53 protein-coding genes (1 of these 53 only partly in view) are annotated in these 55,606 nt (G+C 67.7%); 23 read left to right on the top strand and 30 right to left on the bottom strand.

Going from position 1 to position 55,606, the window contains the following annotated elements; translation table 11 throughout:
* The first annotated feature begins 110 nt into the window (after nucleotides 1-110).
* Nucleotides 111-572: an Lrp/AsnC family transcriptional regulator gene (locus tag AC1DH3_RS00820; RefSeq protein WP_441416883.1), complete on the top strand. Its 462-nt coding sequence runs from the start codon at nucleotides 111-113 to the stop codon at nucleotides 570-572.
* A gap of 26 nt (nucleotides 573-598) precedes the next feature.
* Here AC1DH3_RS00820 and galU read toward each other — a convergent pair whose 3' ends face one another.
* The 7 genes from galU to paaA all read right to left on the bottom strand — a co-directional run bounded on the left by galU (nucleotide 599) and on the right by paaA (nucleotide 6,499).
* Nucleotides 599-1,489, bottom strand: coding sequence for a UTP--glucose-1-phosphate uridylyltransferase GalU (gene galU / locus AC1DH3_RS00815; protein ID WP_441416882.1), 891 nt, complete (start codon nucleotides 1,487-1,489; stop codon nucleotides 599-601).
* A 93-nt stretch (nucleotides 1,490-1,582) separates the two neighbouring features.
* Entirely contained in the window at nucleotides 1,583-2,365 is a 783-nt protein-coding gene (locus AC1DH3_RS00810; RefSeq protein WP_476908405.1) for an enoyl-CoA hydratase/isomerase family protein, read from the bottom strand.
* A 24-nt stretch (nucleotides 2,366-2,389) separates the two neighbouring features.
* The gene (paaE, locus tag AC1DH3_RS00805) at nucleotides 2,390-3,616 is read right to left on the bottom strand and encodes a 1,2-phenylacetyl-CoA epoxidase subunit PaaE (protein WP_441416880.1); all 1,227 of its coding nucleotides are present in this window, start codon (nucleotides 3,614-3,616) and stop codon (nucleotides 2,390-2,392) included.
* 15 nt (nucleotides 3,617-3,631) lie between these two features.
* On the bottom strand, nucleotides 3,632-4,186 hold the full coding sequence (gene paaD / locus AC1DH3_RS00800) for a 1,2-phenylacetyl-CoA epoxidase subunit PaaD (protein ID WP_476892289.1): 555 nt from the start codon (nucleotides 4,184-4,186) through the stop codon (nucleotides 3,632-3,634).
* A 41-nt stretch (nucleotides 4,187-4,227) separates the two neighbouring features.
* A complete protein-coding gene (gene paaC / locus AC1DH3_RS00795) occupies nucleotides 4,228-5,157 on the bottom strand; it encodes a 1,2-phenylacetyl-CoA epoxidase subunit PaaC (protein WP_441416879.1) in 930 nt (309 codons plus the stop codon).
* Nucleotides 5,154-5,459: a 1,2-phenylacetyl-CoA epoxidase subunit PaaB gene (gene paaB, locus AC1DH3_RS00790; RefSeq protein ID WP_028265291.1), complete on the bottom strand. Its 306-nt coding sequence runs from the start codon at nucleotides 5,457-5,459 to the stop codon at nucleotides 5,154-5,156. Before paaB ends, paaC begins: the two co-directional genes overlap by 4 nt.
* A complete protein-coding gene (paaA, locus tag AC1DH3_RS00785) occupies nucleotides 5,456-6,499 on the bottom strand; it encodes a 1,2-phenylacetyl-CoA epoxidase subunit PaaA (protein WP_476892031.1) in 1,044 nt (347 codons plus the stop codon). The genes paaB and paaA overlap by 4 nt, the downstream gene beginning before the upstream one ends.
* Nucleotides 6,500-6,669: 170 nt before the next feature.
* Between paaA and AC1DH3_RS00780 the strand changes: the two genes are divergently transcribed.
* The 4 genes from AC1DH3_RS00780 to AC1DH3_RS00765 all read left to right on the top strand — a co-directional run bounded on the left by AC1DH3_RS00780 (nucleotide 6,670) and on the right by AC1DH3_RS00765 (nucleotide 13,351).
* Nucleotides 6,670-7,731: an LCP family protein gene (locus AC1DH3_RS00780; RefSeq protein ID WP_476908404.1), complete on the top strand. Its 1,062-nt coding sequence runs from the start codon at nucleotides 6,670-6,672 to the stop codon at nucleotides 7,729-7,731.
* 29 nt (nucleotides 7,732-7,760) lie between these two features.
* Nucleotides 7,761-9,977 (top strand): S9 family peptidase, encoded by a 2,217-nt coding sequence (locus AC1DH3_RS00775; RefSeq protein ID WP_476892029.1) that lies wholly within the window; start codon nucleotides 7,761-7,763, stop codon nucleotides 9,975-9,977.
* A gap of 220 nt (nucleotides 9,978-10,197) precedes the next feature.
* Nucleotides 10,198-10,962, top strand: a complete 765-nt coding sequence (locus tag AC1DH3_RS00770) for a peptidoglycan-binding protein (protein WP_441417832.1) — start codon at nucleotides 10,198-10,200, stop codon at nucleotides 10,960-10,962.
* Nucleotides 10,963-10,969: 7 nt separating this feature from the next.
* The gene (locus AC1DH3_RS00765) at nucleotides 10,970-13,351 is read left to right on the top strand and encodes a hypothetical protein (RefSeq protein WP_476908403.1); all 2,382 of its coding nucleotides are present in this window, start codon (nucleotides 10,970-10,972) and stop codon (nucleotides 13,349-13,351) included.
* Nucleotides 13,352-13,547: 196 nt separating this feature from the next.
* Here AC1DH3_RS00765 and AC1DH3_RS00760 read toward each other — a convergent pair whose 3' ends face one another.
* The 3 genes from AC1DH3_RS00760 to pta form a co-directional block, all read right to left on the bottom strand.
* Nucleotides 13,548-14,120, bottom strand: coding sequence for a GNAT family N-acetyltransferase (locus AC1DH3_RS00760; RefSeq protein ID WP_476908402.1), 573 nt, complete (start codon nucleotides 14,118-14,120; stop codon nucleotides 13,548-13,550).
* A 124-nt stretch (nucleotides 14,121-14,244) separates the two neighbouring features.
* Nucleotides 14,245-15,414, bottom strand: coding sequence for an acetate kinase (locus tag AC1DH3_RS00755; protein ID WP_476908401.1), 1,170 nt, complete (start codon nucleotides 15,412-15,414; stop codon nucleotides 14,245-14,247).
* Nucleotides 15,415-15,422: 8 nt separating this feature from the next.
* On the bottom strand, nucleotides 15,423-17,564 hold the full coding sequence (pta, locus tag AC1DH3_RS00750) for a phosphate acetyltransferase (protein ID WP_476908400.1): 2,142 nt from the start codon (nucleotides 17,562-17,564) through the stop codon (nucleotides 15,423-15,425).
* 91 nt (nucleotides 17,565-17,655) lie between these two features.
* Between pta and AC1DH3_RS00745 the strand changes: the two genes are divergently transcribed.
* The 3 genes from AC1DH3_RS00745 (at nucleotide 17,656) to AC1DH3_RS00735 (ending at nucleotide 20,237) form a co-directional block, all read left to right on the top strand.
* Nucleotides 17,656-18,177 (top strand): hotdog fold thioesterase, encoded by a 522-nt coding sequence (locus AC1DH3_RS00745; RefSeq protein ID WP_441416871.1) that lies wholly within the window; start codon nucleotides 17,656-17,658, stop codon nucleotides 18,175-18,177.
* A 14-nt stretch (nucleotides 18,178-18,191) separates the two neighbouring features.
* On the top strand, nucleotides 18,192-19,529 hold the full coding sequence (gene paaK / locus AC1DH3_RS00740; protein ID WP_441416870.1) for a phenylacetate--CoA ligase PaaK: 1,338 nt from the start codon (nucleotides 18,192-18,194) through the stop codon (nucleotides 19,527-19,529).
* Between the two features lie 96 nt (nucleotides 19,530-19,625).
* Nucleotides 19,626-20,237, top strand: coding sequence for a TetR/AcrR family transcriptional regulator (locus AC1DH3_RS00735; protein WP_441416869.1), 612 nt, complete (start codon nucleotides 19,626-19,628; stop codon nucleotides 20,235-20,237).
* 70 nt (nucleotides 20,238-20,307) lie between these two features.
* On the opposite strand, the gene AC1DH3_RS00730 is transcribed toward AC1DH3_RS00735, so the two are convergent.
* From AC1DH3_RS00730 to paaZ, 4 genes are all read right to left on the bottom strand, one after another.
* A complete protein-coding gene (locus AC1DH3_RS00730; RefSeq protein ID WP_441416868.1) occupies nucleotides 20,308-20,679 on the bottom strand; it encodes a hypothetical protein in 372 nt (123 codons plus the stop codon).
* The gene (locus AC1DH3_RS00725; protein WP_441416867.1) at nucleotides 20,676-21,017 is read right to left on the bottom strand and encodes a hypothetical protein; all 342 of its coding nucleotides are present in this window, start codon (nucleotides 21,015-21,017) and stop codon (nucleotides 20,676-20,678) included. The genes AC1DH3_RS00730 and AC1DH3_RS00725 overlap by 4 nt, the downstream gene beginning before the upstream one ends.
* A gap of 207 nt (nucleotides 21,018-21,224) precedes the next feature.
* Entirely contained in the window at nucleotides 21,225-21,632 is a 408-nt protein-coding gene (locus AC1DH3_RS00720; protein WP_441416866.1) for a VOC family protein, read from the bottom strand.
* A gap of 140 nt (nucleotides 21,633-21,772) precedes the next feature.
* Nucleotides 21,773-23,884: a phenylacetic acid degradation bifunctional protein PaaZ gene (gene paaZ / locus AC1DH3_RS00715; RefSeq protein WP_476908399.1), complete on the bottom strand. Its 2,112-nt coding sequence runs from the start codon at nucleotides 23,882-23,884 to the stop codon at nucleotides 21,773-21,775.
* A gap of 161 nt (nucleotides 23,885-24,045) precedes the next feature.
* Between paaZ and AC1DH3_RS00710 the strand changes: the two genes are divergently transcribed.
* Both AC1DH3_RS00710 and AC1DH3_RS00705 read left to right on the top strand, forming a co-directional pair.
* On the top strand, nucleotides 24,046-24,474 hold the full coding sequence (locus AC1DH3_RS00710; RefSeq protein WP_441416864.1) for a PaaI family thioesterase: 429 nt from the start codon (nucleotides 24,046-24,048) through the stop codon (nucleotides 24,472-24,474).
* A 112-nt stretch (nucleotides 24,475-24,586) separates the two neighbouring features.
* Nucleotides 24,587-25,312 (top strand): DUF4397 domain-containing protein, encoded by a 726-nt coding sequence (locus tag AC1DH3_RS00705; protein ID WP_441416863.1) that lies wholly within the window; start codon nucleotides 24,587-24,589, stop codon nucleotides 25,310-25,312.
* Between the two features lie 36 nt (nucleotides 25,313-25,348).
* On the opposite strand, the gene AC1DH3_RS00700 is transcribed toward AC1DH3_RS00705, so the two are convergent.
* The 5 genes from AC1DH3_RS00700 to AC1DH3_RS00680 are packed head-to-tail and all read right to left on the bottom strand — an operon-like array spanning nucleotide 25,349 to nucleotide 31,101.
* Complete coding sequence (locus AC1DH3_RS00700; protein ID WP_441416862.1) at nucleotides 25,349-26,401, bottom strand: LacI family DNA-binding transcriptional regulator; 1,053 nt, start codon at nucleotides 26,399-26,401, stop codon at nucleotides 25,349-25,351.
* A gap of 43 nt (nucleotides 26,402-26,444) precedes the next feature.
* Entirely contained in the window at nucleotides 26,445-27,896 is a 1,452-nt protein-coding gene (locus tag AC1DH3_RS00695; protein WP_476908398.1) for a glycoside hydrolase family 1 protein, read from the bottom strand.
* A complete protein-coding gene (locus AC1DH3_RS00690; RefSeq protein ID WP_476908397.1) occupies nucleotides 27,893-28,819 on the bottom strand; it encodes a carbohydrate ABC transporter permease in 927 nt (308 codons plus the stop codon). The genes AC1DH3_RS00695 and AC1DH3_RS00690 overlap by 4 nt, the downstream gene beginning before the upstream one ends.
* Nucleotides 28,816-29,805, bottom strand: a complete 990-nt coding sequence (locus tag AC1DH3_RS00685) for a carbohydrate ABC transporter permease (protein ID WP_476908396.1) — start codon at nucleotides 29,803-29,805, stop codon at nucleotides 28,816-28,818. Before AC1DH3_RS00685 ends, AC1DH3_RS00690 begins: the two co-directional genes overlap by 4 nt.
* Before the next feature lie 3 nt (nucleotides 29,806-29,808).
* Nucleotides 29,809-31,101, bottom strand: coding sequence for an ABC transporter substrate-binding protein (locus AC1DH3_RS00680; protein WP_476908395.1), 1,293 nt, complete (start codon nucleotides 31,099-31,101; stop codon nucleotides 29,809-29,811).
* Nucleotides 31,102-31,502: 401 nt separating this feature from the next.
* Between AC1DH3_RS00680 and AC1DH3_RS00675 the strand changes: the two genes are divergently transcribed.
* A complete protein-coding gene (locus tag AC1DH3_RS00675; protein WP_476908832.1) occupies nucleotides 31,503-33,326 on the top strand; it encodes an adenylyl cyclase in 1,824 nt (607 codons plus the stop codon).
* 50 nt (nucleotides 33,327-33,376) lie between these two features.
* Here AC1DH3_RS00675 and AC1DH3_RS00670 read toward each other — a convergent pair whose 3' ends face one another.
* From AC1DH3_RS00670 to AC1DH3_RS00640, 7 genes are all read right to left on the bottom strand, one after another.
* Nucleotides 33,377-35,980 (bottom strand): S1 family peptidase, encoded by a 2,604-nt coding sequence (locus tag AC1DH3_RS00670; protein ID WP_476908394.1) that lies wholly within the window; start codon nucleotides 35,978-35,980, stop codon nucleotides 33,377-33,379.
* A gap of 9 nt (nucleotides 35,981-35,989) precedes the next feature.
* A complete protein-coding gene (locus tag AC1DH3_RS00665; protein ID WP_441417830.1) occupies nucleotides 35,990-36,706 on the bottom strand; it encodes a tyrosine-protein phosphatase in 717 nt (238 codons plus the stop codon).
* A gap of 28 nt (nucleotides 36,707-36,734) precedes the next feature.
* On the bottom strand, nucleotides 36,735-37,370 hold the full coding sequence (locus AC1DH3_RS00660) for a GNAT family N-acetyltransferase (RefSeq protein WP_441416856.1): 636 nt from the start codon (nucleotides 37,368-37,370) through the stop codon (nucleotides 36,735-36,737).
* Between the two features lie 75 nt (nucleotides 37,371-37,445).
* On the bottom strand, nucleotides 37,446-38,333 hold the full coding sequence (locus AC1DH3_RS00655; protein ID WP_441416855.1) for a 3-hydroxyacyl-CoA dehydrogenase family protein: 888 nt from the start codon (nucleotides 38,331-38,333) through the stop codon (nucleotides 37,446-37,448).
* A 52-nt stretch (nucleotides 38,334-38,385) separates the two neighbouring features.
* Nucleotides 38,386-39,198, bottom strand: a complete 813-nt coding sequence (locus AC1DH3_RS00650) for an enoyl-CoA hydratase/isomerase family protein (protein ID WP_476908393.1) — start codon at nucleotides 39,196-39,198, stop codon at nucleotides 38,386-38,388.
* The gene (locus AC1DH3_RS00645) at nucleotides 39,198-40,409 is read right to left on the bottom strand and encodes a thiolase family protein (RefSeq protein ID WP_441416853.1); all 1,212 of its coding nucleotides are present in this window, start codon (nucleotides 40,407-40,409) and stop codon (nucleotides 39,198-39,200) included. The genes AC1DH3_RS00650 and AC1DH3_RS00645 overlap by 1 nt, the downstream gene beginning before the upstream one ends.
* A gap of 124 nt (nucleotides 40,410-40,533) precedes the next feature.
* Nucleotides 40,534-41,202 (bottom strand): pentapeptide repeat-containing protein, encoded by a 669-nt coding sequence (locus AC1DH3_RS00640; RefSeq protein WP_441417829.1) that lies wholly within the window; start codon nucleotides 41,200-41,202, stop codon nucleotides 40,534-40,536.
* Between the two features lie 205 nt (nucleotides 41,203-41,407).
* Here AC1DH3_RS00640 and AC1DH3_RS00635 point away from each other — a divergent pair, with 205 nt between their 5' ends.
* Nucleotides 41,408-41,584: a CsbD family protein gene (locus AC1DH3_RS00635; RefSeq protein ID WP_138768393.1), complete on the top strand. Its 177-nt coding sequence runs from the start codon at nucleotides 41,408-41,410 to the stop codon at nucleotides 41,582-41,584.
* Between the two features lie 115 nt (nucleotides 41,585-41,699).
* Nucleotides 41,700-42,470, top strand: a complete 771-nt coding sequence (locus AC1DH3_RS00630; RefSeq protein WP_476908392.1) for a dienelactone hydrolase family protein — start codon at nucleotides 41,700-41,702, stop codon at nucleotides 42,468-42,470.
* A gap of 144 nt (nucleotides 42,471-42,614) precedes the next feature.
* Here the strand turns inward: AC1DH3_RS00630 and AC1DH3_RS00625 are convergent, their stop codons facing one another.
* Nucleotides 42,615-44,075, bottom strand: coding sequence for an amino acid permease (locus AC1DH3_RS00625; RefSeq protein WP_441416851.1), 1,461 nt, complete (start codon nucleotides 44,073-44,075; stop codon nucleotides 42,615-42,617).
* A gap of 403 nt (nucleotides 44,076-44,478) precedes the next feature.
* On the opposite strand from AC1DH3_RS00625, the gene AC1DH3_RS00620 reads away from it, so the two are divergent.
* From AC1DH3_RS00620 to AC1DH3_RS00585, 8 genes are all read left to right on the top strand, one after another.
* Complete coding sequence (locus tag AC1DH3_RS00620) at nucleotides 44,479-44,616, top strand: hypothetical protein (RefSeq protein ID WP_476908391.1); 138 nt, start codon at nucleotides 44,479-44,481, stop codon at nucleotides 44,614-44,616.
* A gap of 13 nt (nucleotides 44,617-44,629) precedes the next feature.
* Nucleotides 44,630-44,887 carry a hypothetical protein gene (locus tag AC1DH3_RS00615; RefSeq protein ID WP_441416849.1) on the top strand — a complete coding sequence of 86 codons (258 nt, stop codon included), beginning with the start codon at nucleotides 44,630-44,632 and terminating at the stop codon, nucleotides 44,885-44,887.
* Complete coding sequence (locus tag AC1DH3_RS00610; RefSeq protein ID WP_476908390.1) at nucleotides 44,884-46,608, top strand: hypothetical protein; 1,725 nt, start codon at nucleotides 44,884-44,886, stop codon at nucleotides 46,606-46,608. Before AC1DH3_RS00615 ends, AC1DH3_RS00610 begins: the two co-directional genes overlap by 4 nt.
* A 91-nt stretch (nucleotides 46,609-46,699) precedes the next feature.
* The gene (locus AC1DH3_RS00605; RefSeq protein WP_441416847.1) at nucleotides 46,700-47,449 is read left to right on the top strand and encodes a CPBP family intramembrane glutamic endopeptidase; all 750 of its coding nucleotides are present in this window, start codon (nucleotides 46,700-46,702) and stop codon (nucleotides 47,447-47,449) included.
* Nucleotides 47,450-47,525: 76 nt separating this feature from the next.
* Nucleotides 47,526-47,966: a VOC family protein gene (locus AC1DH3_RS00600; RefSeq protein ID WP_175321444.1), complete on the top strand. Its 441-nt coding sequence runs from the start codon at nucleotides 47,526-47,528 to the stop codon at nucleotides 47,964-47,966.
* A gap of 21 nt (nucleotides 47,967-47,987) precedes the next feature.
* Nucleotides 47,988-48,941 (top strand): 1,4-dihydroxy-2-naphthoyl-CoA synthase, encoded by a 954-nt coding sequence (locus AC1DH3_RS00595; protein WP_476908389.1) that lies wholly within the window; start codon nucleotides 47,988-47,990, stop codon nucleotides 48,939-48,941.
* A 10-nt stretch (nucleotides 48,942-48,951) separates the two neighbouring features.
* Nucleotides 48,952-50,115 carry an AMP-binding protein gene (locus AC1DH3_RS00590; RefSeq protein WP_476908388.1) on the top strand — a complete coding sequence of 388 codons (1,164 nt, stop codon included), beginning with the start codon at nucleotides 48,952-48,954 and terminating at the stop codon, nucleotides 50,113-50,115.
* Nucleotides 50,116-50,173: 58 nt separating this feature from the next.
* Nucleotides 50,174-51,055, top strand: a complete 882-nt coding sequence (locus tag AC1DH3_RS00585; protein WP_175321447.1) for a 1,4-dihydroxy-2-naphthoate polyprenyltransferase — start codon at nucleotides 50,174-50,176, stop codon at nucleotides 51,053-51,055.
* A gap of 85 nt (nucleotides 51,056-51,140) precedes the next feature.
* Here the strand turns inward: AC1DH3_RS00585 and AC1DH3_RS00580 are convergent, their stop codons facing one another.
* Entirely contained in the window at nucleotides 51,141-51,449 is a 309-nt protein-coding gene (locus AC1DH3_RS00580; protein ID WP_441416844.1) for a DUF4229 domain-containing protein, read from the bottom strand.
* A gap of 172 nt (nucleotides 51,450-51,621) precedes the next feature.
* On the opposite strand from AC1DH3_RS00580, the gene AC1DH3_RS00575 reads away from it, so the two are divergent.
* Entirely contained in the window at nucleotides 51,622-52,047 is a 426-nt protein-coding gene (locus AC1DH3_RS00575; protein WP_441416843.1) for a PLD nuclease N-terminal domain-containing protein, read from the top strand.
* A 225-nt stretch (nucleotides 52,048-52,272) separates the two neighbouring features.
* Entirely contained in the window at nucleotides 52,273-53,241 is a 969-nt protein-coding gene (locus tag AC1DH3_RS00570; protein WP_441416842.1) for a hypothetical protein, read from the top strand.
* A 240-nt stretch (nucleotides 53,242-53,481) separates the two neighbouring features.
* Here the strand turns inward: AC1DH3_RS00570 and ccsB are convergent, their stop codons facing one another.
* Together ccsB and resB are read right to left on the bottom strand one after the other, a co-directional pair.
* The gene (gene ccsB, locus AC1DH3_RS00565; RefSeq protein WP_476908387.1) at nucleotides 53,482-54,582 is read right to left on the bottom strand and encodes a c-type cytochrome biogenesis protein CcsB; all 1,101 of its coding nucleotides are present in this window, start codon (nucleotides 54,580-54,582) and stop codon (nucleotides 53,482-53,484) included.
* Nucleotides 54,582-55,606 carry the 3' portion of a cytochrome c biogenesis protein ResB gene (gene resB / locus AC1DH3_RS00560; protein WP_476908386.1) on the bottom strand. The gene runs 805 nt beyond the window's last position, so the window shows 1,025 of its 1,830 coding nt (coding positions 806-1,830); its start codon lies beyond the right edge, outside the window; its stop codon occupies nucleotides 54,582-54,584. Before resB ends, ccsB begins: the two co-directional genes overlap by 1 nt.

The raw sequence follows: 55,606 nt of genomic DNA, 5'->3' as shown, positions 1-55,606 counted from the left end.
CCGTTTCGTATCCACCCCCGGCCGGAATCATGGAGAAGTCCCGGATTTTGCCCTAACCTGAAAGACAAAACGTAAATGTGAGCTGGATTACCGGCGGAGGTTGTGGACAAATGGCAGAGGCGGAAGCGGACCAGGCGGTACCGCTCGACGACGTGGACCGGAACATCATCGCCGAACTGACCCGTGACGGCCGGATGTCCGTGACCCAGGTGGCCGAGAATGTCCACATTTCCCGCGCCCACGCGTACACCCGGATTGCCCGGCTGACCGGCGAGGGGGTCCTTACCAAGTTCACGGCGCTCGTGGATCCGATCAAGGCCGGGCTGAAGTCATCCGCCTACGTGACGCTGAAGGTGCGCCAGCATTCCTGGCGGGAGCTTCGGGAACTGCTCCGCGCGATTCCCGAGGTGCACCACATCGCCCTGGTGGGCGGTGACTTCGACGTCATTCTGCTGGTCCGCGCCGTGGACAACGTGGACCTGCGCCGGGTGATCTTCGACCAGCTGCAGTCCATGCCCGGGGTCCTGGACACGCAGACGTTCCTGGTGTTCGAGGACCTGGATACGAGATAGCCGCCCCGGGCCGCAAGGTACTCCGGTCAGTTCACGAAACCCTTGAGCCAGATCTTGAGTTCTTCGCCGAACTCAACGCGCTCGCAGGCGATGGTGATGACGGCCTTCAGGTAGCTGAGCTTGTCTCCGGTGTCGTAGCGCCGGCCTTTGAAGACCACGCCGTAGACGCCGGAGCCTTCGCCCTCACCGACGGCCAGGGACTGCAGCGCATCCGTCAGCTGGATCTCGCCGCCGCGCCCCGGCGGGGTGTCCTCCAGGACGCCGAAAACAGACGGGTGCAGCACGTAGCGGCCGATCACGGCAAGGTTCGAGGGCGCCTCGCCGGCGGCCGGCTTCTCAACCAGGCTGTTCACCCGGACGAACTCCTCGCCCTCGATGGCCGTAATGTCCGCGCATCCGTAAGCGCTGATCTGCGAAGGATCCACCTCGATCAGGGCAATCACCGATCCACCCGTCTTCTGCTGCACCTCCATCATGGTGGTGAGCAGGTCCTCGGCTTCATCTATCAGGTCATCGCCCAAGAGGACGGCAAAGGGCTCGTCGCCAACATGCTGGCTGGCGCACAGCACAGCGTGCCCCAGGCCCTTGGCCTCTCCCTGCCGGACGTAGTGGATGGGTCCGAGGGCGGAGGCCTCGTGAACCGCGGCCAGGCGCTCCGTGTCGCCCTTGAGCTCCAGCGTCCGCTCGAGCCCGGGCGCCCGGTCAAAGTGGTCCTCCAACGCGCGCTTCTGCCGCCCCGTAATCATCAGCAGGTCTGTGAGCCCGGCCCTGACAGCCTCTTCGACCACGTACTGGATGGCCGGCTGGTCCACCACAGGCAGCATTTCCTTAGGCATCGCCTTCGTTGCCGGCAGGAAGCGGGTGCCCAGTCCAGCGGCAGGAATGACAGCCTTAGTTACAGATTTCCCCAAAGTCATAACCGAACATTACAAGCGCGTTCCGGAAATGAGAATGCTTCGTAGCAAAGACGAGTACTAGCGCAGCCAGGGCTTGGTAAGGCGCAGGAGCGGCTATCTGCCCTTGAAAACCGGGGCGCGCTTCTCCTGGAAGGCCAGGAAACCCTCGGCGTAGTCCTCGCTCTTGCAGAGGCGGGCCTGCTCGGCGTTCTCCTCCTCCATAGCCTCCCAGAGGCCAAGGCGCTGGTCGCGGATATGTGCCACCAGTTCCTTGCTGGCGTTGAACGCTCCGGTGGCGCCGGTGGCCACCCCGGCGACGATGGCCCGGGTGCTCTCCAGCAGCTCCTCCGCCGGCATGGCTCGGCTGAACAGTCCCTGCGCCACCGCCTCGGCGCCGCTCATGAGCTCCGCGGTGTAGATCAAATCGAGGGTGCGGTGCATCCCAAGCCGTTCGGTGAAGTACCAGTGCCCGCCGGAGTCCAGCGTGGCGCCGAGCTTGGCGAAAGGGGAACCGAACTTGGCCGTGTCCGCGACGTAGACCACGTCCGTGGCCAGCAGCAGCCCGAGCCCCACCCCCAGGCAGGCGCCCTGCGCTGCGGCGAAGGTGGGTGCCGGGAAGGAGCTCATCTTCTTTAGCAGCGGCTGGACGAGTCCGCCCAGGTAGGCCTGGGCGTCGTCGCTCTCCGGAGTCACGCCGGCGATGTCCCTGCCCGCGCAAAAGGCACGGCCCTCGCCGCGCAGCAGCAGTGCCCGCACCTCCCCGCGCGCGGCGGCGTCGGCGGCGTCGTCGTACGCCTGTGCCAAATCCTGCAGCGCCTGCTCGTCCAGCGAGTTCAGCTTCTGCGGCGCGTCCAGGACAACCTCGGCGATGCCGTCGGCGATGGTCAGGGAAATCATGCGGCTCCTTGGATGGGTGAAGGCTTAGACGTCGAAGTCGACGGTGACTTCGGCGGTGGTGGGATGGGACTGGCAGGTCAGCACGTAGCCCTTGTCCAGTTCGTCCTGCTCCAGCGCGTAGTTCTCGTCCATCGTGACCGAGCCGCTGACCACCTTGGCGCGGCAGGTGCCGCAGACGCCGCCGGCGCACGCGAAGGGGACGTCCGGCCGGACCCGCAGGGCCGCGTTGAGGATCGATTCGCGGGCGTGTGTGGGGCTGGCGACCTCGCCCTGCAGTCCGTCGAGCTTGAAGGTGATCTTGTACGTCTCTTTGGACTCGTCCGCGATCACCGGCCGGCCGATGTTGCCCTCGGGGCGGTCCGGCTTGCCGGAGCTGAACAGCTCGAAGCGGACGTGTTCCGGCTCCACGCCCCGGGCCGCAAGGGTGTCGCGGCACAGCTGGACGAGCTCGAACGGTCCGCAGAGGAACCATTCGTCGACGTCGTCGGCGTGGATCGCGGTGCCCAGCAGCGCCTGGAGCTTTTCGGCGTCGATCCGGCCGCTGAGCAGCGGCGCGATCCGCTGTTCGCGCGAGAGCACATGGTGCAGCGCCAGGCGCGACGGGTACTTGTCCTTGAGGTCCGCGAGTTCCTCAAGGAACATCACGTCCATGGCGGCCTTGTTGGCGTAGATCAAGTCGAAGCGGGTATCCGGGTGGGCAGCGAGCAGCGTCCGGGCGATCGCGATCACGGGAGTGATGCCGGATCCGGCGGCGATCGCGACAAACGATCCGGGCTCCCCCGCCAGCTCTTCCGGATGGTTCATGGAGTTCATGACGTTCTGTTCCACGGGCTTGCCGTCGCGGCCGTGCTTGGACACAAAGGCGCCCATCGGGCTCATCACGTCCAGGACGTCGCCGGCCTTGAGCTCGGAGTTGGCCCAGGTGGAGAAAAGGCCGCCGAGGTCCTTCTTGATGGCCACACGGATTTCGCTGCTGCCGTCCGCGAAGCTGCGCGGCTCCGCGCAGATCGAGTAGCTGCGGCGGATTTCCTTCGGCTCGCCGGACTCGTCCGGAAGGGTGGTTCGCAGGGCGACGTACTGGCCCGGGAGGTAATCGAACTGGCCGGCCAGTTCAGCCGGAACGCCGAAGGTCACCTCGATGGCGTCATCGGTGAGCCGGCGGACTTCGTCCACCGTCAGGGCGTGGAAGGACGCACGACGGCGGCCGGTGGCTGCGGCCGACTCGGCGGCGGTCTGGCGGACAACAGTCATGGAGGCACCTGTTCCTTACAAAACTTTGAAGTAGTCGAACGGTTCCTTGCAGTCCTGGCAGACGTACAGCGCCTTGCAGGACGTGGAACCGAAGCGGGTGAGTTCCTTGGTGTTCAGCGATGAACACTGCGGGCATTTGACGGCGAGGGACAGGCGGATCGGCCCGGCGTGCCGGACGGCGTTGGAGTGGCCGGAAGGCGGGGCGATCCCGTACTGCTCCAGCTTGGCCTTGCCGGACTCGCTCATCCAGTCCGTGGTCCATGCCGGGGAGAGAACCAGCTCAACGTTGACGCTGGGATAGCCCTCCCGGTTGAAGGCGGTCACGAGGTCGTCGCGAATGGCGTCCATGGCAGGGCAGCCCGAGTAGGTGGGCGTGATGGTGACTTGCACGGCCGGGACCATGCCGCCGTCGTCTGCGTTTGGTTCCTTCGTCACCCGGACGTTGCGAAGGATCCCGAGGTCCTCGATGGTGAGGACGGGGATTTCCGGGTCGCAGACCGTGGCGGCGACGTCCCAGGCTTTCTGATCCGCAGTCTTCTGGTCTGCGGTCTTCTGCTGCCCGGGTGCCATGGAATCGGCCGTGGGGTGGCTGACGTACATGTCCGGCATGGTTACCAGCTCGCTCCGGGGAATTCGCGTGCCAGGACCTGCATTTCGGAGAGGAGGTAGCCCAGGTGTTCCGAGTGGAGTCCGCGGCGGCCGCCGCCCGGTGCGGGCTGGACCTGCGGGACTTCCAGTTCCGCTTCCGCGAGCACCGCGCCGGTGAGGCGGTCGAAGTCGGCGCGCAGGCTGGAGGGCTCGACGGCGGCACCGGACTCGCTGAGGCGGTGGGTAAGCTCATCGTCGCGGAACAGCTCGTCGACGTAGGGCCAGATGACCTTGAAGCCGTGGATCATCCGCTGGCGGGACTCGTCCGTGCCGAGGGCCAGGCGCAGCACCCACTGGGCGCTGTGGTCGCGGTGGTAGTCCACTTCCTTGACGGCCTTCGCCGCAATGCCGGCCAGGGTGGCGTCGGTGGAGTCCACCAGCCGGCGGTACAGCTCGAACTGGTAATAGCTCACGACGAACTGCCGGGCGATCGTGACCGCGAAGTCGCCGTTCGGGATTTCGAAAATCTCGACAGACCGGAACTCAGGCTCGCGGCGGAAGTACGCAAGATCGTCCTCGCTGCGGCCGTCAAATCCGCCGGCGTAGCTGAGGAAGGAGCGGGCATGGCCCAGCTGGTCCAGGGCGATGTTGCCCAGGGCGATGTCCTCTTCGAGCTCCGGCGCACGGGAGATCCAGTGGCCCAGGCGCTGGGCCAGGACCAGGGCGTCGTCGCCCAGGCGGAGGGCGAATTCGGCGGCGTCTTCGCTGGGCTTGGCGGTGCCGCGGCTGACGGCCAGGGCAATGTCCTCCGGGCGGAGGGCATTTCCGGGGGTGATCCGGGTGGCGCTGGCCATGCCGTCGCCGCCGGCTCCTGCCCCGGTGACGCCGACGGAGATGTCCCCGTGGCCCGCGTCGTGGGCGTTTGCTTCAGTCGTTGCTTCGGGGGTGCTCACAGGTGCTTCACGCCTTCGCTCTTGGTGTAGTACGTCGCGTGCCGGTAATCCTTGCCCTGCGGCGACTCGAAGAAGGAGCCCTTTGAATCCGGGTCGCTTGAGGCGATGGCGTCGGCGGGGACCACCCAGATGGACACGCCCTCATTGCGGCGGGTGTAAAGGTCCCGCGCGTTGCGCAGGGCCATCGCGGCGTCCGGGGCATGCAGGGATCCGGCGTGGACATGGGAGAGGCCGCGGCTGGAGCGGACGAAGACTTCCCAGATGGGCCAGACGTTGCCTGCGTGGGGTTCGGGGGTTGTCATGCTGCGGATTCCTTCTCTGCGTGCTTTTTGGCCTGCTTTTCCGCGTAGGCGGCGGCGGCTTCGCGTACCCAGGCACCGTTCTCGTGGGCTTCGCGGCGTCGTTCCAGGCGCTGGGCGTTGCACGGTCCGCGGCCGGCCAGGACTTCGTGGAACTCATCCCAGTCAAGCGGGCCATGCTCCCATTTCTTGGTTTCTTCGTTGAAACGGATGTCCTTGTCCGGGAGGGTGAGTCCCAGGACCTTGACCTGCTCCATCATCATGCCGACGAAACGGTTGCGGAGCTCGTCGTTGCTGAAGCGCTTGATGTTCCAGGCCATGGACTGCTTGGAGTTGGGGGAATCGTCATCCGGCGGGCCGAACATCATCAGGGCCGGGGCGTACCAGCGGTTCACGGCGTCCTGGGCCATCTGCTTCTGCTCGGGGGTGCCGTTCGAGAGTTCGAGCAGGATCTCGAAGCCCTGCCGCTGGTGGAAGGACTCCTCCTTGCAGACGCGGACCATCGCGCGGCCATAGGGGCCGAAGGAGGCCCGGCAGAGCGGCACCTGGTTGGCAATCGCAGCGCCGTCAACCATCCATCCGATGGCACCCATATCCGCCCAGGTCCGGGCCGGGTAGTTGAAGATGGAGGAGTACTTGGCCTTGCCGTCCATCAGGTCCTGCATCATCTGGTCGCGCGGCTGGCCAAGGGTCTCGGCGGCGGAATAGAGATAGAGGCCGTGACCGGCCTCGTCCTGGACCTTGGCCATCAGGATGGCCTTGCGCTTGAGGCTCGGGGCACGGGAGATCCAGTTGGCCTCGGGCTGCATGCCGATGATCTCCGAGTGCGCATGCTGCGAGATCTGGCGCAGCAGGGTCTTGCGATAGGCCGGCGGCATCCAGTCACGGGGTTCGATCCGGGAGTCCTCCGCCATGACCTTGTCGAAGTAGGCCTGCCCCTCGGCATCACGGCGGGCCGCGTCCTCCGGGCTCATTTCATGCCGCGTTTCGTGCCGTGCCGGGGATGGCTCGGCGGGCACTGACTGCAGGGTCTGCGATGCCATGGTTGCTCCTATGCATTTCCGATAAATAATTACCGACCGTTCGTTCAGGATATGCGGAAGGCAGGAAGGGAGTCAAGCACCGCGGCGCTGGCCGCGGCAGCCGACACGCGGGGCGCCCGGCGGCCCGGAGGAGACGGACCAGCCATGGCCTCCGGTGATATTGTCCGGTCATGGCAACGCCGGAAGCAGCAGAACCACCAGCAGCACCACCCCCGCCACCGACGGGCCGGCGGCGCCGCCGGATCCTGTTCGCCGCCCTGGGGCTGCTGCTGACCGCCGGCATTGCCGCGGCGGCCTTCCTGATGGCACCGCGGACGGAGAACGCGGCCCCGCCGCAGACCCCGGCCCCGAGCGCCACACCAGCGGCGACCAAGAAGCCCAAGCCCACCCCGCCGCCGGAGCCTCCGCCCACCGCGCTGAACATCCTGCTGGTCGGCAGCGACAGCCGGGTCAACCAGCGGGCCGCGGCCGCTGCGGGCAAGCCGTCGACCCAACTGGCGGACAGCATCGTGTTCCTGCACATCCCTGCCAACCGGAAGCAGGCGTACGGCATCTCTCTGATGCGTGACCTGTGGGTGGACATCCCCGGCCACGGCCAAGCCAAGATCAACTCAAGCCTGCTGCTGGGCGGCCTCCCCCTGGTGACGCGGACCGTCGAGTCCCTGCTGGGCCAGCACGTCAACCACACCGTCATGGTCGATTTCCAGACTTTCGCCGCCCTGACGGACGCAGTCGGCGGCGTCGACGTTAATGTGAAGCTGCCCTTTGAGTCGACCATCGACCCGGGGGTCAGGTTTCCGGCCGGAGTGAACCGGCTCAACGGCGCCCGGGCCCTGGACTTCGTTCGCGAACGCAAAGCGTTCGTCGACGGCGACTACCAGCGCGTTCGCAATCAACAGACCTTCCTCAAGGCCGTGCTGACCAAGGTCGTCAAGCAGGGCGCAACCGACCGCGCCACCGCCCGCAAACTGGCGACCACTGCACTGCCCCGCATCACGGTGACCCCGGGACTGACCTTGGACGCCCTGGCACGCCTGGCGTTCAGCTTCCACACCACCCCGGCCAACGGCGCCGTGTTCTTCACGCTGCCGACGGCGGGGGTCGGAACCAGTGCGGACGGGCAATCCATTGTGCTCGAGGATCCCGCCGCCACCGCAGAGATCGCTGCGGCCCTCCGCGCCAACAAGCTCAGCAACTACGTGGCCGCCCACAAACTGCAAAACGGCAACTGACCGGCGCGGGGGTTGGGTAGATTGGGTCCATGACGCAGACTCCCGTGCAGCCTTCCCCGCAGCCCCCCGTCGCCAAGAAGGTCCCTGCCCCACGCACCCACCACGGCGACGTGTTCGAGGACGACTACGAGTGGCTCCGCGACAAGGAATCCGCCGAGGTCGTGGAACTCCTGAAGGCCGAAAACGCGTACCAGGAAGCCGTGACCGCCCACCAGGAACCGCTGCGCGAGGCCATCTTCCAGGAAATCAAGGGACGCACCCAGGAGACCGACCTCTCCGTGCCGAACCGCAAGGACGGTTGGTGGTACTACACCCGCTCGGTCGAGGGCAAGGAATACGGCATCCAGTGCCGCGTCCGCGCGCAGGACAGCGGCGACCGCGTGGCGGACTGGACTCCCCCCGCCGTCGAGGTCGGCGTCGAAATCCCGGGCGAGGAAGTTCTCCTGGACGGCAACATTGAGGCCGAAGGCAAGCCGTTCTTCGCCGTCGGCGGCTCCGCGGTCACTATCGACGGGAACCTGTATGCCTACGCCGTGGACAACGCCGGCGACGAGCGGTTCACCCTGCGCATCAAGGACCTCCGCAGCGGCGAACTGCTCCCGGACGTGATCGAGAACGTCTTCTACGGCATCTCCTTCTCCCCCGACGGCAGCCGGATCTTCTACACCGTGGTGGACGCGTCCTGGCGCCCGTACCAGGTGAAGTCCCACGTCCTGGGCACGCCCGTCAGCGAGGACGAGGTGATCTACCAGGAGGACGACGTCGCCATGTGGCTCGGCTTCGAGCTCTCCGCGGACCGCCGGCACCTGGTCCTGGGCATCGGCTGCTCCGAGTTCAGCGAAACCCGCCTGCTGCGCTTCGATGACCCCGATGCCGGGCTGACAACCGTTATTTCCCGCGACGAGCGCATCCTGTACGAGGCCGAACCGTTCCTGCTGACCGGCCCGGACGGCGACAAGTCCGAAACCATCCTGCTGACCCACAACAAGGACGCCATCAACTCGATGGTCTCGCTCGTGGACCCGGCCGAACTCGCCAAGCCCGCCGCCGAGCAGCACTGGCTTACGGTTGTCGCGCATTCCGACCAGGTGCGCGTCAACGGCGCCGGCGTCACCTCCACCCATCTGGTGCTGTCCATCCGCAAGGACACGATCGAACGGGTGCAGGTCCTTCCGTTGGCGGGCCTCGGCACCCCGGACCAGGGCGCACCCGTGGAGCCGGCCTTTGACGAGGAGCTGTACACCGCCGGGGTGGCCGGCTCCGACTATGAGGCCCCCGTCATCCGGATGGGCTACACCTCCTACTTCACGCCCTCGCGGTTCTACGACTTTGTGCTCCCGACGGCGGAAGCGCCCGCCGGCGAGCTGCTGCTGCGCAAGGAGAGCCCGGTGCTGGGCGGCTACTCGTCCGCCGACTACGTCGCAACCCGGGAATGGGCGGTGGCGTCCGACGGGACCCGCATCCCGCTCTCGGTCCTCCGGCACGCCTCGGTGCGGCAGGATTCGACCGCGGCCGGGCTGGTCTACGGCTACGGCTCCTACGAACTGAGCATGGACCCGGGCTTCGGCATTCCCCGGCTCTCGCTGCTGGACCGCGGCATCGTGTTCGTGATCGCGCACGTCCGCGGCGGCGGCGAGCTGGGCCGGCACTGGTACGACGACGGCAAGAAGCTGCACAAGAAGAACACCTTCACCGACTTCATTGCGGCCACCGACTGGCTCGCCGGATCCGGCTGGGTGGACCCGGCCCGGATTGCGGCGATGGGCGGCTCCGCCGGCGGCCTGCTGATGGGCGCCGTGGCCAACCTAGCGCCGGAAAAGTACGCGGCGATTGTCGCAGCCGTCCCGTTCGTGGATGCCCTGACCACCATCCTTGACCCGGAACTGCCACTCTCCGCCCTGGAGTGGGAGGAATGGGGCAACCCGATCACGGACCCGGACGTGTACGCGTACATGAAGTCCTACACGCCGTACGAGAACGTCCGGGCGGCGGCGTACCCCAAGATCGCGGCCGTCACTTCGTTCAATGACACGCGGGTGCTCTACGTGGAACCGGCCAAGTGGGTGCAGCGGCTGCGCGAGGTGAACACCGGCAGCGAGCCGATCGTGATGAAGATCGAGATGGAGGGCGGCCACGGCGGCGCCTCCGGCCGCTACGTGCAGTGGAAAGAGCGCGCCTGGGACTACGCCTTCGTCGCGGACTCCCTCGGCGCCACGGAACTGCTGCCCGGCGCCGGGCTGAAGTAGGCGTCGCCTCTCCCCCGTCGGTCGCTCCGTAACCGCCGTTTTGAGCCTTCAAAAGGGCCGTTACGGAGCAACCGACGGAATATCCAGCCTCCCGTGTACCCAAATTTGATCATCATGCTTACTATTGACCTGCACTAGGCACGTAGTTGGAGACACTGCTCACTGGGGGCAGCAGGAAACCGTGCCGGAACTGGAGTCATTCGTGAGCACTGAACAAGCTATGAGCGGGCTGTCCGACGAGGAACTGATGGCCGAGGGCGCCACCGCCCTGCCGGACAAGGAAGTTGCCTCGGTCCTGGATCTGAACGCCGACCTCAACCTGGGCATCGAGGCCGCCGCGCCGATCGACCTCGCCGTCGCTGCCAACGCCAACGTCGCGGCCCCGATCGACGCCGCCGCGTCGGCGAACATCCTCTCCGCTGGCTCGGAGGCGCAGGCCCTCTCCGACCAGGGCGTCATCATCGACCAGGGCATCACCGCCGACGCCAACGCCACCTCCGTCCAGGACAGCGGCATCGACCAGGCCGCCGACTCCACCGCACCCACCGCCGCCGGCGATGCCGGTACGGCCGCTCCCACGGCCGACGGCGGCACCACCGCGACGGTCGATGCCGGAGGGGTGCTTCCGGACGGAACTGTGGACGGCGCTGTTGGCGACGCCACGGGCGTCCTTCCGGACGGCACGGCACCCGACCTGGGCGGCGCCGTGGACGGCGCCGTGGGCGGAGCAACCGGAGCACTCAACGGCAACCTGCTGAACGTCGACGTCAACCTCGACGCCAACGCTGGCATCACCGCGCCGATCAACGGTGCGGTGGCGGCCAACGCCAACGTTGCGGCACCGATCGATGCCGCCGTCGCCGCCAACATCGGCTCGATCGACAGCAACGCGTTCGCCGTGTCGCAGCAGGATGCGATCATCACCCAGAACATCGAGGGCGAGGCAACGGCCTCGGCTGACCAGCAGTCGAACATCCAGCAGTAGCAGCTAGATGACTACCTTGCATGGCGGGCCGTCCGCGCAGGACGGCCCGCCGGTCTCTGCCGCCCCGGGCACCCTGCCGCCTCCGGCCCTGGCCGACGGCGTCCAGCTGATCGGCGAGACGAAGGGCTCCGGCTACAAGCAGGCCCCGTCGTTGGTCCGGCGTGCCGACGGCCAGACGATCCAGCTGACTCGCCTGCTCTACTTGGTGCTCGAGGCCATCGACGGCCGCCGCAGCCTGGAGGAGATCGCGCAGCACGCCGGCAGCGCCTACGGCAAGCCAGTCAATGCGGGGAACGTCCAGACACTGATCGACTCCCAACTGCTCCCCCTGGGCCTCCTGCGGCTGGCCGACGGCTCGCAACCCGAAGTCAAGAAGTCCAACCCGCTCCTGGGCATGCGCTTCCGGTACTCCGTGACGGACCCGGAACGCACGCGGAAACTTACCGCCCCCTTCGCCACACTCTTCAACCCGCTGATCGTCGTGGCCGTGACCGCCGCCTTCCTGGCGACCTGCTGGTGGGTGCTGATGGTCAAGGGGCTCGCCTCGGCCACCCATGAGGCCTTTGCCAATCCGGGTCTGGTGCTGCTGATCCTGCTGGTCACGGTACTGTCGGCCGGCTTCCACGAATTCGGGCATGCCGCCGCGGCCCGCCGCGGAGGGGCCACGCCGGGCGCCATGGGCACCGGTCTGTACCTGATGTGGCCGGCGTTCTACACCGACGTCACGGATTCGTACCGGCTGGGCCGCGCCGGCCGGATCCGCACCGACCTGGGCGGCCTGTACTTCAACGCCATCGTGGCTGTGGCCATCATGGGTGTCTGGTGGGCCACCGGTTTCGACGCCCTGCTGCTGGTGGTGGTCACCCAGATCCTGCAAATGGTCCGGCAGCTGATGCCGATGGTCCGGTTCGACGGGTACCACATCCTCGCTGACGCCACCGGAGTCCCGGACCTCTTCCAGCGGATCAAGCCGACCCTGCTGGCGTTAATTCCCTGGCGCAAAACCGATCCCGAGGCCCGGCTCCTCAAGCCCTGGGCCCGGGCCGTGGTCACCGTTTGGGTGCTCGTCACCGTGCCCTTGCTGCTTTTCAGCCTGGTCACCATGGTGCTTACCCTGCCGCGGATCCTCGGCACCGCCTGGGACAACGGTTGGAAGCAGCAGGCCATGCTCTCGCACAGCGCCGCCTCGGGCGATTTTGCCGATGCTGCCGTGCGGGGGCTTGCGATCATCTGCATTGCGCTGCCGGTCCTGGGCATCTTCTATATCCTGCTGCGCCTGGGCCGGCAGTTCGTGACCGGCCTCTGGCAGCGGACCCGCGGCAAGGCACTGCAGCGCGGCGTCGCCATGGCCGCCATCGCAGCTGTCACAGCGGGCCTCGCCTGGGCCTGGTGGCCCGGCGCCGAGACCTACCGCCCGGTCCAGCCCTACGAACGCGGCACCCTCAGCGACATCACCACGGCTGTGTTTCCCGCCGCCTCGACCAAGGCGATAAAGGAGGGCCAGGCCGGCCGTACCGTGGCGCTCTGGCCGGCCGGCGCGAAGAAGCCCACCCGCGAGGACCCACAGCTGAGCATGGTGTTGGTACCCCGGGAAGGGTCTGCCCCAGCCGGCGGATCCGGCACCACGACGGCGGCCCCGTCCTGGGTGTTCCCCTTCGACAAACCGGCCGCACCGGAAGAGGGCGGCAACCAGTCGCTGGCCGTCAACACCACAGACGGTTCGGTCGTGTACGACGTCGCCTTCGCATTGGTGTGGGCCGACGACGGCGAAGACGTCCGCAACACCAACGAGGCGTATGCCTTCGCCAGCTGCAAGGACTGCGCCGCCGTGGCAGTCGGTTTCCAGGTGGTGCTGATCGTGGGCCAGGCGGATGTGGTCGTGCCGGAGAACCTCTCCGCCGCCGCCAACTACAACTGCCTCAGGTGCCTCACCTACGCCCTGGCCAGCCAGTTGGTCCTCACGCTGGACGGGCCGCTGAGCCCGGAGGGAATGTCCAGGCTCACCGCGCTGTGGCAGCAGATCGCGGAGTACGGGCGGAACCTGCAGAACGTTCCGCTCTCGGAGATCCAGGGCAAGCTGAACGGGTTCAAGGAACAGATCATGGAGATCGTCCGGACGGACCCCAGCGCCACCCCGGGCGGGGCCGGCACGCCGACGGCGCCGGCAACGGCTTCGCCGGGCGCCACCCCCGGGTCCACACCCTCGCCGTCGCCTGCCACGACGGACCAGCCCGGCCCGGGTGCAACCGTCCCGCCCGCACCGGACGCCACGCTCGACCCGGAGCCCAGCCAGCCCGTGGACGGCGCCACCGAGCCGGCCCCCGCGCCGGTTCCCGGCGAAGACACCGCCTCGCCCGCCACCACGACGTCGGCTCCGCCGGCCCCGTAGGCCGCCGTCGGGAGTTGTCGGCCGCCGTCGTTGACGCTCCAGCCCAGTTCATGGCTGCCGAACCTGGCCGGGATCAGACGAGCCGCGGGATCTCGGGGGCCGCCGGAGTCCGGAGGCTGCGGGTACGGGAACAACTGGGCGGGAGTGTCGGGAGCTGTCGGCCGGAGCAATCGCCGGGTTGTACGGGCCGGCGTCCCTACCCAGGCTGCCGGGCCTGCCACTCCTCGGCGAGCATCGCGTAGACCACCTCGGTGGCCCACTGGCCCTTGTAGTGCCACTTGTCCACCTGGGTGGATTCCAGCCGCATGCCGAGGCGCTCACACAGGGCCGCGGAGGCGGTGTTCAGGGCATCCAGCTTGGCGTCGATCCGGTGGAAGCCAAGGTCCTCGAAACCCAGCTTCAGCATCGCCTGCGCAGCTTCGGCTGCGTAGCCTTTTCCGCGGGCTTCCGGCGCCAGGCTCCAGCCGACCTCGGCCTGGCCGCAGCCGGGGAGCCACTTGAGCACCACCTCGCCCAGCAGTCCCGGCGAGTCGGCAGCCTCGATTGCCAGCGCCACCCAGTCGCCCTCCTTTTCGAAGACGAAGTTGGCGTACTTACCCACGTACTCCATCGACTGCGTGTAGCTCTTGGCCTCCCGCGGGAGGAAGCGGGCGGTTTCCGGCAGCGAGTGGTAGGCGTGGAAGGCGTCCAGGTCCCCGGCCTCGAAGCGGCGCAGCACCAACCGCCGAGTGCGGAGGGGCAGCCGGAAGGAAAGGTTCAGTTCGGTCATGCCCCCAGCCTAGGACCCGTTCCCCGCCGGTTGCTCCCCGCCGGCCCCCTCCCCTCGCAAGCTCGGTCAGGGAACCCTGCCGGCGCGGGCCCAGCAGTGCCGTTTTGAGCCGCCAGAAGGGCGGTTACTGAGCAACCGATGAGCGGGCGACGACGGCGGCGGTCGCCTCCGCGATCGCGCGTTCCTCGTCGGTGGGCACCACCAGCACCGGCAGGGCCGACTCGGGCGTGGAAATCACCCGGGGTTCCTTGGACCGCTCTCGGTTCAGCCCGGCGTCGAGCTCCACGCCGAGAGCCCCCAGCCGTTCCGCAACCAGGCTCCGGAACTGGTGCGAGTTTTCGCCGATCCCGGCGGTGAAGACCAGGGCCTTCGCGCCGCCGACGGCCACGTGGTAGCCGCCGATGTACTTGGCCAGCCGGTAGGAGGCCACCGCGAGGGCCATGGCGGACTTGGCGTCGCCGGCTTCGGCCGCCTCGACGACGGAGCGCATGTCGTTGTTTCCCGCGAGGCCCTTGAGCCCGGACTGGCGGTTCAGCATGGAATCGAGGTCCTCGGCGGACCAGCCGGCCCGGCCCAGGAACACCAGGATTGACGGGTCCAGGTCGCCGGAGCGGGTGCCCATCACAAGGCCCTCCAGCGGGGTGAAGCCCATCGAGGTGTCGATGGACTTGCCGCCGCGGATGGCAGTGACCGAGGCGCCGTTGCCGAGGTGCGCGATGACGGCGTCGAATTCGTCCACCGGCAGGTCCAGCAGCGCCGCGGCCCGGTGCGCCACATACTCGTGCGAGGTGCCGTGGAAGCCGTAGCGCCGGATGCCGTGGTTGGTGTAAAGCTCCTCCGGCACGGCGTAGCGCCAGGCGTGTTCGGGCAGGGTGCGGTGGAAGGCGGTATCGAAGACGGCCACCTGCGGCAGCTCCGGCCACTTCTTCGCGATCGCGCGGATGCCGAGGACGTTGGCCGGGTTGTGCAGCGGCGCCAGCGGGTTCAGCCGTTCGATGGCGCGGGTGATTTCGTTATTGACCAGCACGGGCTCGGCGAAACGCTCACCGCCGTGCACCACACGGTGGCCTACGGCGTCGAGCGGCCGGTCACCCAGTGCCTCGTGGATCGCCCCGTCCACTTGTTCCAGGGCCTCCGCGTGGTCGCGGGGGCCCTCAATCTCGCCGTCGCCGTCACCGCCGTTGCCCATCCCGATCTTCTCGACCAGCCCCTCGGCAAGGACGCTGCCCGCTTCGACGTCGCGGACCTGGTACTTGAGCGAGGATGAGCCGGAGTTGATGACGAGAACGAGCATGGGGCCTCCTAAGCCTTGGCTTCGACGGGCTGTACGGTTGCGTGTCCGGTGGCCGGCGCGGCGGCCTGTCCCGTGGCCGGTTGGGCCGACTGGGCCTGGATCGCGGTGATGGCGACGGTGTTCAGGATGTCATCCACCGTGCAGCCGCGGGACAGGTCGTTGACCGGTTTGCGGAGCCCCTGCAGCACGGGCCCGACGGCGACCGCACCGGAGGACTGCTGGACCGCCTTGTAGGTGTTGTTGCCGGTGTTCAGGTCCGGGAAGATGAAGACCGTCGCCTGGCCAGCCACGGACGAGCCGGGCATCTTGGACTCGGCGATGGCGGCGTCGACGGCGGCGTCGTACTGGATGGGGCCCTCCACCGCGAGGTCCGGGCGCCGCTGGCGCACGAGTTCGGTGGCCTGGCGGACGGCGTCGACCGCTTCGCCTGCCCCGGAACCGCCGGTGGAGTAGGAGAGCATGGCAACGCGCGGTTCGACGCCGAACTGGGCCGCGGTTTCGGCCGAGGCCAGGGCGATGTCCGCGAGCTGCTCCACATTGGGCTCGGGGTTGACCGCGCAGTCACCGTAGACCAGCACCCGGTCCGGCATCAGCATCAGGAACACGGAGGAGACGATCTTGACGCCCTCGCGGGTCTTCACGAACTCCAGCGCCGGGCGGATCGTGTGTGCCGTCGTGTGCGCGGCGCCGGAGACCATGCCGTCCACCACGCCGAGCTGGACCATCATGGTGCCGAAATAGCTTTCGTCCTGCATCACCTCGAGTGCCTTCGCCAGGTCCACGCCCTTGTGCGCGCGCAGCTCCGCGTATTTCTGCGCGAAACCCTGGCGCAGCTCGGAGGTGGCCGGGTCCACGATGTTGATTCCGGCGAGGTCGATCCCCTGGGTGGCGGCAAGTTCGCGCACGTCCGCCTCCCGGCCCAGCACGGTGAGCTCGCAGACGTCCCGGCGGTGCAGGATCTCCGCGGCCCGGAGGATCCGGACGTCCGTGCCCTCCGGCAGGACGATGTGGCGGCGCTGCGAACGGGCCCGTTCGATCAGGTCATGCAGGAAGCGCAGCGGCGTCATCCGCTCCGGCCGTGGCAGATGCAGCCGCTCCAACAGTTCCGCCTCGTCCACGCGTTTGGCCCACAGGCCCAGCGCTGACGCCACCTTGCGGCGGTGGCCGGACCAGATTTCGCTGCGCACCTCGGAGACGCGTTTGGCGGTCACGTAGGTGTCGTCCGGGGCGGCGAAGATCGGGAACGGGGCCTGCGCCAGGAGCGAGTAGATGGTGGGGTCCGGGGCCAGTCCGCCGGTCAGGATCAGCGCCGACGGCACCGGGAATTCCGGCGAGAAGGAGGAGGCCAGGCAGGCCACCAGCACGTCCGCCCGGTCGCCCGGAACGATCACCAGCGCGCCGTCGTCGAGCACGTGCAGGAAGTTGGCCACGTTCATGGCCGCGACCTTGACCGAGTGCACATCGCGTTCCAGGTCCGGCAAGCCGGCCACCTGGCCGATGCCCAGCGCGGCGGCCACCTCGCCGGTGGTGGGCCGCGCGATGTCCTCCAGTTCGGGGAAGACGTACACCGGCCGGCCGGAGGCGCCCGGGCGCACCGCCGCGGCGATTGCCTCCAAGTCCTCGGGATTGGCACGGTTGACCATGATGGCCAGCAGGGTGCACCGCTCGGCCAGGAGTTCCTTGCGGGCCACCTCGACGGCGTCCGCGGTTTCGGCCACCGTGCGGCCCTTCGCCCCTACGACGGCGACCATCGGCGCCGCGAGGTTGTTGGCGAGCCGGGCGTTGAGGTCGAATTCGACGGCGGCGTCCTGGCCGGTCAGGTCCGTGCCCTCGATGATCACCACGTCGCAGTGCCGGGACATCTCCGCGAAGATCTCCACGCAGCGCGAGTCGATCTCCTCGCGGTTTCCCTCCGCGAGCAGGCCCCGGACCTCGGCGAAGGTCAGACCGCTGCGGCAGCGGTCGTCGTCGAGGTCGAAGCGGGACTTCATCAGCGCAACCATCGGGTCCGCGTCGGCGCGGCCGTGGACCACGGGCTTGAAGAAGCCGATGCGGTCCGCGTGCCGGTGCAGGGTGTCTGCCAGGCCCAGGGCAATGAGCGACTTCCCGGATCCCGGCGTCGTCGCGCTGACATATATTCCTTTGGCCATGTGTCCCAGCATACTTACACCCCTTGACAGCAGGCACCCGGATGGGATTACCTAATGAACATTCGGTAAATAAAGCTGGAGGCAATGACGCATGGCTGAACTGACGATTTCCGGTGACACCCACCCCATCCTGAAAGACGACTACGCCTCCGAATGGATGGGCATTGAAGTCCTGGCGCTCGACGACGGCCACGCCACCATCCGGATGCCGCTCCGCCAGGAGATGCTCAACGGTTTCGGCATGGCCCACGGCGGCATGATCTTCGCCTTCGGCGACACCGCCTTTGCCCTCGCCTGCAACCCGGTGAAGCCGGGCGTGGCCGAGGAAGGCACCATCACCGTGGCGTCCGGCGTCGACATCAACTTCATCAAGCCGGCCTTCCGCGGGCAGATCCTGACCGCCGTCGCCAACCACCGCGCCAGCACCGGCCGCAGCGGGCTGTACGACATCCAGATCTACGCTGCCGACCCCGCTGCCATCCCCGGCCCGGCAGGCTCCCCCGCCGGCTCCACACCGGCCACCACACTCCCGGGCGGGCTACCCTCCGACATCGCACCGGGCGAACTCATCGCCGAGTTCCGCGGCCGCAGCCGCACCATCTCCAAGAAATAGAAACAGGGACACAGATGACCACCCCCACCGCCGAATCTGCCCTCGCCCCCAGTGACGCCGTCCTGGACCGCGAAGAAACCATCTCCCGCGACGAGCTCGAGGCCTTGCAGCTCAGCCGCCTGCAGCACACCGTGGCGTACGCCTACGACCGAGTCCCGCTGTACAAGCGGAAGTTTGATGAGGCCGGTGTGCACCCCACCGACCTGCGCGAACTCTCGGACCTGGGGAAGTTCCCTTTCACCACCAAGGAAGACCTCCGGCTCGAGTACCCCTTCGGTATGTTCGCCGTGCCGCAGCACGAGGTGGCCCGGATCCACGCCAGCTCCGGCACCACCGGCCGCGCCACCGTGGTGGGCTACACCAAGAAGGACCTCGCCGACTGGGCCAAGCTGGTCGCCCGCTCGCTGCGCGCCTCCGGCGTCCGGCCCGGCATGAAGGTCCACAACGCCTACGGCTACGGCCTGTTCACCGGCGGCATGGGCGCCCACGCCGGCGCCGAAGCGCTGGGCTGCACCGTCATTCCGATCTCCGGCGGCCAGACCGAGCGCCAGATCACGTTGATCCAGGACTTCAAGCCGGACGCCATCCTGGCCACCCCGACGTACCTGCTGACCATCGCGGACGCCATGATGAAGCAGGGCATCGACCCCGCCTCCACCTCGCTCAAGTACGCCGTGCTCGGGGCCGAGCCGTGGACCGAAGAAATGCGGCACGAGCTTGAAGTCACCATGAACATCAAGGCCTGCGACATTTACGGCCTCTCTGAGGTCATGGGCCCCGGCGTCGCCGGCGAGGCCGTGGAGACCCAGGACGGCAGCCACATCTGGGAGGACCACTTCCGGCCCGAGATCATCGACGCCTTCGACCCGTCCGTGGTCCTGGGCGACGGCGAGCCCGGCGAACTGGTTTTCACCTCGCTCACCAAGGAAGCCCTGCCGATCATCCGGTACCGCACCAAGGACCTCACGCGGCTGCTGCCCGGCACCGCCCGTCCGGCGCACCGCCGGATGGGACGCATCACTGGCCGCAGCGACGACATGATCATCCTGCGCGGCGTGAACCTGTTCCCCTCGCAGATCGAGGAAATCGCGCTGCGCATCCCCGAACTCAGCCCGCACTTTCAACTGGAGCTCACCCGTCCGGAGGGGCAGCGGATGGACCAGCTGACCGTCAAGATCGAACGCCGCGAGTCGGTCACGGTCGAGGGCAGCGCGACGGCGGCGAAGGTGCTGCAGCAGCAGATCAAGATCCACGTCGGCTCCTCCTGCACCGTCGACGTCGTCGAGCCCGGTTCACTGGAGCGCTCCAACGGCAAGCTGCGCCGGATCTACGACATGCGCCCCAAGGCCTGACCCGCCCCGTTTGTCCAGCCACCGGCCGGCCCGGCAGGAGTGTCCTTCGAGGCCACGCTGCCGGGCCGACCGACCGTTCATGAGAAACTAGCGAGTATGCCCAGCACAGCAACCACCACCAAGCGCGGCCGTCCCGGCTATGACCAGCAGTCGGTGCTGCTGATCGCCGTCGATGTCTTCAACCGCCACGGCTATGACGCCACCTCGATGGGCATCCTCGCCGAGAACCTGGGCATCTCCAAGTCCGCGATCTACCACCACGTGCCGTCCAAGGGCGATCTGCTCAAACTCGCCCTCGACCATGCCCTCGGCGGCCTCGAAGCCATCCTGGACCGGCCTGAGGCGCGGACCGGCTCGGCCGACGCCCGGCTGGAATTCGTGGTCCGCGAGACCATCTCCGTCCTGGTGGAACGGCTGCCGTTCGTCACCCTGCTGCTGCGGCTGCGCGGCAACACCGAGATCGAGCGGGACGCCCTGGAACGCCGGCGCACGTTCGACCACAAGGTGGCCGCCCTGATCTCGGCCGCCGGCGACGAGGGCTCGCTGCGCCAGGACATCGACCCCCGCACCGTCACCCGCCTGCTGTTCGGCACCATCAACTCGATCGTTGAGTGGTACAAGCCCGGCGGGTCCCTCTCCCCCGAGAAGCTGGCCGACGACGTCGTCGCCATGGCGTTCCACGGCCTCCACGTCCCCAGCAAAGCCTGACGCCGCCTCCGGGGGCACCGTTAACGGCCGCGGGCAGGCGGTGTCGCCCTCAAAGCCCGGCGGGTCCGTGTCAACCTGCCCCCGCAAGGCCGGGAAACCCGTTCACGGCCACGAACCAGCCCATGTACAGCAACACGGCGGACAGCGGAAGCACTGCCAGCCCAAGCAGGATCGAGTAGTCCTTGGCGCGGAGCAACGCTGCCAGGTTGACCACCAGCGTGCCGGCCACCACGAGGCCCTGGAAAACGCTGTTCGCGACCACCGCCCGGGGCGACTCGAACATGCCGCCGGCACCCACCAGTAACGTCACGAGGTACCAGGACGGCAGGACCCAGACCGGGAAAGCAGCCATCGCGAGGTCCAGGACCAGAGCCACATTGCCGATGCGGGTGCGTGGCAGCCAGGCAATCTTGCGGCCGCGCGCCTTGGAAGGCACCGTCACGGGGCCGCCCCGCCCGGGGTCGAAGTGAGCCAGCCAAGGAAATACATCAGCGCAGCCGACAGCAGCACGGTAAAGGCCGCGACCAGGAGGGAGCGTTCCTTCGCCCGGAGCAGGGCAGTCCAGAGCGCCGCGACGGAACCCACCAGCATGGCTACCACCACGTCGTCGGCGGCTCCCGCCCTGAACACGGCCTGCCCCAGCACCAGGAGCACCCAGACGGGCGAGAGCACCGTGAGGTAGGCCAGTGTCAGAGCCACCTTGCCGGCCCGGGTGGTGGGGAACCAGACGACGCGACGGATCAGGGTTTCGGATACCGGCCCGGAAGACGACTCAGTCATGTCTGCGCGCCTCGCCTCCGCCATCCGGGAATCTGGTCTCAAGCTACACCCGGGGTGCGTCCCGGGGACAGGACCGACCGGCCCTAGCCGCGGCCCCGGCCCGGGACACAGAACAGCGCCCCGGCAGGCCGGGGCGCTGTTCTGCAATTCCGCTCCGCAATTCCGTTCTGCAGCGGGAGCCCACAGCCGGGAGCCCGGAGCCGCCGCTCAGAGCTGGTAGTCGGCTGCCGTGGTGATGTTCTCGTGCACGCAGAGAATGTTGTGCTCGGAGTCCATGAACCAGGCGCACTTCTCGGAATCCGTTGTGCAAATGTGGTTCTCGGTCTTGAGATCAGGGAGGTTGTAGTCCTGGAACGTGACGCCCCTGGCTTCCATCTCCCTCACGGTGCGTTCGATCTCGCTGACTTCGAAACTCAGGGTGGTGTGCTCCGAATGCTTTCCATCCTTGACTGGCATCAGTTGCAGCATCGGGCCGCCTTCTGAACCAAATAGTTCGCTTCCGTCGTCTGCCACGCCACGGTGCGGGAGCCCCAGGGTGTCCGCATAGAAATGCCGGGCACGCGCTACATCATCGACTGGCAGGACTGTTGTGGCTTTGTTGAGTACTAGGGACATTTCGCCACCTCCTACGAGCACAATTTTACGCCGGGGCAAGGTGGAAAGACCCGCCCCTCCGCGGTTGCTCTATCACCTGTGGGTTGCCATTCGAACGTCGCGGCAGCCATAAGTGATAGAGCAACGGGCGGGGCGAGGGGTTACTTCTCGACGAGGGTCAGGACGTCGTAGGTGGCGACGATTTCATCGTTCTGGTTGGTCAGGACGGCGTCCCAGGCCACTTCGCCGTACTCGTCGGTCTCGCGCGGGGTGATCTTCTTGGCCGTCAGGGTGACGCGGATGGAGTCACCGGCCGCGACGGGCGTGATGAAGCGCAGGTTCTCCAGGCCGTAGTTGGCCAGGACCGGACCCGGCGCGGGCTCCACGAACAAGCCGGCACCCCAGGCGAGGAGCAGGTAGCCGTGCGCCACGATGCCCGGGAAGAACGGGTTGGCTGCCGCCGCTTCCTGGTTCGTGTGGGCGTAGAAGGTGTCGCCGGTGGAGTTCGCGAACTTGGTGATCTCCTCCAGCGAGACCTCGCGCAAATCGGAGCGGATGGCGTCGCCGATGTGCAGCGTGCTCAGGTGCTTCCGGAACGGGTGCTGGCCCTCGGTCTCGAGGGTGTAGTTGCGGTCCGCACCGGTGTGCCAGACGCCCGTGACGGCCGTGAGCATGTTGGGCGAGCCCTGGATGGCGGTGCGCTGCATGTGGTGCATGACCGAGCGGATGCCGCCCAGTTCCTCGCCGCCGCCGGCACGGCCCGGGCCGCCGTGGACCAGGTGCGGGACCGGGGAGCCGTGGCCGGTGGAGCTGCGGGCGTCCTCCCGGTTGAGCATGAGGACGCGGCCGTGGTGGGCCGCAATGCCGGTGACGAGTTCGCGGGCCACCGCCGGATCGTTGGTGCAGACCGAGGCGACCAGCGAGCCGCCACCGCGGGCGGCGAGGCGGACGGCGTCGGCGAGGTCCGTGTAGCCGATCACGGAGGAGACCGGGCCGAAGGCCTCGAGCGAGTGGACCTGCTCGGCTTCGGGGTCGGCCCAGCTCAGCAGCACCGGGGACATGAAGGCTCCGCCGTCGACGACGCCGACGCTCCCGTCCGCGCTGGTGACCTTCGGCGAGTCGAGGGTGCCATAGGCGAGCTCGCCCCCGGCGTCGAGCATCGACTGGACGGCGGCCCGCACGTCGGCGAGCTGCTCACGGGAGGCGAGGGCGCCCATCGTGACGCCCTCGGCGCGCGGGTCTCCCAGCACGACGCGTTCGGTGATCCGCTCCCCCACGGCGGCGACGACGTCTGACACCAGGTTCTGCGGCACGATCGCGCGGCGGATCGAGGTGCATTTCTGGCCGGCCTTGGCGGTCATCTCGGTGACGAGGGACTTGATGAAAGCGTCGAATTCCGGGGTCCCCTTGACCGCGTCCGGGCCCAGGATGGCGGCGTTGAGGGAGTCGGTTTCGGAGGTGAAGCGGACGCCACCCTTGACCACGTTGGGGTGGGACTTGAGCGTGTTGGCGGTGGAGGCCGAACCGGTGAAGGCGACAAGGTCGCGGTAGTCGAGGTGGTCCAACAGGGTGCGGACCGAGCCGGAGACCAGCTGCAGCGAGCCCTTGGGCAGGATGCCGGATTCATCGATCGCCTTCACCACGGCCGCGGCGACGTAGCCGGTGGGGGTGGCTGGCTTGACGATGGTGGGGACGCCGGCGATGAAGGCGGGGGCGAGCTTCTCGAGCATGCCCCAGACCGGGAAGTTGAAGGCGTTGATCTGCACGGCGACACCGGGGATCCGGGTGTAGATGTGTTCGCCGGCGAAGGAACCGTCCTTGGACAGCACCTCCATGGGCCCGTCCACCACCACCTGGGCGTTGGGCAGCTCGCGCCGGCCCTTGGAGCCGAAGGTGAAGAGCACGCCGATGCCGCCGTCGATATCGATCATCGAGTCGATCTTGGTGGCGCCGGTCTGCGCGGAGAGCGCGTAGAACTCGTCGCGGCGGCCGTTGAGGTACTGCGCCAGTTCCTTGAGCTTGAGGGCGCGCTGGTGGAAGGTCAGCTTCCCCAGTTCCGCTTGGCCGGTGGTGCGGCCATAGTCGACGACGGCGGCGAGGTCGAGGCCCTCGGTGCTCACCTTTGCCAGGAGTTCGCCGGTGCTGGCGTCCAGGACGGAGGCGGCTCCGGCGGCAGAGGCTGCGTCGGGGGTCCACCACGAGTTGCGGATGAAGCTGGGGACGATCTCGACGGTCCCCACTGAGGGTTCCGGAGCTGTTGCAGTGGTGGTCATCGTTGACGGGTCCTTCCAACGCGGGGCAAGATCAACACGGCCAGCGCATTACTGACCGTCCGTTCGGTAATATGTCTACAGTACATGAAGGAGCCCTGCGGCACACTAGTAGCGGCGGGCCCGACCGGCCCATGACAGGCCAAAGCCCCAGAGGAGACGCAATGACGCCCGACCCCCGCAACATTCAAAGTGGTACCGAGCTGTGGAAAATCACCCTCGGTGAACTTGACGAGAAGATGGGGGTCAAGATCGTTGAGCAGTCCGTGGAGCGCGTCGTGGCAACCATGCCGGTGGAAGGCAACCGCCAGTCCTTCGGCCTGCTGCACGGCGGCGCCTCACTGGCCGTCGGCGAGGCCGTGGGTTCGTGGGCCTCGGTGATCCACGCCAGCACCCTGGGCAAGACCGCCGTGGGCGTGGACGTTTCCGCCACGCACCACAAGTCCGCCCGCGAGGGGCTGGTCACGATAACCGCCACCCCGATCCACCTCGGCAGCACGGTGACCACCCACGAGGTGCTGATCACCAACGAGGCCGGGGAGCGGCTCTGCACGCTGCGGATCACCAACCTGCTGCTGGACCGCAAGGGCTGAGCGGGCCGGGGCAAAAGGTCCGACCGGCTGCATCCAAAGAGGGGCGCCGGCCGGTAGTAACGGTGTAAGCAAATCACCGCCCGGATCCGGGCAACTCAATGAGGAGTTTGAAATGCGTAAAACCGTTTATGCCGCCGGTGCCGTGTCGATGGCGGCCGCCCTCGCGTTTGCCGCCCCGGCCCAGGCCGGCGGGAAGCACGACGGCGGCAGGCACCACGGCGACGATGCCGTCCTGTCCGTCCTGCACGGAGTCCCCGGCCTGACCGTGGACGTATGGGTGAATGGCAAGCTCACCTTGGACGACTTCAAGCCCGGCAAGCTCGCGGGCCCGCTGAAGCTCGAGGGCGGCAATTACAAGATTGCTGTCACGGCCGCCAACGCCAAGAGCGCCGACGACGCGGTGATCGGCCCGGTCGAGGTCAAGCTCAGGGAGGGCCGGAACTACACCGCCGTGGCCCACCTGGATGAGGACGGCGATCCCACCGCCACCCTGTTCAAGAACGACACCTCGCCCAGCCCTCGGGGTGAGGGGAAGCTGACGGTCAGGCACGTGGCCGCGGCGCCCGCCGTCGACGTCCTTGCCGGCAAAACTGCCGTGATCGAGGACCTGACGAACCCGGACCAGGAAGTGCTGACGCTGAAGGCCGGGAAGGTGTCCGCCTCGGTCGCGGCCGCCGGGACCACCAAGCCCCTGATTGGCCCGGCGGACATTCCGGTCGCCGCGGGCAAGAACACGATTGTCTACGCCTGGGGCAGCCTCAAGAAGGGCAACCTCGGCGTCGCGGTCCAGGTAGTCGACTCGGACAAATGGCGGGATCACGGCCGGCACGGCCGCTAAGCGGCCGGTCCTGCCTGCCCGCTGGAAATTCCCGGCCTAGCCGGGGGTGCTGCTTTCCCTGACGACGAGGCGGGCCGGGAATATCAGCGGGTCCCGGCCCGTCCCCGGATCTTCGATGTCCGCAAGAAGCAGGCGGCCCGCCTGGGCTGCCATTTCTACCGTGGGCTGGTTGATCGTGGTCAAGGGCAGCTCGCCCGGCGCGGCCAGGTGGTCATCGAAGCCGACGACGGCGACATCCCCGGGCACCGTGCGCCCGGCGGCCAGCAGGGCCGTTATGGCACCGCGGGCCATGAGGTCGGACGCCGCGAAAATGCCGTCCACACTACTGTCCTCGGCCAGCAGCCGTTCGGCCGCTTCGGTGCCGCCGGCAGGGGTGAAATCCCCCTGCGCGACCGGCCCCGGCGGCAGCCCGGCCTCCCTGAGGCCCGCTTGCCATCCCTCCAGCCGGTCCGCGGCTGCCGTCATATCGAGCGGTCCGGTGATGGTTGCCAGCCGGGTGCGCCCGGCCGCCGCAAGGTGAAGCGCGGCCAGGCGGCCGCCTTCGAAGCTGTCCACGTCAACGTAGTGGATCCCCAGCCCGGTATCCCACGGCCTTCCAATGAAGACTGTGGGCAGCCCCGCGGCGGCAAGCTCCTCGGTCCAGCCGTCGGCTTTATGGTGCGAGACGACAATGGCACCGTCCACGTGGCCTCCACGCAGGTACCGAAGCGTCCGGGAGGGATCGCCGCCGGCCCGGGACATCAGCAGGACCAGCTGCATTTCGGTCTCACGCAACGCCTCCGTCACCCCGGTGATGACGGCCGCGAAGAACGGGTCCATCATGACCCGGGCATCGGGTTCGTTGATCACCAGGGCGATCGAGGAAGTCCGGCGGGTGACCAGGCTGCGCGCGGCCCGGTTCGGGGTGTAGCCCAGCGAGATGACCGCAGCGTCCACCGCGGCCTGAGCTTCCGGGCTGACCCGGGAGCCGCCGTTGATGGCCCGGGAGGCGGTGGAGCGTGACACTCCCGCCGCCGTCGCGAGGTCTTCAAGGGTGGGGCTAAGTCTCGCCGGTCCGGCCCGGAGACCCGCGTGCTTCTGTTCGCTCATCACTTTGAGAATACGACATGCCCGGTCTCCGCAGGGACGGGCCCTACCGTGCCGGCAGGGCGTTCGCCGCCGCCACCCCCGAGTACCAGAGTCCGCTGGCCTTCGGGATCCGCTGCTGGGTTTGATAGTCCACCCGGACCAGACCGAAACGCTGGTGATAGCCGTACGCCCACTCGAAGTTGTCCAGCAGCGACCAGGCGAGGTAGCCGCGGACGTCGGCGCCGGCGTCGATCGCGGAGCGCACTGCGCGCAGGTGCGCGTCGAAAAAGGCCAACCGCTCCTGGTCGTCGACGAAGCCGTCGGCGTCGGGAGCGTCCGGGTACGCGGCGCCGTTTTCCGTCATGTAGATCGGGATGCCGGCCGGGCCGGTGTACTCAAGCTGCAGCCGGGTCAGCAACCGGTACAGCCCCTCGGGCTGCACCTCCCAGCCCATCCCCGTCACCGGCAACCCGCGCGGCACGGAGTGCACGTCCTCCGCGGAAACGAACGGCGTTGCCTCACGCCTGTCGGCCGACGCCGGGGCGGCCTGCGCCGTGGTGGTCACGGTGTCCGGTTGGACCCGTTCTTCGGCTGCCGCCGCCTTGGTCAGCGCCTCGCCCTGGTAATAGTTGACCCCCAGCAAATCCACGGGCGCCGAGATGACAGCCAGATCACCGTCCTGCACCACGGTGTCGAAGCCGAATCCGGCGACGTCGTCCAGCACGTCCGCGGGGTACTGGCCACGGAAGATCGGGTCGAGGAAGATCCGGTTGTGCAGCCCGTCGATCCGGCGGGCCGCATCGCGGTCCTCCGCGGAGCCGGGGTCGGCAGGATCGGCGACAGTGAGGTTCAGGGTGATGCCAAGGCTCGCTGCCGGATCACGCCGGCGCAGTTCCCTGGCGGCGAGCCCGTGCCCGAGCAGGAGATGGTGGGCAGCGGCGAGGGCTGCCCGCGGTTCCTGCCGTCCCGGGGCGTGGACGCCCGCGGCGTAGCCGAGGAACGCCGAACACCACGGCTCGTTGAGCGTGGTCCAGATGCGGACCCGGTCGCCGAGGGCCTCGTGCATCACGGCCGCGTAGTCCGCAAACAGCCGGGCGGTCTCGCGGTTGGCCCAGCCTCCCTCATCCTCCAGGGCCTGCGGCAGGTCCCAGTGGTAAAGCGTCAGCCAGGGTGTGATGCCTGCGGCGAGGAGTTCGTCCACCAGACGGGAGTAGAACGCGATCCCCTCGGGGTTCGGCGTCCTGCCGTCGGGCATGCACCGTGCCCACGACGTCGAGAAACGGTACGCCTTTAGGTGCAGCGACGTCATCAACTCCACGTCCTGGCCCGAGCGGTGGTAGTGGTCGCACGCCACGTCACCGTTGTGGCCGTCTGCCACGGCGCCCGGAACCCGGGCGAAGGTGTCCCAGATCGAGTCCTTCCGCCCTCCGGTGTGGGCGGCTCCTTCGATCTGGTAGGCGGCCGTGGCCGCGCCCCAGAGGAATCCGTCGGGGAAAGTTAGCTCGGTGGTGCTCATCCTTTGACTGCTCCTTGCATAATTCCTGAAACGAGTTGGCGACCGGCGGCGATGAAGAGCAGCAGCAGCGGGACGGTGGCCAGGACGGCACCTGCCAGCACCACCGAATAGTCGACAAAGTGTGCGGCCTGCAGCAGCTGCAGCGCCACCGGGAGGGTCGGGTTGGAAGGGTCCAGCACAATGAAAGGCCAGAAGAAGTTGGTCCAGGTCGCGACGAAGGTGAAAAGCGCCAGCATCGCCGCGGCCGGTCGCGCCGCGGGGAAGCCGACATACCAAAAGGCCTGGATCATGGAGGCCCCGTCCACCCGGACGGCCTCAATGAGTTCGTCCGGGAGGGCGTCCCGTAGATACTGGGTCATCCAGAACACCCCGAAGGCCGTCACAACGCCGGGGAGGATCACCGCCCAGAGGGAACCGGTCCAACCCAGCTTGGCCATCACAATGAACAGCGGAACCACGCCCAGCTGGGTGGGCACCGCCATTGTGGCGATCACGAAGACCAGAAGCCCCTTGCTGCCCCGGAAGCGCAACTTCGCGAACGCGAAGCCCGCCAGGGTGGAGAAAACCACCACCGAGGCGGCCGTGACCGTGGACACCAGGACGCTGTTGCCCATGGCCTTCCAGAACGGGATGCTGTCGAAGACTTTCGCGGCGTTGGCCAAGAAGTTCCCTCCCGGCAGGACCGGGACACCGCGACTGAGCACCGTGCTGTCATGGCTGCCCACCAGGAACGACCAATACAGCGGGAACAGCGACGCCAGCAGGACGGTGCCGAGGAAACTGTAGGTCAGCGCCCCGGGACGGCGCTGACCGCCTGCGCCGCCCCGGTTGCGCGGCCGGCCGGTTATGCGGTTCGGCCGCTTGGCCGCCGCCTTGGCCGCACCTTTGCCGGCGGTTTGCCGGATCATGGGGATGGAGCTCATTTGCGGCCTCCCTGGCTGGCGATACGCCGTGTGAGTAGATAGTTCAGGAGGGCAATCAGCACAATCATCAGGAACAGCAGCCACGCGACCGCAGATGCCCTGCCGAAATTGCGCTGTCCCCAGCCCAGTTCCCAGATGTACATGGTCAGCGTCTGCCACTGCCGGTCGGCGCCGCCGAGCCCGGACTGGTCGAACACCCGCGGCTCGTCGAAAATCTGCAGCCCGCCGATCGTGGACGTGATGGCCACGAAAATCACGGTGGGCCGGAGCATCGGAACCGTCACGGACAGGAACTGCCTGACCCGGCCGGCGCCGTCGATGGTGGCGGCTTCGAAGACATCGCGGGGGATGGCCTGCATGGCGGCAAGGAAGATCAGTGCGTTGTAACCGATCCAGCGGAAATTCACCATCGTGGCGATGGCAATGTGGCTGGCGAGTTGCTCGGAGTGCCAGCGGACCGGGTCAAGGCCGACGAGTGCCAACAGCTCATTCACGAGGCCAAACTGGTCGGCGAACAGGTTGTTGAAGATCAGCCCGACCGCCACCGGGGCGACGACAAAGGGCACCAGGACGCCCATCCGCCAGAACGTTCTGGCCCGGAGGTTGGCGTCCAGCGCGGCCGCAATCAGCAGCGCCAGCACCACCTGCGGCACGGACGAAAGCAGGAAGATGCTCAGCGTGTTTCGTCCCGCGTTCCAGAAGTACGGCTGCGCGAGGACAAAGCCGAAGTTCTCCGTCCCGACGAACTTGCCCTGCCCGCCGATCAGGTTCCAGTTGTGCAGGGACACCCAGGCTGTGTAGAGCAGCGGAAAGAGTCCCGTGAGGGCAAACAGCAGGAAGAACGGCGAGATGTAGAGGTAGGGCGAAAGTTTGACGTCCCACCGAGACATCCGTTGCGAGAACGCGAGCCGCCGGACGCTCCTCTTGCCGGGTATCTCCTCGTCAGCCAGTTGGCTCTGGGGCCTGACCCGGTCCGTTACCGACATGACCTACAGGGACTTCACAGCGGTGAGGAACTTCGCCCAGGAGGACTCGGCGTCGTCCTTCTTGTCCACGTCCACGCGGGTGAGGGCCTGCTGCATGGCGTCGTTGATGGCAAAGAACTTCGGGCCCTTGAACGGGGTGGCGCCCACGGCCTTGGCCCGCTCGGCGAAGATCTTTCCGGTGGGGGCGTTGTTGAAGAACTTGTTGGTCTGCCCCAGCAGAGCCTCGCTGTCGAGCGCCTTGACCTGGCTCGGGAAGTTGCCCTTGGCGGTGAAGGCCTTGATCTGCTGCTCCGGGGCGGTCAGCCAGGCGGCGAGCTTCTTGGCTTCGGCCTGGTGCTTGCCCTGCGCCGGCACGGTCAGGTACGAACCTCCCCAGTTTCCGCCGCCGCCGGGGAAGACGTTGGCGACGTCCCAGCCCTTGACGCCGGTGGCGTTGCCCTCGATCACACCGAGCATCCAGCCCGGGCAGAGGGTGGTGGCGAACTTCTGGGACTGGAAACCGGCCACCCAGTCGTTGCTCCACTGGCCCAGGTGCGCGGAGAGGTTGTCCTTCGTCGAGGCGTTGAGGACCTTGGTGTAGACGTCCTTGACGGCGGGGTTCTCGGCGGCAATGACAGTGCCGTCCTCGTTTTCGTAGGCCTTTTCCAGCTGGTTGCTCATGCCCTGGTAGATGGCTCCGGCGGAATCGAACCAGGCCGCGCCGGTCTTCGCGGCGACAAACTTCTTGCCGGCGTCGAAGTAGCTGTCCCAGGTGGTGCCGAGCATCTTGGCGACGGATTCGCGGTCCGTCGGCAGTCCTGCCGCCTTGAGCAGTGCCGAGTTGTAGCAGACAGCCTCGGGACCGGAGTCTGTGCCGTAGCCGATCAGGCGGCCGTCCTGCGTGGTCGCCGCCTCGGTCTTCCAGTCCAGCCAGCGGCCTTCGACGGCGGGGTCCTTCAGGTCCACGAACTGGTCCGGATACTGCTTGAGTTCGGAGAGCCAGTCAACCTCGATAGCTTCGACGTCCGAGAGGCCCGATCCCGCCGCCAGGCGGGTGGTCAGGTTGTCGCGCGCTTCGTTGGTGGTGGCGGCTTTCTTGTGCTGGATCTTGACGTTGGGGTTGAGTGATTCGTACTCCTTGAGCAAGCTCTCGTAGCCGAACTCGTTGAACGTGGCGAGGGTGAGGGTTACAGGCTCCTTCCCCGTCTCGCCGGTGGGTGCCGCGGCTTTGGGGGCGTCTGCTCCGCAGGCGCTCAGGGCAAGGGTGAGGCAGGCAGCCGACGCCGACAGGGCGGCGAGCTTGCGGGGAAATTTCACGCGGGGACTCCTTTGTCAGGGTATGGCACGAAGAGTGCGGGGCGATGCGCCCAGAGCTGGGAGCGCTCCCGTGACTCGCATGGGAGCGCTCCCACCAGCATGGTGTCGCACATCACAATGAATTGTCAAGGTGGCGCCCTTGGCGGAATCGGGGCCCTTGCCGGGGCTTGAGGCCGGTGTTAGGCTTCCCGGCGGGAGCGCTCCCACACCGTGCCCTTCCCGGCGGCGGGCGCCTGATTCCCTTTCGCTCCACTCCACAGCCCGTGCAAAACCGCACCCCAACGAGAGCAGGACAAGCAATGCCGCTAGCCCACCTCCGCCGCCACCGCGCGGCCCAATCCACGTCGTTCCGGGCGCCAACGCACCACCAGAGACGGCTGCTGGCCGGCGCGGTAGCGGTGATGCTTGGCGTGCTGGGCGCCGCAGCCGCCCCCGCCGCCAACGCCGCTCCGCCCCCGGCGATGAACCCGGCAGTGAACCAGGCGAAGACCACGCCCGCGCCGGCCCCCGACTTCGGCCCCAACGTGCGGATCTTCGATCCCAGCATGCCGGTGGCCGCCATCCAGGCCGAGGTGGACGCCATAGCGGCCAAACAGGTCGACGACGAGATGGGCACCAACCGTTATTCCCTGCTGTTCAAGCCCGGCACCTATGGCAGCCCGGAAACGCCGCTGATCATCCAGGTGGGCTATTCGACCGAAGTGGCCGGCCTGGGCGCCTCACCCACGGACGTCACGATCAACGGCCATGTGGACACGTACAACCGGTGCCTGACCGCGGACAACTGCATCGCCCTGAACAACTTCTGGCGCTCCGTCTCCAACCTCACCATCAATGTCACCGGTCTGGAGGGCTGCCGCAGCTCGGCGAACTTCTGGGCGGCTTCGCAGGCATCGCCCATGCGGCGGGTCAACATCACCGGCGGCAACCTCTCCCTGATGGACTACTGCACCGCCGGCCCGCAGTACGCCAGCGGCGGCTTCATTTCCGATTCAAAAGCCGGCACGGTCATCAACGGTTCGCAGCAGCAATACCTGGTCCGCGACAGCAGCATTGGCAGCTGGTCCAACGGCGTCTGGAACCAGGTCTTCTCCGGGGTGAACGGGGCTCCGGCCCAGTCCTTCCCGAACCCGCCGTACACCACACTGGCCAGCACCCCGGTCAGCCGCGAGAAGCCGTACCTGGTGCTGGATTCCGGCGGAGGGTACAACGTTTTTGTTCCCTCGGTGCGCAAGGATTCCGCAGGAACCACGTGGGAAAACGGCCCGACGGCGGGCCGCAGCATCCCCCTGTCCGACTTCTTCGTGGCCAGGCCTACCGATTCCGTCCAGACCATCAACTCCCAACTGGCCCGCGGCAAGAACCTGCTGCTGACCCCGGGTGTCTACGACATTGATCGAAGCATCGAAGTCAAGCGTGCCAACACCGTCGTCCTCGGACTCGGCATGGCCACCCTCACCGCCGTCGACGGTTCCGTGCCGCTGACGGTCGCGGATGTCCCCGGCGTCGAAATTGCCGCCGTCACCGTGGACGCCGGCGAGAAGAATTCACCGGCACTGCTTCGCGTTGGCACCCAGCGTGCCGCAAAAGGCAACGCCCGCGCCCACAACGGCTGGAGCGATCCCGCCAACCCCACCACCCTCCACGATGTCTTCTTCCGGATCGGCGGGCCCCACGTCGGCAAGGCCTCGCTGAGCCTGGAGGTCAACAGTGACGACGTGCTCCTGGACCACATCTGGGCCTGGCGCGCCGACCACGGAAACGGCGTGGGCTGGACTACGAACACCGCAGACAACGGCGTCATCATCAACGGCGACAACGTCACCGCCACCGGCCTGTTCGTCGAGCACTACCAGCAGTACAACGTGATCTGGAACGGCGAACGCGGGAAGACGATTTTCTTCCAGAACGAACTGCCTTACGACGCGCCCAACCAGGCCGCCTGGCAGCACGACGGCGTGCTGGGCTGGGCTGGTTACAAGGTCGCCGACTCGGTTCGGACGCACGAACTCTGGGGCGGCGGCAGCTACGTCTACAACAACGTCGACGCCACGATCCACGCCACCCGCGGATTCGAAGTGCCGGTAACGCCCGGCGTGAAGCTGCATGGCCTGCTGACGGTCAACCTCGGCGCCGGGACCCTGGACCACGTCGTCAATGACACCGGCGCAGCCGTCTCGACAGACGCGGTGGGGGTGCCCAGCTACGTCGCCGATTTCGGTTAGGACGCCTGCGGGCGGGAGCCTTCCGGCCCCGCCCGCCGGCACCGGCGCAGCTAACGCACTGTCCGGCGTCGCCCTAGTGCGATGCAGGCCCCGCCGAGCAGCAGGGCCGCCGCCGCCAAAGCTGCGGCAGGAAGCACGCCGTTGGCTCCGGTGCTGGCGAGCATCGCGGGGCTGCCCGGCTGCCGCGGAGTTGAGACACGGGCGCCCGCTGCCGCCGTCGGAGGAATGTTCCCTGCCATGGCTGCGGACGCCGGCGGGCTGATCGTGAACCTGGCCCTAAGCGGTGACGAGGCGATCCCGTCGACGGACTGGGTTACGGACAGTGTGTGCAGCCCTACGGCCAGGCCGGCGGGGAACCGTACACTCCAGCGGCCGTCAGCCACGAGGACATGCGGGACCAGCGAAGGGAACACCGACTTCGTCCCCACGCCGGATCCGCCCTTCTGCACGGCACCGATCGGCTGCCCGTCAATCAGCACGGCGACCGCTGCGCCGTCGACACCCGTCCCGGAAATCGCATCGGGCAGCAAGTCCTGGCGGAACGAGACCCCGTTCCACTGTCCGGCGACGGCGGGCGCCGGCGGCGGCACCGTGAACACCAGCGTGGCTGGCGGGCTGTCCACGTGGCCGGGCGCCGTCTGGACCGCCGAGACCGAGAGCTTGCCGTACGCCCGCTGGCTTCCCACCGAAACACTCCACCGGCCCTGCGGCGAAACCTTCGCGGAACCGGTCAGCTGGCCCGAAAGGACCACGGTGTTGCCCGGGGTGCCCGTTCCTTCGACGCGATCCAGCGCCGCGAGGCTGGATCCGGAGGCGGGGGCACTGATCTCCGGCGCGAGCAACCCGGAGACCTTGAGGCTGAACGCTGCGGCCCCTGACCGGCTGTGGCCGTTGACGGTCTCAGCCGTGAATTGGAACGTTCCTTCCGACGCTGGCGCGTTGAAGGACCAGCTTCCCGCCGCGTCCACCGGGATTTCGACGGCGTCCTGGTCCGGGCGAAGCAGGCGGACCGTGGAGTTCGCGGCGACGCCCGAGGCGGGGGCGGCAGGCACGCGCCCCCGAATGAGGCTGCCCGGCAACACCGTGCCGGTGTCCGGTGTCCCCGCAAGTTCGGGCTTGTTCAAGAACAGCTGGAGCTGGACGGGGCCAGGAATGGAGCCCAGCGCATCGTCGAGCGTTGTCGCGACCGCAAAGTTCTGCGCCGCGCCCCGGGGTTCCCCGGCGGAGTGTGTGCCGACGGCAAAGTTTCCGCTGATCCAGGGCCCCCCGGAGTCTCCCCCGCTGGATTGGACGTCATAGGACAAGAAGCCCTTGAAGGCCCTCAAATCTCCTGCCGCGGTGGTGCGTCCTCCCACCACGTAGACGCCGGTTTCCGCTACCTCGCCGCAGGACCATCCGGTGGTGCGGCCGGACCGGCAGACAGCCTGGCCCTGGTACGGCGCTGCGGTGCCAATGATCTTGACGGAGGTTTGTCCCGGGTTGGCCGGGGTCTTCCACGTAGTGGCGGAGGGCTGCACCTTGAGCCCGGGCCGCAAATCCTTGATCACGGCAATGTCGGTGCCGATGTTGCCCGGACTCGACTCTGCACCGGTGATCGGCGAGTTATCGGGTCCGCCGAACTGGCTGAACCCGAACGATCCCAGGGGTTCGAGAACGGCCGGCAGCGAGGTGGTCGCTCCGCCGGCCGGCGCCGCGGTGGGCGGCTCGACGTCGGCCTTTGCCGCCGTTCCATCTTCGGCGCAGTGCCCGGCAGTCAGCACCAGCGGCAGGCCGGCGGGATCAAAAGCCCCGAAGCCGGCAGAGCAGATCGTCATCTTGTCGATCACGTAACCCTGCCCGCCGAAGTAGTCGTCTTCGGTCTTGATCGGAGCGCCCTTTTCCAGTTTCACGTTGGCGTAGCGGGACACGAAAGCTGCGGCCGAGATCTTTCCGGGGGCGGGCGCCGGCGCCGGGTCGAGGCTGCCGGGCGCCAGGGCCGCCGAGGTCCACGCCTCGGCTGTGTTGGTGCCGCCGGTGCGGACGATGAAGTGGCCGTCGGCGTAAGCCACAGCCTGCAGCCCGGCAGGACCGACCTCACGGACATACGCCTGGAAGAGCTGCTCGGCACTGCCGGCGACGAGTTCCGGCTTCACGGCTGCGGCCGGCGTGGCGCCTGGTCCCGTGGGAGCGGCCAGCGCGGAGGTCTTCAGCGCGGGCGCCTCGAGCGCGAATTCCGCCGGGCCGGCCTGGTTCAGTTCGTCGATTCGGGCTTGGAGCTCCACGCCGGAGCCTTCGACCACGATTTTTCCGTCCCGCAGGACAATCCCGACATAGCCAGGCAGGCCGCGCAGGGAGGGTGCAGCCTCGGCGGCCCGCTTGGCCTGCGCTCCGGCGGCGTTGAACTCCGCCAGGGTCATGCCCAGGTCCCGTCGGATCGCCTCGGCGAGCCCGGCGTCGCTGATGCCCGGTTCTGGCGAGGACGCAGCGGGTTCAACCGGCGCCGTCGGCGCGAGGGCCGCCTCCGAAGTGGGGCTGGGCGAGGGGGAAGGGGACGCCGTAGCGGGATTAGGGGACCCGGCCTCTGCCAAGGCGGGGACAGCCACAGACGACCCCGCGAGCGCCACGGCGATAGCCGCCGCTGCCCGGATTACCAGCGCGTACGTGGGAGTCTTCACCCGGTTACTCTAGTGCCCCAATTTGCCCCGGATGGCAGTCAACTCAGGAACCGTTACCCCATTGTGGCCCAAAAATTCGGCAGTTTTCAGCTGCCGCACAAAGCGCAGGAGGCTTTCCTGGCGCGCCTCGATCAGCGGCGCGAGGATCTCCTCGGGCAGGTACCGCTCATGCGGATGCGGGGTTGCGGAGAGCCGGTGGTGCTCGTTGATGCCCCGCATGGCGCGTGCGTAGGACAGGGCGATGGCGTCCTCCCCGGCTCCGGCGAGGTCCTGGAGCATGGCGGCGATCATGCCGCTGCGGTCCCGGCCGGCCGAACAGTGGATCACGACTCCGCCGGGGGCTGCCGCGACGGCTCTGAACACTGCGGCGAGCTTGCCGGGGAAGATCCTGGCGTTGTCCGGATAGGACGCCGGGTTGTTCAGGTAAGGAACGCAGAGCGCGCGGAATTCAGCGTTGCCGGGATCCTCGGTGGGGGCGTGCACGACGTCGAACGCCGCCAGGGTCGCCTCGCCCACCCGTGGATCGGTGTCGCGGCGGCGGATCTCATCCGGGTTGCGGAGGTCGATCACGGTCCGGATGCCGCCGTCGTATGCCTGCTGCCAGCCGGTCTCGGTGAGCCATTCGCGGCGGCCCATCCGGTACACGCTGCCCGCAACGTGCCAGGCGTTGACGGCCCCGTCCCAAGTGACAGACCCGTCGCTGTTGACGGCCCCGTCCCAGTTCATGGGCTTCACGGCGCCGCCCTCCGGCCGGCTAGCCACGGGACTCGTCCCGCCGCTTCCCCAGCCTGAACTCCAGGCCGCTGCGTACCATCGGCCATTCATGTTCGAGGATGGAAAACACCACGGTGTCGCGCAGCACGCCGTCGGCCGTGCGGCTGTGGCTGCGCAGCACGCCGTCCTGTTTGGCGCCCAGCCGGGCAATCGCCTCGCGGGACTGGTGGTTGAGCCAGTGCGTGCGGAATTCGACGGCGGGGCAGCCGAGCGTCTCGAAGGCATGACGGAGCAGCAACAGCTTGGAGTCCGGGTTGCTGCCGCTGCCCTGCGCGGAGGCGGCGTTCCAGGTGGAACCGATCTCCACCCGGGGTGTGGCGGCGTCGATGTTCATGTAGGTGGTCATGCCGATCACTTTCCCGGGGCCGCCGGTGGCCGGGTCAAGCAGCCGGGTGGTGAACGGCAGCATCGAGCCTGCCTGCTGCAGGGCCAGCCGTCGATCGATCTCGGCCGCCATGGCCTCCGGGGCGGGGACGGACGTGTACCAGAGCTTCCAGAGCTCGCCGTCCCGGACTGCCTCCACCAGGCCGTCGTGGTGGGCATGGCTCAGCGGTTCCAGCACCACGTGCTGGCCGGTGAGGGTGATGGGTTCAATGCGCGGCGGGGCGGTAGTCACCGCACCATCCTAGGCATGCCGGCCCCTCGCTGGCGCCCGGACGGATCCCCCAATGAGCATCCGTCCGGGACCGGCTCAGGCGGTCCAGTCGAAGAAGCCCTGGCCGGTCTTGCGTCCGAGTTCGCCGCGGGCCACCTTGTCCCGGAGGATCTGCGGTGGCGCAAAGCGCTCGCCCAGGGTGGAGGCCAGATACTCGGCGATGCCGAGCCGGACGTCGAGGCCGACGATGTCGGTGGTGCGCAGCGGACCGGTCGGGTGTTTGTAGCCCAGGACCATGGCGTTGTCGATGTCCTCGGCCGAGGCGACGCCTTCCTCCACCATGCGCATCGCCTCGAGGGCGATTGCGACGCCCAGCCGCGAGGAGGCGAAGCCCGGGGCGTCATTGACGACGACGGCGGTCTTGCCGAGCGCTTCGACCCAGCCGCGGGCGGCCTGGGCGAGGGCCTCGCTTGTCTGCTCGCCGAGGACGACCTCGATCAGGGTGGACGCGGGAACCGGGTTGAAAAAGTGCAGGCCCAGGAAGTTCTGCGGGCGCTTCAGCTCGCGGGCCAGGCCGTTGACGGAGAGCGAGGAGGTGTTGGAGGCGAGGTACGCGTCCGTGGCGAGCCGCTCCTCGATCCCGCGCAGCGAGGCCACCTTCAGGTCCCAGTCCTCGGGTACGGCCTCGATGACCAACTGCCGGTCCTTGAAGTCGTCGTAGTCCACGGTCACGGAGAGGCGGGAGACCATCTCGTCGAGGTTGCCGTCGGTGGCGCCGCGCTCGATACTCTTGGCCGCCGCGGACTCCACGCGCTCGCGGGCCGCCTCGGCGGACTCCTCGTCACGCTCGACGACGAGCACGTTGGCGCCGTTGATCAGGAAGGCATGGGCGATGCCCGCGCCCATCCGTCCGCCGCCGAGCACCCCAACAAAGTCGGGAAGGCCAGTTGCAGGCAGGTTGGCGGGGAGTACCGAGTTGCTCATATCTACTTCTTCCGGTCTGGATTGGGGCCTGGCGTGGCGGCTGGCTTCTTGCTCACTTCGCGGCCGACTCTTGGGCTGACTCTCGGGCTGATTTCTTGTCCGATTTCTTGTCCAGGAAAGCCTGCATACGGTCGAACTTCGCCTGCGATTCGAACAGGATGCCCTGCGCCAGCTGGTCGATCAGCGGGTGCGCCTCAGCCGGGGCATGGAACACGGACTTGGTGATCCGCACCGCGAGCGGGTCCTGCTGCGCGATCCGGTCCGCCAGCGCGTGGGCGGCGTCCATCAGCTCCGCGGGTTCGTGCACCTCGGTGATGAGCCCGACCGCGAGCGCCCGGTCGGCGCGGAGTACTGCGCCGGCCAGGAGGATGTCCTTGGCCACCGGCTCCCCCACCAGCTCCTTGAGGCGCCAGCTGGCCCCGGCGGCGGCGAGGATGCCGAGGCCCGTCTCGGGGTTGCCGATCCGGACCCCCGGGGTGCCGATCCGGAAGTCGGCGGCGTAGGCCAATTCGGCGCCGCCGCCCAGGCAGAAGCCGTCGAGGGCCGCGATGACCGGCATCGGCAGCTTGGCGATCCGGACGAAGATGGTGGAGTTGATGCCCTGCAGGGCGTCGTCGCGGCGGCGTTCCCGCAGCTGCGCGATGTCGGCGCCGGAGGCGAATACGCCTTCCGTGCCGGCAAGGATCAGCACCTTGGGGGTCTGCTCGAGGTACGCGCAGACGCTGTGGAGCTCATCGACCATCTGCTGGTCGATCGCGTTGCGGACCTCCGGGCGGTTGAGCAGGACCACCAGCCGGTCCTCGCGCTCCTCGACCAGGAGCGTGCCGAAGCCTGCGGTGTCCAGGCCGCCGGGCCGGGCCGCCATTAGACGCGCTCCAGCAGCATGGCTGTGCCCTGGCCGACGCCGATGCACATGGTGGCGAGGCCGATTTTGGCGTCTTCGCGCTCCATCCGGCCCAGCAGGGTGATGGCAATCCGGGACCCGGACGAGCCGAGCGGATGGCCCAGGGAGATCGCGCCGCCGTCGCGGTTCACAATCTCCGGGTCGAGGCCGAGCCGGCGCATGCTGGCCAGCGACTGGGTGGCGAAGGCCTCGTTGAGTTCGACGGCGCCGAGGTCACCGACGTCGAGCCCGCTTCGGGCGAGGACCTTTCGGGTGGCCGGGACCGGGCCGATGCCCATGATCTCTGGCTCGCAGCCGGCCGAGGCGCCGTCGATGATGCGGGCCCGCGGGGTGAGCCCGAGCTTCTGGATCGCGGCCTCGGAGGCGACGATGATCGCGGAGGCGCCGTCGTTGAGCGTGGAGGAGTTGCCGGCGGTGACCACGGAGCCGCCCGCGACGACGGGGCGCAGCCCGGACAACACGTCCATGGTGGTGCCGGCGCGGGGGCCTTCATCGGTGTCCACGACCGTCTCGCCCTTGCGCGTCTTGACGGTCACGGGAACGATTTCGTCCGCGAAGCGGCCGGCGGCAATCGCGGCGAGCGAACGCTCGTGTGAGCGGACGGCGAACGCGTCGGCGTCCTCGCGGGAAATGCCGTCCACGCGGGCGACTTCCTCGGCCGTCTCCGGCATGGAGTAGGTCATCTTGCCGTCGCGGGAGAGCTCGCCCTTCTGGAACAGCGGGTTGGCGAAGCGCCAGCCGATCGAGGTATCGAAAATTTGGCCCGGCTTGGCGAAGGCGGTCTGCGGCTTTTCCTGCACCCAGGGGGCGCGGCTCATGGATTCGACGCCGCCTGCAATGACGATATCTGCGGCGCCGGACTTGATCATCTGGCTGGCCATGATGATGGCGCTCAGGCCGGAGGCGCAGAGCCGGTTAACGGTAATGCCGGGGATGTGGAGCGGTAGTCCGGCCAGGATGGTGGCCATCCGGGCGACGTTGCGGTTCTCCTCGCCGGCTCCGTTGGCGTTGCCGAGGATGACCTCGTCGATGGCGTCCGGGTCGATCCCGGCACGGGCGACAGCTTCACGGACCACCAGCGCCGCCAGGTCATCGGGCCGGACCGCGGAAAGGGCGCCGCCGTACCGTCCCACGGGAGTGCGGGCACCGCCAACAAGAAAAGCCTCGACCATGAGAACATCCTTCACCAAGGGAGCAGGGCCGGCAGCAGAGTAAATTACCGACCGTTCGTTCTATAAAGATTACACAACGGGTCAAGGCGGTCAACCGGACGGCCCCGGATGACGTGGCGTCGACTCAGGCCACGGTGATGCCCAGGTGGCCGGCCAGCAGCGGGGCCAGCAGGCTGAGCTGGTGCTCGTCGACCACGATGCCGGCGAGGCTGCCGAGGCCGCTGAGGGACCGGAACTCCGTGCCGCGCAGGTCGAAGTCCTTCAGTCGCGCTCCACTGAAGTCCAGGCTGCCGATGGTGCAGTTCTTCAGCGCCACCCGGGTCGCCGTGCAGGAGCCAAGGTCCAGTTCGTTGATGATGCAATCGCTGATCTGCACGTCCACCAGCTTGGAGCCGCGGAGGTTGACGTAGTCCAGCTTGCCGCCGTCGATCCGCACCGACTGCCAGCCGCTTTCATACAGTTCCGCCGACCCCCAGCGGGGGTTGCGGAGTTCGACGTCGCGCAGGCTTGAGCGCGCCGCCGTGAAGACCGGGGCGTAGATCTCGGCCAGGACGCAGTCGCGGAAACTCGCGCCGCGCAGCTGGGTTTCATTAAAGGAGGCGCCGGAGAACTCGCACTCGGCGAAATCCGTGCCGCTGAGCTCCAGCCCGTCCGCGGCCGCGCGGGTGTACCGGACGCCGTCGTAGCGCTCCCCGCGGCGGAAATCGGGGGCAGGATCCTCCGCGAGGTCCGCCAGCTGGACCGGCGTGAGGCGCGGGGCGGTGACTTTGGCTGCGCCGGAGGGCTTGGCCATCACTGTAACTCCGCCTTGGCCGCGGTCTTGGCTGGGACAGGGGTGGTTGTGGGCTCCATGGTTTCGAGCCTAGCCGGGCGGATCGACAACCCTGGGCACGGAACGGATCGAATGATCTCGCAAAAGGGCTTGAATTAGTAAGCATGCTTCGTGTTATGGTGAAACTGCGTTGAATTTCAACCGGAAACGAAAGGTGGAGTACACCATGGGTATCGGAGACAAGATTCAGAACGAGGCGGAGCACCTCGGCGGCAAGGCCAAGGAAGCTACCGGAAACGCCACGGACAACGACCGCCTGAAGGCCGAAGGCCAGAAGGACCAGGTCGTCGCCGACGCGAAGAAGGTCGGCGAAAACGTCAAGGACGCCGTCAAGCGCGACTAGTCCTAAAAATCGACGGCGTCGGACATTCCTTTGGGGGATGTCCGGCGCCGTTTTTTGTGCCCGGATGCAAGACTGTCCGAACACGACTCCCGCACGACCCGACCTAGGAGTGCCCATGGCCAGGAATGCCGCCAACCGGGGCGAAGACCCGGACCCGGCCCTGCATAACGTCGACCTCAGCGGGGCCAGCCTCGCCGCCGGCGGCTCCCCGCGGCTCCGCGGCTACCTGGCGGAACCGGAAGGGGACGGTCCCTTCCCGGCCGTGCTGATGATCCATGAGGCGTTTGGCCTGGATGGCATCACGGTCCGGCACGCAGAGCGGATGGCGGCCGCCGGCTATCTCACCCTGGCTGTGGACCTGTTCAGCGACGGCGGGGCGCGCCGCTGCCTCGTCTCGACCATGCGTTCCCTGGCTGCCGGGCAGGGTCGCGCGTTCACGGACCTGGCGACGGCGCGGCAGTGGCTGTTGGACTCCGGCCGCACGACCGGGAAAATCGGCGTCATCGGGTTCTGCATGGGCGGCGGCTTCGCCCTGCTGCTGGCCAATGACGGCTTCGATGCCGCGGCGGTGAACTACGGCAGGCTGCCCAAGGACCCGGAAACGGCGCTGGCGGGCGCCTGCCCGATCGTGGCCAACTTCGGCGCGAAGGACCGTTCCCTTTCCGGGGCGGCGGCACGGCTGACCTCCGTGCTTGAGTCCCTCGGCGTTGAACACGACATCAAGGAATTCGCGACCGCCGGCCACTCGTTCCTGAACGATGAGGAAACGGGACCCAGGCCGCTGCGTCCGCTGTTCCGCGTCCTCGGCGTCGGGCCCGATCCGCAGGCCGCACCCGCGGCCTGGCGCCGGATCGAAGACCATTTCGCCCGGCACCTGAAGGACTAGGCGCCAGATTCCGCATCGGCTGCTCCAACGGTGCCTTTTGCAGCCCCGGAACGGCCGTTACGGAGCGGTCGATGGAACAAACGACGGCGGCGGCCACCTTGTTCGGGTGGCCGCCGCCGTCGTTGGTCATTCAGGACCGGAGCCCTAGCTGAAGAGCTGGCTCTTCGGTTCGTTGTTCTTGACCTTCTGCCAGCCGAGCCAGAGGACCACCGCGAAGAACGGGATGGTCGCCAGGGTCCACAGGCCCAGCGGGAAGACCTCCCCGGTCTTACTGGTCATCGTGTCGAAGCCGATCAGCACGGTGATGGCCAGCAAGGCCACCAGTCCGGCCCAGCTTGTCCACGGTGAGCCCGGCATGGGCAGGGAGGAGACGTTGCCCTTGGTCTTGCGCAGCGCGATCTGGCTGGCGAAAATCGAGCCCCACGTGAAGATGACGCCGATCGAGGCGGTGTTGAGTGCGAGGTCGAAGGCGTGCGAGCCGCCAAGCCAGATGTTGAGCAGGATGCCGACCAGGTAGACCGAGCCGATCGCCAGGATCGCGGCGTAGGGGACGTGGCTCTTGGACATCCGGGTCAGCCACTGCGGGGCGTGCCCGTTGTTGGCCATGGTGCGGAAGATCCGGCCAATCGAGTACAGGCCCGAGTTGCAGGACGACAGTGCGGCGGTGATCACGATCATGTTCATAACGTCGCCCATCCACGGCAGGCCCATCTGGCCGAAGACGGTAACGAACGGCGAGGTGCCGGCCTTGTACTGGTCCGAGGGCAGCAGCATCGCCAGGAGGGTCACCGACCCGACGTAGAACACGACGATCCGGATCACGACGGCGCGGATCGCCTTCGGGACCTCCTTGGCCGGGTCCTCCATCTCGCCGGCGGTGATGCCGACGAGCTCGATGGCGTTGTAGGCGAAGATCACGGCGTTCAGCACGAGGATCATCACGAGGGCGCCCTTGGGGAACATGCCGCCGTCCGCCGCGAAGAGGTTGTTCACCGAGGCGTGGCCGTCGCCGACCTTGGCGTTGGTGACCACCATGAAGGTGCCGACGGCCAGGAAGATCAGGATGGCCGCGACCTTGAGGACGGAGGCCCAGAACTCGAACTCGCCAAACGCCTTGACGCTCAGCAGATTCACTCCGACGAGGAGCAGCAGCGCCGCGATGGCGGTCAGCTCCACCGGCACGTTGGGGAAGAAGAACTGGAAGTACAGCCCGATCGCGATCAGCTCGGCGATGCCGGTCATGGCCCAGTTGATGAAGTACATCCAGCCGGACAGGTAGGCACCCTTCTTGCCGAACATCTCACCGGCGTAGCTGACGAAGGAGCCGGAGGTCTGGCGGTACATGATGAGCTCGCCAAGGGCGCGCATCAGCAGGTAGGCGATGACGCCCGCAATGGCGTAGGAGAAGATCAGCGCGGGGCCGGTCGAAGCCAGGCGCCCGCCGGCGCCCATGAAGAGGCCGACGCCGATTGCGCCGCCCATGGCGATCATGGTGACCTGGCGGCCGTTCAGGGACTTCTTGTAGCCCTCGGCGCTGAGGGTCGAGTCGACGACGGCGGATTGCGCCGGCGCGCTCTTAACGTCTGTGGAAGTACTTTGTGGCACAACAGTTCCTTGTAGGTCGGGGTATTGCCGCGACGGGAAGGCGGCTCCGGGAGCAGAAGTACGGACCCGGCCTGTGCCCTGAGCCCAGGAAACGGGCAGGGTTTTAGACCGAAACTCACAACGGGTCGCAGCGTCGCGCGGCACGTCCATAGTACTAGCTTTCGGCGCCGCACCGTGACGCGGGCTACACCCGGAACCGCCGAAAATACGAAATTAAAACAACGTTTTGGCGCAAAAGCGCTGGTCAGGCCGAGGTTTCCATTACTCTGAGCGAACCGGCGGGGACGTTCCCGCTGGTTCGCCTGCAACGTCACTGCAGGCCATGGCAGCAGTGCCGTGAGTCAGGGGGGACTATGAAACAGAGAGCGCTACTGCCCGCAGTGCTGCTTCTCGTACTGGCAGGGTGTTCGAGCGGCGGTTCCGGTCCGGCCACACCCAGCACCGGCAGCAGCACCGCAGCAACGCCACCATCATCATCATCATCATCAGGATCTCCGGCGCCGAGCGCGTCCGAACCGGCCGATGTTTCCACTTCGCTTAACGCACCCGAGGCCTTGCGCGAGCCCATCTGCCGCGCGACGGCCGACGGGTCGTGGTCCTTCACGGGGACCCTGGTCAACAGCAGCGACAAGAACAAAGTGTTCACCGTGGCAATCGCGGTCACCGCCGGCCCTGCCGTGGCAGGGCACACGATCATCACCAAAACCGTCGCTGCCGGCAAGTCGGCCGAGATTGCAGCACCGAACTTTGCCAAGACCAAGGACAGCGCCGGGACCTGCACACCGGTCGTCTCCGTAGAGGATGCGCCATGAAAAAACTACTTGTCATCTCAGCGGTGGTGCTCGGGCTCGCGGCCGGACCGCTGGCGGTCGGACCGGCCTTCGCCGAGACCGCACCGCTGCCGCAGGACACAGCGAGCCCCACGGCAACCGACACGGCCGCGCCGACCGAGTCGGCGTCGGCCCCCGCCATTCCGGCCCCGGAACTTAGCACGTCCCCGACAGCGACGGCGGAGCCCACCGTGGAGCCGACCTCCACTGTTGCGGAGCCAACGCCGACGCCGACGCCGACGCCGACGGAGGAGCCGACGTCGCCGTCCGTCGTTGTCCTGGGCGCCATCCAGGCGAAATGGACTGCGCTGAAGGGCGCAGCCGGTGCCCTCGGCGCACCGACCGCCAACCAGGCCTGCTCTCTCGACGTCTGCAGCCAGGCGTTCGAAGGCGGATCCGTCTTCTGGACCGCTGCAACCGGCGCGCACCCGGTGCTGCGGACGGCCGGCCACACGGGCCCCCGCTGGCACGCGCAGGGAGGCTTGGCGCTCTACGGCTATCCGGTCACGGACGAAACCGCGGTCACGGGCGGAACCATCCAGAAGTTTTCCAGTGGGCGGTTCCTCACCTGGACCACCAAGGGAATCCAGCAGATCTGGTCACGCGGCGCCATCGGCGCCCTGTGGCGGGCCCAAGGTGAGGCCGCCGGGCTCGGGCTGCCGACCACCGCCGAGGTCTGCGGGCTGACGGCGCGGGGCTGTTCTCAGTTCTTCGCCCATGGAGCGGTGTTCTGGTCCCCGAGGACCCCCGCGCAGGTCCTCAAGGGGACCATCTACACCAGGTGGAAGGCGGCCGGCGCGCAAGCCGGCGTCATGGGCTATCCCACCGGCCCCAGGACCTGTGGCCAGGCTGCCGGCGGATGCCTGCAGCGGTTCCAGGGCGGAACCGTCTACTGGTCCTCGGCAACCGGGTCCTGGATCTCCCGCGGCGGCCTCGGAGCCCGGTACGTCCGGGTGGGGGCCACCCGGAGCAGCCTGGGCTACCCGCTCGCCAACGAAAAGTGCGTTCCGGGGCAGTGCATCCAGGCCTTCCAGCGGGGGTTCATCGGCTGGACGGTGAAGCCGGGATACCGGGTCTTCGGGATGTCGGAGTGCCAGAACCTCAACAACGGCAAGTCCAAGTACCCCACCTACGGCGCGAACCGGGTCCTCCTCACGTGGACCCAGGGCTACGGACTGAACCATGCGACCAACCTGTACTGCATGAAGATCGCCGGGACGTACGTGCCGGACTGGCGGACTGACGGGTACGTCGGTAAGTCCGGGTTCAAGCCGCCGGGAGTTCCGTCCGGCCCCACCCGGAACCTGTTCTCCCCCACCGGATCGTTCTCCGTGACCGAGGCCTTTGGCCTGGGCAACCCCGGCACGAAGCTTGCGTACCGCACGCTCAACCCGCGCTCACGCTGGGGCGGCAACCCCTGGACGGCCACCTACAACAAGTACCACGAGTCCTCCTCCTGGGTTGGCTGGGACGAGAACATGTGGTGGTTCGCCAGCCTGGGCTACTACCGCCAGGGCGTGGTCATCAACTACAACCGGCCGAACATTGTCCAGGATGCGGGCTTCGCCATCTTCCTGCACATGAACAAGATCCCGACGGCCGGCTGCATCTCCCTGGATGACTGGGCGGTGGTGGACTACATCCGCAAGTCCACCCCGGGCGACCGGATCATCATGGGGACCTACGGGGCGCTGTTCCGATAGATTCCCGGCTCTGCAGCTACACGGCTAACGCCCGGCGCCCTCGGCCCGGGCGTTAGCCGTGTCCGCTCGGCGGCGGGGCTAGGCTGGTGGCATGGGTCCCGCTCTCCGTCAACCACCTGCGCCGCGTCCGGAACTGTACGCATTCTCCCGGCTGGACCTCATCACGGCGGGGATTTACGTGGCAGTGGGGGCGGTCTTCGCCACCGCCTCAGGCCTGCTGGCGCCGCTCGTGCTGCAGCTCTCGCCCAATCCGGCGGTGGCGTCCTACGCGGTGAACCTTCTGGTCTATGCGGTCATCGGCCTGCTCGCCCTGTTCGCGGCACGCCAAGTCGCGCGCCGGGATCTCCGCGTCCTGGCCACGAGACCCTGGTTCACCCTCCTGACGGTGCCGCTGGCCGTGGTGGCCGCGATGATCCTGACCGCCATCCTGGTGGCCGTGGCAGGGACCCCGCAAACCTCCGCCAACCAAGCCGGCCTGCAGGCACTCATGCAGCAGGTCCCGGCCTGGCTAATGGTGCCGCTGCTGGTGATTGTGGGCCCCTTCGTGGAGGAGTACATGTTCCGGCACCTGCTGATCGGCAAGTTGAGCCGGAAGCTGAACATCTGGCTCTGCTGCGCGCTCTCCGTCGTGCTGTTCGCGGCCATGCACGTCGTGGGCCAGGAGGCGCTGACGCTGCCCGTGCTGATGCCCTATCTCGCCATGGGCGCCACCCTGGTGTTCGTCTACGTCTGGACGGGCAAGAATGTGATGTTCTCCTACTTCGTCCATGCCTCGAAGAACCTGCTGGCCGTCATCTTCATCTACGCCATCCCGCCGGAAATCCTCGAGCAGCTGCAGTAGCGCCCGGAAAAACAACAGCGAAAGTTGCCCCGGCGGCACCCTAGCGCCGCGGGCGCCGTCGTCGTAGGTTTTTCCCATGGCACTGAACATCCAAATCGCTGTCGACTGCGTCGACCCGCACGCCCTCGCGGACTGGTGGGCCGAAACCCTGGACTGGGCCGTGGAGCCGCAGGACGAGGACTTCATCCGTTCCATGATCAAGCAGGGTTTCGCGACGGACGCGGAGACCAAGCGGCACCACGGAAAGCTTGTCTGGCGGGACGGCGCCGCCATCCGGCCGCCCGAGGACCTGGGCGTCAAGCCCGCCTCACGCCGGATTCTTTTCCAGACCGCGCCGGAGGCGAAGACCGTCAAGAACCGCGTCCACTGGGATGTGAACCTGGCCGGCGCTGACAAGGACGAGGTCCGGGCCGCGCTCGAGGCCCGCGGCGCGACGTACCTGTGGACCGCCAACGAGGGCCCGCATTCCTGGCACACCATGGCGGACCCGGAAGGCAACGAGTTCTGTATCAGCTGAGCCGATTACTAGACTCGGACTGTGAGCAACGAAATCCCCGCCAAGGTATCCGACGTCTTTGACCCCACCCGCTGGCGCACCGTGACCGGCTTCGACGATTTCCAGGACATGACCTACCACCGACAGGTGGAGCGCTCCGCGGACGGCACCGTGGTCCGGGACCTTCCCACCGTCCGGATCGCCTTCAACCGCCCGGAGGTGCGCAACGCGTTCCGGCCCGGCACCGTGGACGAGCTGTACCGGGCCATGGACCACGCCCGGATGACCCCCGATGTCGCCACGGTCCTGCTCACCGGCAACGGCCCCTCCGCCAAGGACGGCGGCCACTCCTTCTGCTCCGGCGGCGACCAGCGGATCCGCGGCCGCGACGGGTATCGGTATGCAGAGGGCGAAACCACCGAGACCATCGACCCCGCCCGCGCCGGCCGGCTGCACATCCTTGAGGTCCAGCGGCTCATGCGGACCATGCCCAAGGTGGTCATCGCCGTCGTGAACGGCTGGGCGGCCGGTGGCGGCCACTCGCTGCATGTCGTCTCCGACCTCACCATCGCCTCCCGGCAGCACGGCAAGTTCAAGCAGACCGACGCGACGGTAGGCAGCTTCGACGCCGGCTACGGCTCGGCCCTGCTGGCCCGCCAGATCGGCCAAAAGTCCGCGCGCGAGATCTTCTTCCTGGCCCGCGAATATTCCGCCGAGGACATGGTCCGGATGGGTGCCGTGAACGAGGCCGTGGACCACGAGCGGCTCGAGGAGGTGGCGCTGGAGTACGCCGCGGACATCGCCCGGCAGTCCCCGCAGGCCATCCGGATGCTCAAGTTTGCCTTCAACCTCGCCGACGACGGCTTGGCCGGCCAGCAGGTGTTCGCCGGCGAAGCGACGCGACTGGCTTACATGACGGACGAGGCGGTGGAGGGCAAGGAGGCCTTCCTGGAGAAGCGTGATCCGGACTGGTCCAAGTTCCCGTACTACTTCTAAGGCTGCCGCGATGACTTCCGGAGCGGTGAACATCGAACCCGCCCTCGCTGCCCTCGCGGCTGCCCTCCGCGGGGAGGGTCCCGCCGTCGAGCTGTCCGCCGGCCCGGACGGCTCCCCCGTCGTCGGGCTGGTGGAAACCCCCGGCTTCGAGGACGCCGCCGTCGTGGTGCGGACCTCCGGCTCCACCGGCGTGCCCAAGGCCACGGTGCTGACGGTGGATGCCCTGGCGGCTTCCTCCATGGCAACGGCGATGGCGCTTAAGGGCGAAGGCCAGTGGCTGCTGGCGCTCCCGGTGCAGTTCGTGGCCGGCGTCCAGGTCCTGGTCCGGTCGCTCTTCGCCGGCACCCGGCCCTGGGCGATGGACCTCTCCGGCGGGTTCACCCCGGAGGCCTTCACCACCGCAGCCCTAGAGCTCACGGACAAGATCCGTTTCACCTCCCTGGTTCCCACGCAGCTGCAGCGGCTTCTGGAGCGGCCCTCGGCACAGACGCTGGCCATGCTCCGGCGCTTCAACGCGGTTCTGCTGGGCGGCGCCCCCGCCTCGGCGGAGTTGCTCGCCGCGGCCCGGGAGGCCGGCGTCCGGGTGGTGACCACCTACGGTTCCGCCGAGACCTGCGGCGGCTGCGTGTACGACGGCGTGCCGCTGGACGGCGTCGAGCTGAAACTCGCCGCGGACGGCCGGATCCTGCTCGGCGGCGCCACCATTGCGGCCGGCTACCTCGACGAGCCGGAGCTCACGGCCTCGGCATTTGTCGAGGACGACGGGATCCGCTGGTACCGCACCAACGACCTCGGCGCGCTGTCCGCGGACGGCACGCTGACCGTGCTGGGCCGGGCCGACGACGTCGTCATCACCGGCGGCGTCAAGGTGTCCGCCGCGCATGTGCAGGCGGAACTGGAGAAGCTCGACGGCGTGCGGGCGGCGTTCGTGGCGGGTGTCCCGTCCGCCGAGTGGGGCCAGGCGCTGGCGGCCTATGTGGTGCTGGCGGACGATTCGCCGGAGGCAGCCGAGGCCTTCACGGCGCGTTTCACCGCCGGCGGCGCGGGGGCGTTGGCGGGGGCCTTGGTTCCTAAAACAGTGCTCACCGCCGCGGAACTGCTGATGCTTCCGAACGGAAAACCGGACCGAATGGGCATGACCGTTCGGCTGGACACCCGTCATCAGGGAAAATAGAAAAGCTTCAAGCAACCCTTTCCACTAGATCAACACCCAAACCAACGAGGTACTGAACGTGGCCACAGCGGCACAATGGATCCAAGGCGCCCGTCTGCGCACCCTGCCGGCCGCAATCGCGCCGGTCCTGATCGGGACTGCAGCCGCCTATGAGATGAACGCGTTCCGGCCCGTCAACGCCCTGCTGGCCGCCATGGTGGCCCTGCTGCTCCAGGTCGGCGTGAACTTCGCCAACGACTACTCCGACGGCATCCGCGGCACCGATGAGGACCGGGTGGGCCCGCTCCGGCTGGTGGGTTCCGGGGTGGCGAAGCCGGAGCACGTCAAGCGGGCAGCGTTCGCGGCGTTCGGCCTGGCGATGCTGTTCGGACTGATCCTGGTCATTATCACGCAGGCCTGGTGGCTGATCCTCGTGGGTGTGGGCTGCGTACTTGCCGCGTGGGGCTACACCGGCGGCAAGAACCCCTACGGCTACCTGGGCCTGGGCGACCTGTTCGTGTTTGTGTTCTTCGGGCTGGTGGCCACGCTGGGCACCACCTACACGCAGGCCGGCCAGCTCAGCCTCGCGGCCATCATCGGTGCGATCGGCACGGGACTCATCGCCTGCGCCCTGCTCATGGCCAACAACGTCCGGGACATTCCCACCGACCGCGTGGCCGGGAAGAAGACGCTGGCTGTCCGGCTGGGCGACAAGCACGCCCGGGAAAGCTACGTGCTGATGCTCGCCGTGGCGATCCTGCTGGTGATTGTGCTTGCGCCCGGTCGGCCTTGGATGCTGATTGTGCTGCTGCTCATCCCGGCCATCCTGATGCCGTCCTGGCTGATGATCGCGGGCCGGCGCCGCAAGAGCCTGATCCCGGTGCTGAAGCAGACCGGGCTGATCAACCTTGGCTACGCCGTGCTGTTCTCGCTCGGCCTGGTGCTGAGCCGCGGCTTCTAGGGCGCGTTCCGGGCGTCCGGCTGGTTCCGCTGGTTCCAAGGGGTTCCAGCGGGTTCCGGCTGGTTCCAGGGGGTGCTGACGGGCTCTAGGAGTCCTTGGGCCGGCTGTCGGTGCGCACGGTGACGTCCGGGTGTTCGTCCACCAGGCGGTCTTCGGCGTGGGCGTCGTCGATCTCCCCGGCACTGCGCAGCGGCTTGGCTTTGCCGGAGAAACGCTGGTGGATCGAGGCGGTGGCCGCGTCGCGCTGTTTCTGGAAGAACAGGAAGCTGATGGCGAAGGCCATCATCCCGGCGCAGAGCGCGGCCAGCAGCCAGCCAAGCTGCAAATAGACAAACAGGGCGAACAACGGCACAAACAGTGCCAGACGGATCAGGGAGTATTTCAGGAAAGCCACGCTCCCAGTTTAGCCGTCCCGGCCGGGGCGGGGACCCGGCGCTCCGTCTGCTGCTGAGTGCGGGCACCAGCGCGGCTGCCCGGCGCCGGGCCTCGGGGTTGCGGGCGGCTGCCGTGCGGGTGCCGGGCACCTACCGGGCGCCGGAAGCTCGCGCGGAGGCTAAACTGAAGCTATGCTCCGTGTCGTGGTACCAATCGTTGTACTGGTCGTCTTTGTCTACGGACTGATCGACCTCATCAGGACTGACGCACGCCTGACCAAGGGCATTTCCAAGCCGGCCTGGATCGTGGTGCAGATCGTTCTCCCGGTGGTCGGCGCAATCCTCTGGTTCCTCATCGGCCGGCCCCGCGGCGAGGCCGCGGCGGCTCCGGCCACGTACCGCCACCCCACCGCCCCGGACGACGATCCCGACTTCCTCCGCAACCTGGAGCTGCGCCGCCGCAACCAGGCGGAGGCTGACCGGCTCAAGAAGCTGAAGGACGAGCTGGACGCCAAGGAGCGCGAGCTGGGCAGCGGCACCGGAGACGCCCGCGGCACGGAATCCGGCGAAGCCCACGGCAGCGGCGACCCCACGCAGGGCACCGACGAGGTCAAGTAGCCGCTCTGCCCCCTGGCGCGTAGACGCTCCCTCTCAGCCGGCGCGTTCCCCTTCCCATTTGCCAGAAATGGCCTGAATCCGGACCCTCGTAGCGGCCATAGCCGGCAAATCGACGCCGCGCACCCGGACCTGCAAACCAGCCTCCACTGGCCCGCTCTTCCCCCACACCCTGCCCGGGCTGTGGACAACGTCAAATCCCGCTCCAGGCGGGCGCAGAATGCTCTTATGCGCCAGCCCAGCGAGCTTCCCCCACAGCTTCACGACAAACCATTCACGCTCGCGGACGCCCGCGCGGCGGGATTGAGCCGGCGTCGAACCCGGTGCCGGGATCTTGTCAGCCCCTGTCACGGAGTGCGCACCGCCGCCACGACGCCGAGCACCCTCCTTGACCGTATGCATGCCCTGGTTGCTGTGACGTGCGCGGTGGTGAGCCATGCAACCGCTGCCCTGCTGTGGGGCTTTCCCCTGCCGGCGTCCGTGGCAAACGTCGACGTCGTTCATCTCACCAGCCGGCCGGGCAATCGGGCTGTGCGTCGAAAGAACGTCGTGGGCCATCAACAGTCGTTTGAACCCGAGGAGATCGTGGCGGGCTCCAGGGTCCACTGCACGTCACCGCTGCGGACGTGGTTCGACCTGGCCAGCATGCTTAGCCTCGACGATCTTGTGATTGCCGGAGACTTCCTGCTCCGCCGAAGGAACCCTTTGTCCACCCTCGACGAGCTAGACGCCTACCTTCAAGGACGAAAAGGAAAGCCGGGCTACCAGAAGGCCGCGCGGGCTCGGATCCTGATGCGCTCAGGCACGGACTCCCCCAAGGAGACCGAACTCCGGTTGCTTCTTCTCCGCCATGGCCTCCCCGAACCCGCAGTCAACGTGCCCATGTTCGACGAAACCGGCCGCTGGATCCAGGACCCTGATTTGTCCTATGAAGTGGAACGGGTCGCAATCCAATACGACGGCGGGCATCACGCCACTCCGGCGCAACGGCGCAGCGATATTTTCCGGGACGAAAACGCGCGGGATGCCGGGTGGCGGGTAGTCGTGCTGACCCAGTGGGACTTGACCCCGTTGGGCCCGGGCATGGAGCCAACAGCGGTCACCAGGGTACGGGCGGCGCTCGTGGAGCGGGGCTGGATGCCCGATCGTGGCCCGGCCCGGAGGCGACGTTCCGCACGCACCACGGCGTCCATCTGACAGGAATGGCCGCTAAGCGGGGTGGCTTAGCGGCCATTTGTGGCGAATCGACGATTCAGGCCCGAGGGTTAGCGGCCACTGTGGCGAATCGCGGCGGTTCGGGGTGCGGGCCTGGTTGGTGCGGCGCCGTTTGGCCGATCTGACACAGATGGCCGCTAAGCGGGGTGGCTTAGCGGCCATCTGTGGCGAATGGACGAGGAATCTAAGCGCCCAACCCTGGCGAAGCGAACTCCCGGCGCCTTACAGCCCCGAGTAGGAGTGCAGTCCGTTGAAGAACTGGTTCACGATGGTGAAGTTGAAGACCACGCACAGGTAGCCGACGATCGAGAGCCAGGCCGCGCGGGTTCCGGTCCAGCCGCGGGTGGCGCGGGCGTGGAGGTAGCCGGCGTAGACCACCCAGATCACGAAGGTCCAGACTTCCTTGGTGTCCCAGCCCCAGAAGCGGCCCCAGGCCTTCTCGGCCCAGATGGCGCCGAACATCAGCGTGAACGTCCAGCCGACGAAGGCGACCGCGTTGATCCGGTAGGACAGGTTTTCCAGGCTCAGGGCGTTGGGGACCAGGCGCATGAAGCCCAGCTTGTCTGCCCCGCCCGCGGCAATGGTCTTCTGCCGGTGCGACTGGACCAGCTGCAGCGCGGACATCGCGAAGGTCAGGGTGAACAGGGCTGAGGACATCACCGCGATGGAGACGTGGATAATCAGCCAGTAGCTCTGCAGCGCCGGCACGAGGTGGCCCACGGGCGTCCAGAACGCGACCGAGGCCGCGACCAGCATGATGATGGCCAGGCCGATCACAAAGGTACCCAGGAACCGCAGGTCGCGGCGGATCAGCACCAGCAGGAAGACCGCCACCGCCACGAACGCGCCGGTGGTCAGGAACTCGTACATGTTGCCCCACGGCACCCGGCCCGCGCCGATCGCGCGGGTGATGACGCCGGCGGCGTGGATGGCGGCGCCCAGCACGGCGAGGGCGACGGCGACCCGGGCCGGAACCCGGCGTTCGGCGCCGTAGCGCATGCCGCCGTCGGCGGTCACGCCGGCTCCGCTTGCCCGGCTACCCGAGACCGACGACGTCGGGCGCTCGGCCCGTCCGACAGGGCCGCTGACGTCGGAAGCGGCGCGGTCAACGGCGGCGGAGGAGCCACCGACGCCGGCGCCGACCGGGACACGGACCGTCTCGGCTCCGGACAGCTCTGCCGCCTTCAGGTCCACCGCGCGCAGGGTCTTGCTGCTCTTGGCCAGGTCCCAGGCGAAGGCGATGAAGGCCACCGTGTAGGTGCCGGCCGCGAGCAGCATAAAGAGCTCGCTGTACTGGCCCATGGTTTCGTTGATGGGGAACATTACTGATCCTTCTTTGACTCAGGAGAGCCTACTGTGGACTGGATGAAGTCTGCTGCGGGTTGGTCCGTGGAGGCCTGCGCGCCGGCGTCGGCGCGTGCGCCGGTGTCCGCCCGGTCATTATCCGCTGTCGCGCTGGGAACAGGCTGGGAATCCTCCCCCGAATCGTCCGCGGCCCCATCATCGAGCGGCCAGGCTGCCGACAGCAGGGCCCGGATGGCGGCGGCTTCCCCGGCCAGGCGGTGGTCCTCGCCGCGGGCCAGGAGACCGTACTCCACCATGGTGCGGCCGTCCTCGTGGGTGCCGGTGCGGACCCAAACGCGGCGGCGGTTGACGTACAGCGACGTGACCAGGCCGGCGACGGCGAGCAGGGCGAAGAACAAGGCGTAGCCCTGGCCCGGGTTGTGGTGGATGTCCACGCCGATGTAACGCTTCACGCCGTCGAAGCTGATGGTGCCCTTGCCGTTGGGCAGGGTGTGAGTGGTCCCGGGGGTCAGCACGATGCCCTTGGTGGGCAGGTTGCGGGCGTTTAGCGGCGTCAGTTTCTTCACATCGAGCTCGAACACGTTCTGCGGCGAGCCGCTGTTCAGTCCGAGGTCGCCGTAGTACGAGTTCAGCGTCAGCTGCGGGTTGAACAGTTCAGGATCGCCGCTGAAGGAAACTCCTTCCTTCGTGATGAACGCGGTAGGCAGGAAGAAGCCCGCGAAGGCCAGCTGCTCCGGCTTGGCATCGGGGACCTTGATGACCACGGAGGAGTAGTAGTTGTCGCCTTGCAGCTTGGCCACCACCGGTCCCTGCATGGCGATGTTGCCGGCGCCGTCGCGCACCGTGACCACCGGGGCGTAGCCGTTGCCGGTCAGGTAGACGCTGGTGCCGCCCAGGCTGAGCGGGTCATTGACCTTCAGCACCTCCTGCTTGGCAGGCGCGCCCGGGTTCTCCTTGGTGGTGACGTCAGCCTTGAAGTCGATGGGCTGGCCGAACTTGCCCTTCGATTCGCGGTCGAAGGTGATGTGGAACTTGTCCAGCT

The organism is Arthrobacter sp. 05L428 (assembly GCF_056397665.1).
The sequence above is the reverse complement of the archived record's forward strand: the minus strand, read 5'-3'. Positions and strand labels throughout refer to the sequence as shown.

What these genes read in the sequence shown, in the direction of transcription:
- paaD (WP_476892289.1), bottom strand. Translation starts at nt 4,186, where the DNA reads ATGGCACCCGGGCAGCAGAAGACCGCAGACCAGAAGACTGCGGATCAG.
- AC1DH3_RS00770 (WP_441417832.1), top strand. Translation starts at nt 10,198, where the DNA reads ATGAGCGGGCTGTCCGACGAGGAACTGATGGCCGAGGGCGCCACCGCC.
- AC1DH3_RS00690 (WP_476908397.1), bottom strand. Translation starts at nt 28,819, where the DNA reads ATGAGCTCCATCCCCATGATCCGGCAAACCGCCGGCAAAGGTGCGGCC.
- AC1DH3_RS00720 (WP_441416866.1), bottom strand. Translation starts at nt 21,632, where the DNA reads ATGTCCCTAGTACTCAACAAAGCCACAACAGTCCTGCCAGTCGATGAT.
- paaA (WP_476892031.1), bottom strand. Translation starts at nt 6,499, where the DNA reads ATGGCATCGCAGACCCTGCAGTCAGTGCCCGCCGAGCCATCCCCGGCA.
- AC1DH3_RS00570 (WP_441416842.1), top strand. Translation starts at nt 52,273, where the DNA reads ATGCGCCAGCCCAGCGAGCTTCCCCCACAGCTTCACGACAAACCATTC.
- paaZ (WP_476908399.1), bottom strand. Translation starts at nt 23,884, where the DNA reads ATGACCACCACTGCAACAGCTCCGGAACCCTCAGTGGGGACCGTCGAG.
- AC1DH3_RS00725 (WP_441416867.1), bottom strand. Translation starts at nt 21,017, where the DNA reads ATGACTGAGTCGTCTTCCGGGCCGGTATCCGAAACCCTGATCCGTCGC.
- AC1DH3_RS00600 (WP_175321444.1), top strand. Translation starts at nt 47,526, where the DNA reads ATGGCACTGAACATCCAAATCGCTGTCGACTGCGTCGACCCGCACGCC.
- AC1DH3_RS00630 (WP_476908392.1), top strand. Translation starts at nt 41,700, where the DNA reads ATGGCCAGGAATGCCGCCAACCGGGGCGAAGACCCGGACCCGGCCCTG.
- AC1DH3_RS00755 (WP_476908401.1), bottom strand. Translation starts at nt 15,414, where the DNA reads ATGCTCGTTCTCGTCATCAACTCCGGCTCATCCTCGCTCAAGTACCAG.
- AC1DH3_RS00705 (WP_441416863.1), top strand. Translation starts at nt 24,587, where the DNA reads ATGCGTAAAACCGTTTATGCCGCCGGTGCCGTGTCGATGGCGGCCGCC.
- AC1DH3_RS00635 (WP_138768393.1), top strand. Translation starts at nt 41,408, where the DNA reads ATGGGTATCGGAGACAAGATTCAGAACGAGGCGGAGCACCTCGGCGGC.
- galU (WP_441416882.1), bottom strand. Translation starts at nt 1,489, where the DNA reads ATGACTTTGGGGAAATCTGTAACTAAGGCTGTCATTCCTGCCGCTGGA.
- AC1DH3_RS00765 (WP_476908403.1), top strand. Translation starts at nt 10,970, where the DNA reads ATGACTACCTTGCATGGCGGGCCGTCCGCGCAGGACGGCCCGCCGGTC.
- AC1DH3_RS00650 (WP_476908393.1), bottom strand. Translation starts at nt 39,198, where the DNA reads ATGGCGGCCCGGCCCGGCGGCCTGGACACCGCAGGCTTCGGCACGCTC.
- AC1DH3_RS00575 (WP_441416843.1), top strand. Translation starts at nt 51,622, where the DNA reads ATGCTCCGTGTCGTGGTACCAATCGTTGTACTGGTCGTCTTTGTCTAC.
- AC1DH3_RS00685 (WP_476908396.1), bottom strand. Translation starts at nt 29,805, where the DNA reads ATGTCGGTAACGGACCGGGTCAGGCCCCAGAGCCAACTGGCTGACGAG.
- AC1DH3_RS00655 (WP_441416855.1), bottom strand. Translation starts at nt 38,333, where the DNA reads ATGAGCAACTCGGTACTCCCCGCCAACCTGCCTGCAACTGGCCTTCCC.
- AC1DH3_RS00665 (WP_441417830.1), bottom strand. Translation starts at nt 36,706, where the DNA reads ATGAACTGGGACGGGGCCGTCAACAGCGACGGGTCTGTCACTTGGGAC.
- AC1DH3_RS00735 (WP_441416869.1), top strand. Translation starts at nt 19,626, where the DNA reads ATGCCCAGCACAGCAACCACCACCAAGCGCGGCCGTCCCGGCTATGAC.
- paaK (WP_441416870.1), top strand. Translation starts at nt 18,192, where the DNA reads ATGACCACCCCCACCGCCGAATCTGCCCTCGCCCCCAGTGACGCCGTC.
- AC1DH3_RS00675 (WP_476908832.1), top strand. Translation starts at nt 31,503, where the DNA reads ATGCTTGGCGTGCTGGGCGCCGCAGCCGCCCCCGCCGCCAACGCCGCT.
- AC1DH3_RS00610 (WP_476908390.1), top strand. Translation starts at nt 44,884, where the DNA reads ATGAAAAAACTACTTGTCATCTCAGCGGTGGTGCTCGGGCTCGCGGCC.
- AC1DH3_RS00695 (WP_476908398.1), bottom strand. Translation starts at nt 27,896, where the DNA reads ATGAGCACCACCGAGCTAACTTTCCCCGACGGATTCCTCTGGGGCGCG.
- ccsB (WP_476908387.1), bottom strand. Translation starts at nt 54,582, where the DNA reads ATGTTCCCCATCAACGAAACCATGGGCCAGTACAGCGAGCTCTTTATG.
- AC1DH3_RS00780 (WP_476908404.1), top strand. Translation starts at nt 6,670, where the DNA reads ATGGCAACGCCGGAAGCAGCAGAACCACCAGCAGCACCACCCCCGCCA.
- AC1DH3_RS00745 (WP_441416871.1), top strand. Translation starts at nt 17,656, where the DNA reads ATGGCTGAACTGACGATTTCCGGTGACACCCACCCCATCCTGAAAGAC.
- AC1DH3_RS00820 (WP_441416883.1), top strand. Translation starts at nt 111, where the DNA reads ATGGCAGAGGCGGAAGCGGACCAGGCGGTACCGCTCGACGACGTGGAC.
- AC1DH3_RS00645 (WP_441416853.1), bottom strand. Translation starts at nt 40,409, where the DNA reads ATGGTCGAGGCTTTTCTTGTTGGCGGTGCCCGCACTCCCGTGGGACGG.
- AC1DH3_RS00700 (WP_441416862.1), bottom strand. Translation starts at nt 26,401, where the DNA reads ATGAGCGAACAGAAGCACGCGGGTCTCCGGGCCGGACCGGCGAGACTT.
- pta (WP_476908400.1), bottom strand. Translation starts at nt 17,564, where the DNA reads ATGGCCAAAGGAATATATGTCAGCGCGACGACGCCGGGATCCGGGAAG.
- paaB (WP_028265291.1), bottom strand. Translation starts at nt 5,459, where the DNA reads ATGACAACCCCCGAACCCCACGCAGGCAACGTCTGGCCCATCTGGGAA.
- AC1DH3_RS00710 (WP_441416864.1), top strand. Translation starts at nt 24,046, where the DNA reads ATGACGCCCGACCCCCGCAACATTCAAAGTGGTACCGAGCTGTGGAAA.
- paaE (WP_441416880.1), bottom strand. Translation starts at nt 3,616, where the DNA reads ATGACTGTTGTCCGCCAGACCGCCGCCGAGTCGGCCGCAGCCACCGGC.
- AC1DH3_RS00640 (WP_441417829.1), bottom strand. Translation starts at nt 41,202, where the DNA reads ATGGCCAAGCCCTCCGGCGCAGCCAAAGTCACCGCCCCGCGCCTCACG.
- AC1DH3_RS00590 (WP_476908388.1), top strand. Translation starts at nt 48,952, where the DNA reads ATGACTTCCGGAGCGGTGAACATCGAACCCGCCCTCGCTGCCCTCGCG.
- AC1DH3_RS00760 (WP_476908402.1), bottom strand. Translation starts at nt 14,120, where the DNA reads ATGACCGAACTGAACCTTTCCTTCCGGCTGCCCCTCCGCACTCGGCGG.
- AC1DH3_RS00775 (WP_476892029.1), top strand. Translation starts at nt 7,761, where the DNA reads ATGACGCAGACTCCCGTGCAGCCTTCCCCGCAGCCCCCCGTCGCCAAG.
- AC1DH3_RS00605 (WP_441416847.1), top strand. Translation starts at nt 46,700, where the DNA reads ATGGGTCCCGCTCTCCGTCAACCACCTGCGCCGCGTCCGGAACTGTAC.
- AC1DH3_RS00810 (WP_476908405.1), bottom strand. Translation starts at nt 2,365, where the DNA reads ATGATTTCCCTGACCATCGCCGACGGCATCGCCGAGGTTGTCCTGGAC.